This is a genomic window from Mesorhizobium sp. CNPSo 4688, from assembly GCF_057784295.1.
Genome location: NZ_JBWLUY010000018.1, coordinates 55113 through 108788, shown reverse-complemented (window position 1 = coordinate 108788; position 53676 = coordinate 55113). Strand labels below are relative to the sequence as shown.

Below are 53676 nucleotides of genomic sequence, written 5' to 3'. Positions count from 1 at the left end.
CGCTGACGCCCGAAACCATCAGCCGCTTCCGCCGCTCCTATATCGAAGCCTTTGGCGCGCCGCAGCGCGACGACGGGCTTTATGCGGCCGTGAGCGAGGGGCGGCGCTTTGCCGGCATGGAGCACTGGCTGCCGCTGTTCTACGAGCGGCTGGAGACGGTGTTCGACTATCTGCCGGATGCGCCCGTCATCTTCGACCATCTGGCGCATGAGGCGCTGGCCGAACGCCACACGCTGATTCTTGATCACTACGAGGCGCGCCGCAAACAGGCCGATGCCGCCTTGAAGGATGCCGTGCCCTACAAGCCGGTGGCGCCGGACTTGCTCTATCTCTCGCCAGAAAACCTGGTGGCGTCGCTCGGACCGCGCGAAGCCATTGACTTCACCGCTTTCGATGCGCCCGATGTCGGCGCCAAAAAGGTCTTCCATGGCGGTTCGCGCCATGGCCGCAGCTTTGCCGAGGAGCGCGCCGACCCCAACGCCAATGTCTTCGATGTTGTCGTGAAGCATATTGCCAACGAGCGCGCGGCGCGCCGCCGCGTCATTGTCGCCGGCTGGACCGAAGGCTCGCTTGACCGACTCGGCCAGATCCTGGCCGAACATCACCTCGGCAATCTGGTGCCGGTGGCGACGCTGGCCGAGGCGGAAAAACTCGAGCCGGGGCAGGCCGCACTTGCAGTGCTGCCATTGGAATCCGGCTTCGAGACCGTACAGCTGGTCGTCGTCGCCGAGCAGGACATTCTCGGCGATCGGCTGATCCGGCGCTCGAAGCGCAAGAAGCGCGCGTCCGACTTCATAGCCGAGGCCTCGTCGCTGTCGGCCGGCGACATCGTCGTCCACACCGACCACGGCATTGGCCGCTTCATCGGCCTGCGCACCATCGAGGCGGTCGGTGCGCCGCATGACTGTCTGGAAATCCACTATGCCGGCGACGACCGGCTGTTCTTGCCGGTGGAAAACATCGAGCTTCTGTCGCGCTACGGTTCAGATTCTGCCGAAGCGACGCTGGACAAGCTCGGCGGCGGCGCCTGGCAGTCGCGCAAGGCGCGGCTGAAGAAGCGCCTGCTCGACATGGCGGGGCAGCTGATCCGCATCGCCGCCGAACGGCAGATGCGCTCGGCCCCCGCCATGGTGCCCGCGGAAGGCCTCTATGGCGAGTTCTCGGCGCGCTTCCCCTATGAGGAGACCGACGACCAGCAGGGCGCCATCGATTCCGTCATGGACGATCTCGGCGCCGGCAAGCCGATGGACCGGCTGATCTGCGGTGATGTCGGCTTCGGCAAGACGGAAGTGGCGCTGCGCGCCGCCTTCATCGCGGCGATGGAAGGGTTCCAGGTCGCGGTCGTCGTGCCGACGACGCTTCTGTCGCGTCAGCATTTCAAGACGTTTTCGCAGCGCTTCTCCGGCCTGCCGATCCGCGTCGCCCAGGCCTCGCGGCTGGTCGGCGCCAAGGAACTGGCGGAAACCAAGAAAGGCATCGCCGAGGGCCAGGTCGACATCGTCATCGGCACTCATGCGCTGCTTGGGTCCGCAATCTCGTTCAAGAATCTCGGCCTGCTGATCATCGACGAGGAGCAGCATTTTGGCGTCAAGCACAAGGAGCGGCTGAAGGATCTCAAGACCGATGTCCATGTGCTGACGCTGTCGGCAACGCCGATCCCGCGCACCTTGCAGCTCGCCTTGACCGGCGTGCGCGAACTGTCGCTGATCGCCACGCCGCCGGTCGACCGCATGGCGGTGCGTACCTTCATCTCGCCCTTCGATCCGCTGGTCATCCGCGAGACGCTGCTGCGCGAACGCTACCGCGGCGGCCATTCCTTCTATGTCGTGCCGCGCATCAGCGATCTCGCCGAAATCCATGATTTCCTGCGGGAATCCGTGCCTGAGCTGAAAGTCGCGGTGGCCCACGGCCAGATGCCGCCCGGCGAGCTCGACGACATCATGAACGCCTTCTATGACGGCCAATACGATGTGCTTTTGTCGACGACCATTGTCGAATCCGGGCTGGATATCCCGACCGCCAACACGCTGATCATCCATCGCGCCGACATGTTCGGCCTGTCGCAGCTCTATCAGCTGCGCGGCCGTGTCGGCCGCTCCAAAGTGCGCGCCTACGCGCTGTTCACGCTCCCGGCCAACCGCAAGCTCACCGATACGGCCGAGCGCCGGCTGAAGGTGCTGCAGTCGCTGGACACGCTCGGCGCCGGCTTCCAGCTCGCCAGCCACGACCTCGATATCCGCGGCGCCGGCAATCTTCTGGGCGAAGAACAGTCCGGCCACATCAAGGAGGTCGGCTTCGAGCTCTACCAGCAGATGCTGGAGGAGGCTGTGGCCGAGGTAAAGGATTCCGGCGAGGTCCAGGATGGCGGCTGGTCGCCGCAGATCGCCGTCGGCACGGCTGTGATGATCCCGGAAAGCTATGTGCCCGACCTGCAGCTCAGGTTGGCGCTCTATCGCCGCCTTGGCGATCTCGAAAATACCGAGGAGATCGATGCCTTCGGCGCCGAACTGATCGACCGCTTCGGTCCGCTGCCGGAAGAGGTGAAGCATCTCTTGAAGATCGTCTTCATCAAGGCGCTCTGCCGCAAGGCCAATGTCGAAAAGCTGGATGCCGGGCCAAAGGGCGTCGTCATCCATTTCCGCAAGCGCGAATTCTCCAACCCGGTCGGGCTGGTCAAATACATCGGCGAGCAGGGCTCGCTGGCCAAGATCAGGGCCGATCACAGCGTGGTCTTCATCCGCGACTGGCCGACAGCCGAGAAGCGTCTGGCGGGCTCGGCGGTCGTCATGACGCAGCTGGCGCGGTTGGTCGAGAAGGCCGCCTAGCCCAGCTGGTGCATTCGCCAGCACTTGAATTCCGGTCTAGAATAGGAAATCGGCTTCGTGTATGGAGCCGCGATCCCCATATGGGGGTTGGAATGGCGGACAAAGCCCGCTGGAAAGAGCGTTTGGGTGCAGCGATGACGAAATGGTCGCCGAATTCTTGGAGAGCAAAGCCGATCAAGCAGGTTCCTGCCTATCCGGACCTTGCCGCGCTGAAGAACACGGAAGCCCAGCTCGCCACCTTTCCGCCGCTGGTTTTTGCCGGTGAGGCGCGCAAGCTGAAGAAGCAGCTTGCTTCTGTCGCTGCCGGTGACGCATTCCTCCTCCAGGGCGGCGATTGCGCCGAGAGTTTCGCCGAGCATGGCGCGGACAACATCCGCGACTTCTTCCGCGTCTTCCTGCAGATGTCGGTGGTGCTGACCTTCGCCGGTGCGCAGCCGGTGGTCAAGGTCGGCCGCGTCGCCGGCCAGTTCGCCAAGCCGCGCTCGTCCGACAACGAGACCAAGGGCGATGTGACGCTGCCCAGCTATCGCGGCGACATCATCAACGGCATCGAGTTCGATGCCAAGTCGCGCATTCCCGACCCGGCCCGCCAGGAAATGGCCTACCGCCAGTCGGCGGCAACGCTCAACCTGTTGCGCGCTTTCGCGCAGGGCGGCTATGCCAGCCTGGAGAATGTGCACAGCTGGATGCTCGGCTTCGTCTCCGACAGCCCGCAGGGCGAGAAGTATGGCAAGCTCGCCAACCGCATCACCGAGACGATGGACTTCATGCGCGCGGTCGGCATTACGTCCGAAACCAATTTCGCGCTGCGCGAGACCGATTTCTATACCAGTCACGAGGCGCTGCTGCTCGGCTATGAAGAGGCGCTGACCCGCGTCGATTCGACCTCGGGCGACTGGTACGCCACGTCGGGCCACATGATCTGGATCGGCGACCGCACGCGCCAGCCCGACCATGCGCATGTCGAATATTGCCGCGGCATCAAGAACCCGCTCGGCCTCAAATGCGGTCCCTCGCTGACGCCGGACGGCTTGCTGGAACTGATCGACCTGCTCAACCCGGAGAACGAGCCGGGCCGGCTGACGCTGATCGCCCGCTTCGGTTCCGACAAGGTCGCCGACCATCTGCCGAAGCTGGTGCGCGCGGTGCAGAAGGAAGGCCGCAGCGTGGTGTGGTCATCCGATCCGATGCACGGCAACACCATCGAGGCCGCCGGCTACAAGACGCGGCCGTTCGACCGCATCCTCAAGGAAGTGCAGACCTTCTTCGAGGTGCATCGCGCCGAAGGCACGCATCCAGGCGGCATCCATGTCGAAATGACCGGCAAGAATGTCACCGAATGTACCGGCGGGGCGCGTGCCATCACCGCCGAGGAGTTGCAGGACCGCTACCACACCCATTGCGACCCGCGCCTCAACGCCGACCAGGCGATCGAGCTGGCGTTCCTGGTCTCCGACCTGTTGAAGAAGAGCCATCCGGTCCAGCACAAGCAGGTAGCCAACGGTTGAACCTGTTTGCAGGCTGAAGAGAAAAAGCGCGGGCGAAATCCGGCGCTTTTTTGTTGATCAGCGGCCGCGTTCCCAACGCAGGCCGTTGAGCCGGGGATCATTGGCGAAAGCGGTTCTGGAAAACTCGATGCGCCTTTCCGGAAACTCACAGATCGCCTGCACGCCGAACGAGCCGAGCCGGATGCGCCAGGTATGCGGCTCCAGAGGCTTGGCCTTGGCAAAGCCGCGGCATGTCAGCAGCGCCACGTTGGCGCCTTTGGGATCACGCGCCGAGCGGTAGCGGATCGCTTCCAGCCCGGCCTCGCGCGTAACGTCGGCAATGGCCTGGCAGGCGGCATAGTCGATCGGATGCGTCCACTGAGCCTGGTCGCGGTCAAGCGGTGGCCGCGTCAAGTCGACGGCTTTGTGGGTGCGGATCGCCGCGGCGAAGGCGGTGTACTCGGCGGCGTCGTGCGGCCACGGCGTGTCGGGCGAATCGGCAAAGAACAGCAAGCGGTAGAAGGCCATTTCGGCGACGGCGGTCATGATCGTCTCCGCCGCGTAATAGACGCCCAGGGTGCGGCCGGCGCGGCGGAAGCGCGAGCCGTAAGGGTAGATCGAGCCGTAGCGAAAGGGCGTCGCCAGGAGATAGTGGAGATGCCGGCATTCCATGGGGATCTGCGGCTTGGTCTCCTCGATCAGATCCTCGATCAGCGCCTGTTCGTCCAGCGTGTCGACGATTTTCAGCGTCGAGACGCGGTGCTGCGCCTCGACCATGCGCCAGTATTTGCCGTCGAGCCGTACGGCTTCAGACGAGAGCGCGTCGGGAGTCCAGATAGGCAATGACATCGACAAGCCCGGTGATGGTGAGGATCTTTTCAAGCGGGCTGCCGTCGAACGCCGTGTTGGTGTTCTTGAGCCATGCCCGGGCGATCGCCTCGTCACCGCCTACAATGGCGTCGAGCGAACGGAACAGCCGCACGAACAGCACCGCCAGTTCGAACGGCTTGGTGCCGCGCTCGAGCAGGAATTCCTGCCTGCGCATGCGCGAAACCGTGGCTTCCGAGACGCCGATGATCGACGCCAGCGTCCTGGCCGTTATGTCCAGCAGCTCGGCAGCGCGCAGCGTGGCCTTGGTCAGAACCGCGTTTTCGGCCGTCTTTGCGGTGATATCGGGGGCGGCAGCATTGGGTTGTGAAACAGACATGGCCTCTCTCTTTCCATAGAAAATATAGGCCATGAAAATTCATATGGAAAGAGACCGTGCTAAATTTGTCCACGTCCGCGAATAGGCTGTGCGCCGAAGCGTCAGTCTTTCTTGTAGAGCAGCCAGTTCTTGCCAGTGCGGCCGGCCATTGTCGAATGCCTGGTGACGCGGTTGCGCCCGCCGACCTTGGAGCGGTAGAGCGCCCGATCCGCCTTGGTGTAGAGATCTTCCGGGCTTTCGGCCTCGGAAGCCATGCAGATGCCCATTGAAACGGTCACCGTGCCGTAATTGGTGCCGGTCTGGCTGCTGGTGAAGGGCGTCTGTTCGATCAGCACGCGGATGCGTTCGGCGATCTCGTAGGTGGTATCCTCGCTGGCGCCCTCGATGATCAGCGCGAATTCCTCGCCGCCGGTGCGGGCAACGAACATGTCTTCACGGATGCTGGTCTGGAAGATTTCGGCGATGATCTGGATGATCTTGTCACCGACCGGGTGGCCGTAGCGGTCGTTGATGTCCTTGAAATGGTCGATGTCGGCAAGAATCAGCGCGTTGAACAGGATGCCCCTGTTGGAGGTGTAAATCCCGGTGATTTGCTTGTCGAAGGCGCGGCGGTTCCAGATATGGGTCAAGGGATCGGTGTCGGCGAGCCGCTTGTACTCCTCGAGCTTCGACTTGACGCTCTCCAGTTCCGCGGTCTTGTCGCTGAGCGTGGTGGCAACCTGCCTGCCATGGTCGAGGGTCGAATTGGTGGCGACCGCCATGGCGTTGGCGACCTTCTGCAGCAGATCCTGTGAAAGCAGGCTGCGGTTGGCGAGGCCGCTCGACGTCTCGTCGAGGATCTTGCCGTATTTCTCGATATGGCTGCGTTCGCTTCGCAGCAGCAAGGCGATATCCTCGAGTTCCCTGGCCAGCACATCGCGCGCCTGCTCGACAATGCCTGGACCATGGTGCTGGGCAAAGAAGGCGCGGCCGATACGGTCGAGATCGTCCTGCGTCGGCCGGTTGCCGAGCGCCACGACGGCAAGGCTGAGTTCGCGATTGGTGCCGTTCAGCGCTTCGTAGAAGATCTCGTAGTTGCGCGGCAAACCAAGCACGCCGAGCTGGCGCATGGTCGTCACAACAGCTGTTGCAATGTCGCTGTTTCGGTCGGTCTGGGCGGCTGCCGGCTGCATGTTCTGTTCACTCTACCCCTGGGAACCATCGCAGACTTGCGCGTGCGAGATGTCGCCGACCGGGGGAGAACCAGCCGTATTTCGGATCATCTTACCAAGGACGCGTCCCCATCGCGGCCTTCGCTTGGCAACGACCATAAATGCGCTGGCGCTAAAGTTTCCTTAATGTGCCGCTAGGTAACGCGACTATTCTACTTCAGGCTGCAGGGGAGAAGCGCGAACACGCCAATATCGTGTCGCATTTGCTCGTACCTGGCCGCCGCAAAACTGAAATCCTCTCCGGTGGCGGTGAAGCCGTGAACGATGGCCAGTGGAGGGCAGGGATGAGTGATATCAGCAGCGGATCTTGCCTGTGCGGGGCGGTGCGTTTCCAGACGCGAGGGCCGCTGCGCGGCGTGATCTATTGCCACTGCTCGCAGTGCCGCAAGCAGAGCGGGCATTTTTACGCCGCAACCAACGTCGTCGATGACAACATCACCGTAACAGGGTCTGAGAATATCACCTGGTACGAAGCATCTTCGTTTGCCCGGCGCGGCTTTTGCAAGACATGTGGCTCGGTGCTGTTCTGGAAGCCGGGCCAGGATGCCTACGTCTCGGTTCTGGCCGGGTCGTTCGATGGGCCGACCGGGCTCGAGGGCGAATGCCATATCTTCGTCGGCGACAAGGGCGATTACTATACGATCGACGATGGGCTGCCGCAGTTCGAGAGGTCGACGCCGACCATCAAGGTTGCGGACGAATGATTTTGGTATGGCTGCCTTATTCCCTTGATCCAGCCATTGCGATATCCCCTGCCGGTGATTCGAAGGGGATGCGCGGGCAATGCAGCGGCTGATCGATGCTTTCTTCAATTCGGTGCGGGCTTTTCGCAAGCTCGCAGCCAGCGAAAAGGCGTTCCAGCAGGAACTGATGCTGCTCGTGCTCGCCTTGCCGCTCGGCTGGTTCGTCTCGGTGTCGTGGCGGGGCTATGCGCTGCTGATCGGCGCCGTGCTGCTTTTGATCATGGTCGAGGTGCTGAACACCGGCATCGAGGCTGCCTGCGATGCCTTCAGCCGCGAGTTCAACGTCGACATCCAGCTTGCCAAGGATTGCGGCTCGCTGGCGGTGCTGATTTCGGTGATCATCGTCGCCGGCGTCTGGGGCATCGCCATCATCGAGCGCATCACAGGACTACCGATCTAGAACCTGCGTTCCTATCTGTCAGTCACTAAAGGAGACTGACGTTGAGCGAAGCCGCCAATTCCCTCTTGCTTGAACGTGCCGGCCTGCCGGACGATTTGCGCTGGCTGGCGCAGAAATACCCGCGCGAAAACTGGCAGGGTCACGCCAACATCCATGGCCTCGCCAATATGTGGCTTCAGCGGCACGACATGTTCCGCGATTTCGGCGGCATGCTGACCAATGGCATTGGCGACTATCGCGAAGGTCGGCTGACGGCGCCGGATTTCGCGCGCTGGTTCGCGCCGCGGCTCAACCATTTCCTCGGCAATCTCGACGGCCACCACAATGTCGAGGACTATCAATATTTCCCGGCTTTCGCCAAGGCCGAGCCGCGCCTGAAGCGGGGCTTTGACATACTCGATGCCGATCACCACACCATCCATGACGGGCTGGAGCGCAATGCCGAGACCGCGAACGCCTTCATCCGCACGCTCGAGGAGAGCGAGGACAAACAGCGCTTCGCCGCCGATGCCTATGCCGACGAGAACAGCCGGCTGATCGCCATGCTGAAACGGCATCTTGCCGACGAGGAGGATTTGATCATCCCGCTGATCCTCGACCGCGGCGACCGCGCTTTGGTCGAGGACGACGACTGAGCTTCAGCCGGCTTCGCTCTCGCGAGCGTCCTTGGCGCGCTCCTTGCCGGCGACGGTGCGGGCGATGAGCCAGGCAAGGATGGCGACGGCGAGCCCAATGCCGAGGGCGATCAGCAACCTTTCGTGATGGAGCAGTGCCTTGCCGACCATCTGCTCGGCGCCGAGGCCGAAGACATAGCCTATGCCGCAGAACAAGGCCGCCCAGACCAGCGACGAGATGGCGTTGAGGATGACGAAGCGCGGCACCGATATGCTGGCGAAGCCGGCGGCGATGCCGCCGACCAGGCGCAGGCCGTAGATGTAGCGGTTGGACAGCACGAAGATGTTGGGGTGCGACGAGACGAGGCGGTAGGCATGGTTGAAGCCGGGCCGCGCCTTCAGTTTCAGAACCCTGGGATGATCGGCGAAGCTGCGGCCGAGGACAAAGAAAAACGTGTCGCCGACGAAGGCGCCAATGGCGGCCGCGAGGAAAGCCTTCCAAGGGACGAAGACATGCTGGTGGGCGAAGAAGCCGCCAAGGATGGCCGCACTTTCGCCTTCGGCGACACAGCCGAGGAAAACCGCGATAAGCCCATATTGCTCGATGAGGTGATGGACGATCCCGGTCATTGAGACGTTTGCCGGCCCGACAGTTTTTCGTCGATGCGGCTCATCTGTTCGGCCAGGCGCGCTATGTCCTCGCGCACGCCGATGATCTGGCTGTGGCGCAGTTCGTCCAGCTTTTCATGCAGCGCCATGATCTCGATCTCGGCCTTGAGATTGACCTCATAGTCGTGCGCGGCGTCGATGCGGTCGCGCGCGGCCTGGCGGTTCTGCGACATCATGATCACCGGCGCCTGCAGGGCGGCGATCATCGACAGGACGAGATTGAGGAAGATGAACGGGTAGGGGTCGAACGAATCTCGCCCCAGCAGCCACCAATTGGCGCCGATCCAGAGAACCAGGAAGGCGATGAAGGACAGGATGAACGTCCACGAACCGCCGACGCGGGCAATGGCATCGGCGATCCGGTCGCCGGCCCCCTGAAGCCCGGCGAGACTGTCGTTGATGTCCTGCGAGATCGGCTTGCGGTCGACGGTGCTTTGCAAGACCCGCCGCTCAAGCTCGCTGAGGGTCTCAGGCGTTCGCCTCAGCCAGCGGTCGGCCAGTTCGGGCACGGTCTTATGCATGGTCGCCTCCATGGTCAGCGTCTGGCCTAGACCTAGAGGCTACCGGTGCGCACGGGAAGTGGTAGATTGCCGCGTCCATCCATACTGAAGCAGGGCGGCAATGGCAGACTTCCAGAAGATTCGTGCCCGTGCCGCAAAACGCAAAGGCGGCGACGCCGTGCTGACGTCGCTGCTCGGGCCTTCGCCTGATAACGCCGCCGTGGCCAGAATCACCGATGACCGCATCCTGTCGACGATGGCCGAGCGGGTGTTTGCCGCGGGCTTCGTCTGGCGCGTCATCGAGCAGAAATGGCCGGGTTTCGAGGAAGCGTTCCTGCAGTTCGAGCCGAAGCGACTGTTGTTCCAGCCCGACGATTTCTGGCACGATCTGACGGCCGACAAGCGCATCGTGCGCAATCCGCAGAAGATCAAATCGGTGCGCGACAACGCCGCCTTCGTCGAGCGCGTGTCGAAGGAGCATGGCGGCTTCGGCAAGTTCCTGGCCGAGTGGCCCGCCGACGACCAGGTCGGGCTGATGGCGTATCTCGGCAAGCATGGCAGCCGGCTCGGCGGCAACACCGGCCAATATTTCCTGCGCTGGCTGGAATGGGATGCTTTCGTCATCTCGGCCGATATGGCGGCCGCCATGCGCGACGCCGGCCTCGACATCGCCGAAAGCCCGACGTCGAAGAGGGATCTCGACAAGATCCAGGCGCAGATCAACAAATGGGCACAGGAAACTGGCCTGCCGCGCCGGCACATCTCGCGCATCCTGGCGATGTCGATCGGCGAGAACCATTCGCCGGAGGCGCTGCGCGAATATATGGGCGAGTAGGGCTGTCGCCCCTCAGGACACGATCGAACTCGATCGGTCTGGATTGGTCCAAACGAACGCCATTGCCGGGGCAATTTTGCCGCGCTAAACCGCAGGCATGACCAAGAAGACCGCTCCCGATATTCTGCGCATCGCTGTCGCCCAGCTCAACCCGACAGTCGGCGATGTCGCCGGCAATCTTGCCAAGGCGCGCGAGGCGAGGGCGGATGCGGCCCGCCAGGGCGCCGACATCGTGCTCTTCACCGAGCTTTTCCTTGCCGGTTATCCGCCCGAGGATCTGGTGCTGAAGCCGGCCTTCCTCAAGGTTTGCGAAAAGGCTGCGCAAGACTTCGCCAACGACACCGCCGATGGCGGGCCGGGCGTCATTATCGGGACGCCGCTGAAGCGCAAGAGCGGCACCCACAATTCGATCATCTTCGCCGATGGCGGCAAGATCCTGGCCGAGCGCTACAAGCTCGATTTGCCCAACTATGGTGAGTTCGACGAGAAGCGGGTCTTCCAGGCCGGACCCGAGGCTCAGGGACCGGTCAACTTCCGTGGTGTGCGCATCGGAATTCCGATCTGCGAGGACATCTGGGGCGACGTCGGCATCTGTGAAACCCTGGCTGAAAGCGGAGCGGAAATCCTGCTGGTGCCGAACGGCTCGCCCTACTACCGCGCCAAGATGGACGTGCGCCATCAGGTCGTTATCCGCCAGGTCATCGAAACCGGTTTGCCGATGATCTATGCCAATCAGATCGGCGGCCAGGACGAGTTGATCTTCGACGGCGCTTCTTTTGCGATCGGCGCCGACAAGACGCTGGCTTTCCAGATGAGCCAGTTTGAGGAGACTGTCGACGTCACCACCTGGAAGCGCACGGATGCTGGCTGGGTCTGCTCGGAAGGGCCGATGTCGAAAATACCCGAGCGCGAGGAAGCGGACTACCGCGCCTGCATGCTGGGCCTGCGCGATTACGTCAACAAAAACGGCTTCAAGAACGTCGTGCTCGGCCTGTCCGGCGGTATCGATTCGGCGATCTGCGCCGCATTGGCCGTTGATGCGCTCGGCGAGGAGCGGCTACGCGCGGTGATGATGCCCTACCGCTATACCTCGAAGGATTCGCTGAAGGACGCCGAGGACTGCGCCCGCGCGCTCGGCTGCCGCTATGACATCGTGCCGATCTTCGAGCCGGTCGAAGGGTTCCTGCACACGCTGACGCAGCTTTTCGAGGGCACCAAGGAAGGCATTACCGAGGAAAACCTGCAAAGCCGCGCGCGCGGCACCATCCTGATGGCGATTTCCAACAAGTTCGGCTCGATGGTGGTCACCACCGGCAACAAGAGCGAGATGTCGGTCGGCTACGCCACGCTTTATGGCGACATGAACGGCGGCTTCAATCCCATAAAAGACCTCTACAAGATGCAGGTCTATGCGCTGTCGCGCTGGCGCAACAGCCATCTGCCGCCGGGCGCGCTCGGGCCTTCCGGCGAAGTGATTCCGAAGAACATCATCGACAAGGCGCCGTCGGCGGAACTGCGCGAGAACCAGACCGACCAGGATTCGCTGCCGCCCTATCCGGTGCTGGACGACATTCTGGAATGCCTGGTCGAAAACGAGATGGGTGTCGACGACATCGTCGCGCGCGGTCATGACCGGGCGACAGTGACGCGCGTCGAACATTTGCTTTACATAGCTGAGTACAAGCGTCGCCAGGCAGCACCGGGTGTGAAGATCACCCGGAAGAACTTTGGCCGCGATCGCCGTTATCCCATCACCAACCGTTTCAGGGATCGCGGCTAAAATCCTGATTTCATTCGAGAGCCTTGGGGAGGAGCAGGGGCGGCATCACTTCAGCGACCCGATGGCGGTCGATTTGGTCAACTTCAAATCCGGCACCGACGTTACGATCGCGACCGCCGACCAGAAGGCTTATTCGGTGGTGCCGTGACAGTCCTCCATATCTGTTGTTGCAAAATAACATCACTGGTTGGACCAGTTACGCTTTGGGCGTGCGCCCCGTCTTGGCGATCCGTCATGGCGTCTCTATAAGAACCCCTCCGCAATTGTCTTGCGGGAGGTCCGAATGGCAATATTTCACATGGTAATGCGAGGCCGCGAAGCCTAGGTCTCACCCGGCGTCCGGCGAAGGTTTGCCCTTCGCGCCGCTGCCGGGTCGAGTACAGGCTTCTGCCGATGCCGGTCGCCACCCGATATCCAGGGCGCGCCGCCACCTATGCCGAACCTCCGCAGCCCCGGGCGAATTGCCCAGCGCGGTTTTCAATTTTCGACCTTACCGGGACCGGGCGCGTTTGCGCCCGGATGACATCATGGCTCGTTTTCGAATCGATCTGCGCGCTAGCGCCTTTCGCAGCGTTCTTGGCTTCACGCTCAGCCACTGGCGACGCCAGCCGTGGCGGCTGTCGCTGATCATGGGCGGCTTTCTGCTGTCGACGCTGGCCGACGTCTTGACGCCGCTCTATTCCGGCCGGCTGGTCGATGCCGTCGCCAGCAGTGCGGCGGCCGACGATGTCGCGTGGAATGCCGCGATGGCAGCCTTCTTCGCGCTCATCGGCCTGGCGCTGACCGGCGTGGTGCTGCGTAACCTCGCCTTCATGGGCATTGTCGAGCTGACGCTCAAGATGATGGCCGACATCGCCGCCGACGCGTTCCATCGCGTGCAGCGCTTTTCGACCGACTGGCATGCCAACAGCTTCGCCGGATCGACGGTGCGCAAGGTCACGCGCGGCATGTGGGCGCTCGACCTGCTCAACGACACGATCCTGATCGCGCTTTTGCCGTCGGTCGCCATGCTGATCGGCTCGACGCTGCTGCTCGGCTGGTTCTGGCCGCTGATGGGACTGGTCGTCGCGGTCGGCTCGGTGCTGTTCATCATGGTGACGGCGCTGCTGTCGCTCGGCTATGTCGCGCCAGCAGCACGGCTTGCCAATGGCTGGGATACGCGGCTTGGCGGCTCGCTTGCCGATGCGGTGAGCTGCAACACCGTGGTCAAGGGCTTTGGTGCCGAGACGCGCGAGGAAACGCGGCTTGCCAAGGTCGTTGCCAAATGGCGGGCGCGCACGCGCCGCACCTGGGTGCGCGGCACCATCAACGGCACCACGCAAGGCGCCATGTTGCTGGTGCTGCGGACGGCGGTGATCGGTCTGTCCCTGATGCTGTGGACCTGGGGCCAGGCGAGCGCCGGCGATGTCGCCTTCGTGCTGACCTCGTTCTTCGTGCTGCAGGGCTATCTCCGGGATATCGGCACGCATATCCGCAATTTGCAGCGTTCGATCAACGACATGGAGGAGCTGGTCGATTTCCAATCTCAACCGCTTGGCATCGAGGACCGGCCCGGCGCTGCGCCGATCCGGATCACGCAGGGGGCTATCGGCTTCGACAAAGTCACCTTCCATTATGGCAGTCATCGGCTGCCGCTCTACCGCGATTTTTCGGTGGAGATCGCGGCCGGTGAACGCGTCGGGCTGGTCGGTCATTCGGGCTCAGGCAAGACGACCTTCGTCAAGCTGATCCAGCGCCTCTATGACGTCAGCGGCGGCAAGATCCTGATCGACGGCCAGGACATCTCGCAGGTTGCACAGGCGTCGCTGCGCGCGCAGATCGCCATCGTCCAGCAGGAGCCGATCCTGTTCCACCGCTCGCTGGCCGAGAACATCGCCTATGCCCGGCCGAACGCCACGCAGGCCGAGATCGAGCATGCCGCGAAGCTCGCCAGCGCACATGACTTCATCACCAGCCTGCCGAAGGGGTACGGGACGCTGGTCGGTGAACGCGGCGTGAAACTGTCGGGCGGCGAGCGTCAGCGCGTGGCGATCGCGCGTGCCTTCCTGGCGGACGCACGCATCCTGATCCTGGACGAGGCGACATCGAGCCTCGATTCGGAATCGGAAGTGCTGATCCAGCAGGCGATGGAGAGGCTGATGGTCGGCCGCACAACGCTGGTCATCGCGCATCGGCTGTCGACGGTGCGAGCGTTGGACAGGCTGCTGGTGTTCGATCGCGGCAAGATCGTCGAGGAAGGCTCGCATGACGAGCTGATCCGGCTGAAGGGCGGTATCTACCGCCGCCTGTTCGAGCGCCAGGCACTGGAACTGACCAAGGGCCTGGTGGTCTGAGCTGAAAGCAGAGCCCTATCCGAGGGGATAGGGCTCTGCTTGGTTCATCCAGGCATTCTCTCGAATGGTTGGAGCACGGGATCGATCGTGTCCCAGGCATGGCCGCGCACGGTGTAGGTGACCGCTTGCGGATTGAACTGGCCGGGATCGTCAAGGCTGGTGGCGTGGATTGCTGTCACTTCCGGCATGGCGACGAAGGTCAGGTAGAGCGGCGTTCCGCAGGTCGGGCAGAAGGCCTGGATTTTCTCGTTTCCGCTGTCTGCGATCATCCGCCAGGTGCTCGGCTGGCCGCTGATCTCAACGTCAGCGCGCCGGCCGAAGGTTACATAGGAGCCATGACCCGTGCCGCTGCGCTTCTGGCAATCGAGGCATTGGCAGTGATTCTGAAAGATCGGCTCCCCGCTCGCCTGATAGCGGATCGCGCCGCAGGCGCAGCCGCCGGTAAAGTGCCTGGTCATTGTGGTTCTCCTGCTGGAAACTTGCTTCAGGCCGATTTCGGTTTGGCGAACAGGTCGATTCCGCTGCCGGTTTCGAGGTAGGATTTCATGCTGGACAGCACGGCCGGCCAGCCCTGGCTGATGCCCTTGGCCATGCCGCTGCCGGCTTCGAGCTCATCATGGGTGACGGTGAGCCGGACCATGGCGTCATATTCCTCGATGGCGAAGGTCACCCGGCTTTGTTTGGTCGGGTCGTCGGCTTGGGACGCGTTGGCCCAGGTCATGACCAGACGGGTCGGCGGCGAGATTTCGACGACCTTGCCGACGAGTTCGACGGTGCGCTCGTCATTGGCGCGGATGTGTTCCCATTTCGAACCCGGCTTCCAGTCTGAGACGTTCTCGTGGGCCCAATAGCGCTTGGCGATATCGGGCTTGGTGATGGCCTCGAACACCTTTTGCGGCGTCGAGCGGATGTAGGTCACATAGACAAAACTGGTGGTTTCCCGGGTCATTGGTTGTCTCCTTCGAGTTCCTGTTTCAAGTCGTGCAGCAGGCTCAGCCGCTGCCGTTCGAATTTGCGTACCCACCGCTCGTAGACTTCGTGCAGCGGCACGGGGTTGATGAAATGCAGCTTTTCGCGGCCACGCTTGACCGTGCTGATCAGATTGGCCGCCTCCAACAAGTCGATGTGCTGGGTCGCGGATTGCCTCGCCATGTCGAGGTTTTCGCAAAGCTGGCCCAGCGTCTGTCCGTTCTTCTCGCACAGAAGATCGAGCAGCTTCCTGCGTGTCGGGTCACCCAGCGCTTTGAAAACCTTGTCGGCGTCCATCGGTCTCACTCATCTTGCAATCACAATATGCAGGTAAATACCTGCATGTCAACTCGCAACCAATCGTAACCCGGAAGGGGGAGGGATCTGTTGATGTCAGATGGGAGTCGGATCGATGCCGCCGCAGGCGAAACATCGAATGGAATCAATGGGCAAGACCCATGCTGGCGCATGGGAATACGGCACGGCCGCTGTGGAGTTGTGACTAGGTTTTAACGACGAATTTGTCCGGATCGGCGCAGAAATGGGCGATGATCTGGCAAAGATCCGGCTCGTTGATCATGCGCACGGCCTCGGCCGCGTTGACCCATTTGCGGGTGCGCGCACGCTTTTCCTTCCAGCGGTCGGAGACGCGCTCGACCTGCATTGGAAACACCAGCACTTCGCAAGGCACTTCCTCGCCGGACGCCAATGCCTTGGCGTAGAAGTAACGGCCCGCCTCGAAATGAGAGATCTTGCCGCGCAATCCGGCTTCCTCGCCGGCTTCGCGCGCCGCGGCCTCGCAGAGCGGTTCCCTGGCCTCGGGCCAGCCCTTGGGCAGCACCCAGCGGCCGGTGTCGCGGCTGGTGATCAGCATGATTTCGATGCCGTTTTCGGTGGTGCGCCAGGGTAGCGCGGCAACCTGAAGACGGCACGGCGCGGTGCCGAAGAGTCGCCGGACCCTTTCGGCCATATGGCTGTGCGTCGTTGGTCTCGTCAGCATCGGAGAAGCTACCCCAGCCCTCAGAATCGTTTGCCGTCACACGAATCTTACGGCGAAGTGTAAGTCATAAAAGTAAAAAACGTCACACCAACCCGTCAAAATCCGCCAACAGGTTTCGATTCAACAGAATATTGTGTCTTGCGGCGCCAGTCTCCACAGCAAACCGCGCGGGCCTTGCCACTTGGGCGGATAAAGGGGTGCTGCGAATCAGCCGGCGTGATCGTCGGCGATCGGCTTCTGGTAGGTAAAACCCATATCCCAGGGAAAGTAGATCCAGGTGTCCTGGCTGACTTCGGTGACAAAGGTGTCGACCAAAGGCCGGCCTTTCGGCTTGGCATAAACCGTGGCGAAATGCGCCCTGGGCATCATGGCGCGCACGATGCCGGCCGTCTTGCCGGTGTCGGTGAGGTCGTCGATGATCAGCACGCCGACGCCGTCATCGGTGAGCAGCGCCGGTGTGATCTCCTTCAGCACCTGCAACTGCCCTTGGCTGGTGTAGTCGTGATAGGAGGCCACGCAGACCGTCTCGATGACGCGGATGCCAAGTTCGCGCGAGATGATGGCGGCGGGAACAAGCCCGCCGCGGGTGATACAGACGATGGCCTTCCACTGACCCTTGTTGGCGCCGGCAAGCCGCCAGGCGAGCGCACGGGCGTCGCGGTGGAACTGGTCCCAGGAGACCGGAAAGGCTTTTTCGGGAAGGGACATAGCTGGTGCACTCCGCGCGCCGAGGGAATGCGCGCGGAATTAGCCGGAAAGCCTTGGCCTTGGCAAGGGCCGGATCAATTCTCGCTCAGCGCGACAGGAAAGCCGCCACCGGCACGGTGCGCAACACGGTGCGTGTCACGCCGCCGAACAGAAGCTGGCGCAGCCAGGAATGGCTGTAGGCGCCGAGCACCAGAAGGTCGGCGCCGGTTTCTGCGATCCGGGTCTGGATGACGTCATCGATCGAGGCATTGCCCGACTGCTGCACCGAAACACTGACGGTGGCGCCGTGCCGGGAGAGCGCCGCGGCGATCTCCGCGCCGGCGGCCTCCGGATTGTCGTCCAGTGTATCCGGCGGATCGATAACCAGAATATCGGTCTTCTCGGCTTCGATGATGAAGGGCAGGGCGTCGAAGGCGGCGCGTGCGGCTTCCTTGCTGCCGTTCCAGGCCAGCAGCACATGTTTGAATGTGGTGACGAGTGGACCCTCATGCGGCACCACCAGCACCGGCCGGCCGGCATCATAGACCAGCGTGTCGACATCGGCGCTCGGATCGCCGCCGGTCTCGCGCTGCGCGGCGATGATCAAATCGGCGGCGCGTACGCTGGAAATGCCGGTCAGCGCACTGTCGCCCGAAAAGCTCTCGAGGCTGCGCCATTCAAAGGAAAGGCCCGTTTTTTCGATCCGCCCGAGGAAAAGCGCCTGCAGTTTTTCGGCGCGCTCGCGATTCATGTCGGCGGAGACCTGCAGGAACTCGGTGTCGGGAAAGCCGGTGGCGGAAGTGTAGGGTACGGGCAGCGCTTCGGCATGAATGCCGATGAGATGGCTTTCAAACCGGTCGGCAAGCGGGATGGCGCAGTCGAGCACGCGCTCGGCATCCTGTTCATTCTGCAATATGGCGACGATGGTCTTGAAGCGCATCGGAAATCCCTCAAATCTGCCGGCGCCTGATGCGCCCGAAGGAAAACGTCAGAGTATGGCGCTTGGTTCCGGCTCGGCGATGGGCCGCGAACCCAGCTCAGCTGGCGGCGGTGAAGCCGGCCACCATCGCCTCAACGTCCTTGCGCGCCGAATCCAGCGCCTCCTGGCTGCGGGCGCGGACGACCAACTCCGTCCAGAATTTGCCGTCGCCATATTTCGGGTAGGAACCGATGATCGTGTCTGGATGCGCCTTCTGGATGTCGCCCAAGGGACCGCCGATCAGGCCTTCGCCGAACGGGCAATGGACGGTGGCCGACAGCATCTTGGTGCCGGCCTTCAGCGTCGGCACGACATTGTCGAGCATGGCCTGGAAGATCGCCGGCACGCCGGCCATGACATGGACATTGCCGATGCGAAAGCCGGGCGCGACGGAGACCGGGTTGTCGATATGGTCGGCGCCGCGCGGCATGCGTGCCATGCGCTTCCGCGCCTCGGTGTATTCGATGCCGCGCGCGGCATAGCTCTCGCCCAGCATGGCATAGGCCTTGGCGTCGTATTCGCATGGAACACCAAAGGCCTTGGAGATCGAATCGGCGGTGATGTCGTCATGCGTCGGGCCGATCCCGCCGGTGGTGAAGACATAGGTGTAGCGGGCACGCACGGCATTCACCGCCGCGACAATCTCGTCCTCCTCGTCGGGGACGATGCGCACTTCCTTCAGGTCGATGCCGATGGCCGTCATGATGTCGGCGAGGTGGCCGATGTTCCTGTCCTTGGTGCGGCCGGACAGAATCTCGTCGCCGATGACGAGCATGGCGGCAGTGACGATTTCGGGCATGGAAGGCTCCGGTGGAAGGTGCCTCAGGGCAGACGGATCGCCTTGGGCAGACAAGATCGCCTGAGATAGCGCGACATGGGACGGGCGGCAATGCCGTCAGAAGCCGGCAGGCTGCCTTGCCGCGCGTCCGGCGGTGGGTGATGGTGCGCGCCGGTTCGCTCCCGGGTGAAACATGCTGGTATCGATTCTGTTGTGGCTGCTTGGCGGTCTGCTTCTGCTGGCTCTCGTCATCGTCGCCTCCCTGGTGGCGGCGACGCTCTGGATTGCGGCCAAGGCCGAAAGACTGGTGCCGGCCAGCGGACAGTTCGTCGACATCGACGGCAACCGCATCCACTATGTCGAAACGGGCGAGGGGCGGCCGATCGTGTTCGTGCACGGACTTGGGGCGCAGCTCCACCAGTTCCGGCACACGCTGTTTAGCCGCTTTGGCCCGGGCTACCGGCTGATCGCGCTCGACCGGCCGGGATCGGGCTATTCGGTGCGGGCGAGAGGCGCCACCGGCCGATTGCCGGAACAGGCCGAGATCGTCAGGCGCTTCAACGAAACGCTCGGACTGGAAAGGCCGCTCGTGGTCGGCCATTCACTGGGCGGCGCCGTCACGCTGACCCTGGCGGTGGAACATCCCGAGGCGATTTCCGGCATCGCCTTGCTGGCGCCGCTGACGCATCTGGAAGCCGGCGTGCGCGAGAAGGCGGGCCTGCTCTATATCCGCTCGCGGCTTTGGCGCCGGATCATGGCCTATACCGTCGCTGTACCGACAAGCCTCCGATATGCGCGGCAGACCCTGGAGTTCATCTTCGCGCCGCAGGCCGTTCCCGCCAACTACATGGTCCATGGCGGCGGATGGCTCGGGCTGAGGCCGAGCCATTTCCATGCGACCTCCACCGATTTCGTGGCGGTCGAAGAGGATCTTGGCCGCATTGAGCAGCGTTACGGCGAGATCGCCATGCCGGCCGGCATTTTCTTCGGTACTGCCGATCGCGTCATCGACATGCGCATCCACGGAGAGCCAATGAAGGACAGGATCGGCGGGCTCGATTCCGAGACGGTCGATGGCCTCGGCCACATGCCGCAATTCGCCGAGCCGGACCGCGTCATCGCCTTCATCAAGCGCATCGCCGAGCGGGCATTTTTGCCATAGGCATCACCGCGGCCTCACGACAATTTCACTGAACCATTCGGCGGATATCCGGATTTACTCCGTGTCGCACCCAAGGCGGCAGATACGGAGTAATTCAATGTACAGGAAACTTTTCGCAGCATCTGTTCTGACGATCGGTCTCGCCACGTCGGCGATGGCTCAATCATCTGACGGAACCTCCTCCAACCATCGCAGCTGGTGGCCGTTCGGCAACGAGCAGTCCTCGACCGTCGACCAAAGCACCACCGGCAGCATCAATTCCGACGGCTCACGCGGCCAGGACTATATCGGCTCTGCCGGGCCGTGTGCCTCTGACCCGTCAGGACCCTACGGAAATGTGAGGCCCAACGTGAACGATCAGTATTGCGGCAAATAATCGACGCAGACTCTCGACTGACCGGCAGGATGCCTGAAACAGGCATCCACGGCCGGCAGCGATATCAAACAACCAAGGATTAGTCGGAAACTTCGGTCTGTGGCCGATCGCGGCCGTCGGCCAGTTCGTCGTGCCACTTGCCGTCGGCATCCTCATACTGGATGCCGTCTGTCGCGCCGGCGACCTGCTGCTCGGCCGAGGCGATCTCGGCGGCGCGCAGAGCGTCCTGGTGGGTGGGGAATGTCTCCGAGAATGTCGAACCGACCTTGTAGGCCCAGCCCCCGTCATGCTCGACGATCTTGTAAGTCAGCTTCGCCATGAAATCCTCCGGTTCGTCCGTTCGTTCAATGCGGCCCGTTCTTCAATGCAATTTGGCGTCGGGCAGCCGGTCTTCGGGAACCAGCACTTCCGATTCCTTGGCCGCTTCGATCAAGGCCCGGCGCGCATCGGCCGTCGAACGATAACCTTCCAGCACTTTGAGGCAAGTGTCGAGAGCATCACGATGGCGCGGGCCGCGATTGAGCGGCCAGACCGTCATCAGACACTCCGCCGCTTCCTGGGCGCTGCGGATCTGGCGATATTTGCCGACATGGCCGAGTTCGACCACGACGGGCGTTTCAAAAGGTTTGTTATCCATGATGGCCGCAACGCAAAGCAGCCAATTTGGTTGCAAAAGTGGCAGTCAGCCTGCGCCCAAACGTCTCAGTAGCCGCAGTCGTTGCGCAGCCAGCGCGCGTTGGCCCAGCCGGTTCGGCCCTTGAAGTCGATCTGGTACCAGTTGCCGCGGCGGTCGAAGATTTCGGTGTGGTCGCCGTTGAACAACTGGCCGATCATGCGCGACGACGAGTTCGGCCGCGCGCGTACGGCGAGAAACCCGCTTCCCGTATCCAGATCGTAGTGCCTGGACAGGCCATGCACCGTACCTTCGCAATATTGCGCGCCAACCGGAGATGATACAGCGAACGACAGCGCGACGACCAGAGCGGCGGCCACGGGATAGATTGCCCTTGATGCCATGACTTTGCTCCCAACCCGGCCGCCAAGGCGGCCTTACCCCCACGGAAACAGTGCGGTCGGATTAAAGCGAAGCTGCGGCAGCCTGTCCAGCAAATGCGTTTTTGCGCATCCGTCGGTGCAGCCGCTCAGTCCTTCATCCAGTGCTGCATCGTCGTTACCGAGCGGGCGAGCTGCGGCGCCGGATGGATTTTCTCGCCAAAGGTGGCGGCGGCGCGCCAGCCCCAGCGCGGATCGGCGAGGAAGGCGCGAGCCAGCGCCACCATATCGGCGCGGCCGTCGGCGACGATCTCTTCGGCCTGGGCGGGATCGTCGATCAGGCCGACAGCCCGCGTCGGAATGCCGGCGCCCTTGCGCACCGCTTCTGCCAGATGCACCTGATAGCCGGGGCCGATCGGCAGCTTCTGCAGGGGCGAATTGCCGCCGCTCGAGCAGCAGAGATAGGCAACATCAAGCGCTTTCAAGGCCTTGGCCACTTCGATCGCATCCTCCACCTCGAAGCCGCCATCGACCCATTCTTTCACCGACAGGCGCGTGCCCAGCATCAGCCTGGGAACCGCCTTGCGCACCGCCTTGACGATTTCGAGCAGGAAACGCATGCGGTTTTCCAGCGATCCGCCCCATCGGTCTGTGCGCTGGTTGGACAGCGGCGACAGGAACTGGAAGATCAGGTAGCCATGCGCGGCGTGCAGTTCGAGGAAGTCGAAGCCGGCGCGCTCGGCCCGCCTTGCGGCTTGAGCGAAGCGCTCGACGAGCTGCAGGATCTCATCCTCCTCCAGCGCATGCGGCACGTTCCAGCCGGTGTCGTAGGGAACAGCCGAGGCCGAGACGGTCTGCCAGGGATCCTCGCCCGGCTGCAGCGGACCGCCGCCTTCCCAGGGCTTTCTGTTGGACGCCTTGCGCCCGGCATGGGCAAGCTGGATGCCGAATTTCGTCTCCGGGGCGGCGACGCGCCTGGCGGCATACAGCGTGCGCCGGGCGGCGGCCTCGTTGTCGTCTGAGTAAAGACCGTGGCAGCCATGGGTGATGCGGCCGCGCCGTTCGACATCGGTCATTTCGACGGTGATCATGCCGGCGCCCGACATGGCCAGGTTCATCCAGTGATAGAGATGCCAGTCGCTGGCCGAGCCGTCATCGGCGGAATATTGGCACATCGGCGCCACCGCGATGCGGTTCGGGAAGGTCAGGCCATCGAGGGTGATCGGCTGGAAAAGCGCTGCGGTCATCAAGAAACTCCGGGGAGGGGGCTTGAGCTATGTAGGTGATGGCAGTTGCCGGCACCAGACACGAGGCGGTGAAAGCCTCGCCGTTTCGGTTGCGCGCAAAACGGTTCGCGGCTCTATCTATTTGTTTGACGCAATTCCCAAGGGAAAGCGCTTCGCGCTTTCCCGGGAAAACCGCTCACACTTTTCCTGGAATTGCTTTAGGCCATGGCGCCGACAGCATGGAGTTCATCATGGAAGATCGCATCCGTATCCGCTCGGAGGAAGTCCTGTCCGACGACTGGGCAGTCCTAAAGAAGACCGTCCTCGACTATCGCCGGCGCGATGGGCAGTGGGAGACGCAGATCCGGCAGACCTACGATCGCGGCGACGGCGCTGTGATCCTGCCTTACGATCCCGAGCGCCAGACGGTGCTGCTGGTTCGGCAGTTCCGCTATCCCGCCTATGTCACCGGCCACCGCGAACCGCTGATCGAGGCCTGCGCCGGTCTGCTCGACGAAAACGATCCGGAAACCGCCATCCTCAAGGAGGCCGAGGAAGAGCTCGGCTATCACTTAGAGAACATCGAGCGGCTGTTTGCGCCCTATATGAGCCCGGGCAGCGTGACCGAACGGCTGTGGTTCTTCGTGGCGCGCTACTCGCCCGCCGACCGCATCTCGGCCGGCGGCGGCGCCCCGGAGGAGGGCGAGGACATCGAGGTGCTCGAAATGCCGCTCGACGAGGCGCTCGCCGGCATCGCCGACGGCCGCATCATCGACGCCAAGACGATCATCCTGATCCAGCACCTGAAACTGTACCCGCTGAAGGCTTAGCTCCGCGAAGCTCGGCGGGCCTCACTCGGTGGGCTGCGGACAGGGTGGCACGTCCACTTCGCGGATGAAATTGCGCAATTCCTCCATATCCCCGGACAGAGGCCGATCGTCGGAATAGTGCGCTATGTTCTCCCGGACCATGCGGTAGATGGTGTCGGTGCCGCGCGCGCGTGCACCGCGCTCGGCCAGAAAATCATGGGCTTGCGCGGCGGCCATGAGTTCGATTGCCAAAATGTATTCCGCGTTGTCGATAACGGCGAGCAGCTTGTTGGCTGCCACCGTTGGATGCGCCAAAAAATCCTCTTGCAGGCCGGATGTGACGCCGCCGTCGGTCGCCGCCGGAGCGGCCAGGCGGCGATTGACGTTGCTCAGCGACGTGGCGGTGTATTGGGCAATCATAAAGCCGGAGTTGCTGCCGTCCTCATCGGCAAGGAAGGGCGGCAAATTGTTGACCAGGGGATTGACGAGACGGTCGATCCGACGTTCGCTCATTCCAGCCACCTGCGCCAAGGCGATCGTCAGGCCGTCGGCTGCCTGTCCGAGCGCCGGCGCCACCGCATGCGCCTCCGAGACAACCTGGGGATCGTTCAACGACCCGAACACAGCCGGATTGTCGGTAACGGCAGCCAATTCGCGGTCGACCAGCTCGGCGGACCGGTCCAACACCTCGCGGGCGGCGCCATGAACATGCGGCACGGCGCGAAGACTGAGTGCGTCCTGCGTGCGACCGCCGTGAGCAAGCGCGATGAGCGCGCTGCCGTGAAGCCAGCCGCGCAGCGCTTTGCCCACATCCTGAATGCCGGGCGAGGGCCGCATCGCCAGGATGGCTTCGCCAAAGGCCGGCATTTGTGCGCCTGCGGCTTCAAGCGTCAAAGCGGCCGCGGCGTCAGCCCATCCCAGCAAGCGCTCCGCGCGCTGCACGGCGATGCTGGTCAGGCCGGTCGCGCACGCCGTGCCATTGACCAGGCTCAAGCCTTCCTTCGCGCCAAGCTCCAGGGGCTCCAGACCCATTTCCGCAAGCGCTTCCAGTCCGCTCATCGAGCGACCCGCCACGGTTGCACTGCCTTCACCGATCAAGACCAGTGCCACATGGGCGTTGTGCGTCAGATACCCGGCCGATCCCCTGGACGGCACGTCGGGAATGCAGTCGCGCTCGATAAAGGTGAGCAAGTTACGGACGATCTGAGGGCTTACACCGGAATGGCCATGCGCGAAATTTGCCACTTGGGCGGCAATGATGGCGCGCACGCCGCGTCTCGGCACCAGGTCACCGACGCCGCATGCGTGACTGCGAATGATATTGCGCGACAATTTCTTTTGCAGCGCAGGCGCCACCACCTTGCTTGCCAATGCGCCGACCCCGGTATTGACGCCATAGGCGCGGATACCTTTTTCGACGATGGAAGCGACGATCTGGTTCGCAAAGGTGATCCTCTCCCACGCTGCCGGACTGAGCGCCAGGGATTCGCCTACGCTCACTTGCGCGATGTCGCGCCAGCTGGCGTTGCCATCTATCGTTATTGTCATTGGTCGTTCCGAAAATAGCGCTGTGGATGGGCAAGCGCTGTTGGGTCGCTCGAAAGGCTGGTGAGACCTTGCTCTTGGCTCCGTAGCGCAGAACCGCGATGTATAGTGACGATGGAATCGGCGATTGATGCGACTGGAGCGACGTCGTGGGTCATAAAACGCTGATCCAGCACCCGAAGCTCAATCCGCTTTCGGATTGAACCACGGCTCCATTTCGGCGCTTGCATTATCGGGCTTGACCCGCGAATCCCTGTCACCTAGTCGTCCGGAAGTTGCAAGGACACCCGGAATGGCGCGTGGCGCAAAGGCATGGCTGAAGCGAAGCAGCGCGCGGGCATCTCGATACAAAGCTATGCTTGTCGCCGCCGGCTATCTCGACATTTGAGGCGGCTGCTTCGGGTGGCCTGCCCGTTTCAGATGTGGGGCGCGAGCCGATGTATAGCGGCTTCTTTGTACAGCTTGGCCAACTCGTCCTCGACCTGCCTGGCTGCAGAGTCGGTGCTTTCGAAGTGTTGCATCAACTGATGCCGGAGTAGTGCGAGTTGCGCCGGGCGATAGATGGGCCCACTTCTCGCGATTTCGGGGTTCAGGGTCGCGATCATGGTCAATTTGCCTTGATGGGATCGATCTTCGTCAGCCGCTGCCTGGCCTCGACCACGCGCCGTCGCGCCGAGCGAATTCGGCAACACAAGGCGAGGTTCACGGCGACCCCGCACTCTTCATCGAGCAAGTTTTCAGCGCGTTCGAGATCCAACTTTGCCCGGCCGACACGCTGTCGTGCTCTGGCCAGCTCCAAGTTCATCAGGTCCATTGTTCCGCGTCCTTTTGGGTTGCGATCCCTTCGGAACACCAACCCCTGCCGAACGCTTTGGTTCCTGCGACGTATTGGCCGATAGCCGCCAAGGCTGCCAACAACCTCCCCCACACTATCCGCAGTGGAGTGCGATTATTGTGCGAACTGGTTCAGGGCTGTTGGGTCGATTGTCGTCAGGCCGGACTTCACGACTCGCCGCCGTGCAGAGCGTATCCTGCTGGACAAAGCGAGGTTCTCAGCCACCATTTTCTCGCTGAGTGCAAGCGCAAGCTCGGTTTGTTTGATGCGCTGCTGCTGGGCATCGGCGAGTTGCTTGGTCAGAAGATCGGCTGCCATTCTGGATCCAGGGTCCGCGGGATTCATGAGCTCCTAACACATAGCGGGCGAAATCGTTCCCTATTGTCGGGCGAAACCGGCGCCGCATCAAGGGGGGTGGCTGAGGTTGAACCGACGAGATATCCCAAGATCGACGTCGTGGGCGCGCACCTGTCGGCACGCCAAAAGAGTGCGACGAACGCAGGCGGCGTTTGGGCCGAGCGCCAGGGAATCCAGAGGCGACGACGAGCGGGAGCAACCCGATCACTCTGATCAAGTTGCCAAGTTGGCGACTTGAAGCCCGCGGCCTCACGGTGGCGGGCTGTTTAGAATGGTCAGGCTGGCTACAGCTTTGACAGGTACGGTTACGGCCTCATCAAGCGGAGGTATCAATGGTCTCGGCGATTGGAAATCAACATCGGCAGGTACCGGAAACTCAACCGAAGCCCGCAAAGACAGAGGCGGGCGAAGTGTTTGCGCCTGGCAAAAGCGCAGACAGCGTAGGACATCGCGCCAAGGCTATGGTGGCAGAAAGTGGCGACACAGATCCTGGTGCGCAGGGGCGCGCCGCGTCGACAATCGCCAGAATGGATATTACCGTTTTGACTCCTCCGAGCGAAGAGCCGCCTTTGGAGTAGCTCGGGCGGCCGTGCCGGCTGCCTCACGGTGGCGGGCTTCAGTCTTTGTGCAACACGATGTAGCGACTGCTCACCGCATTCGCGCCCAGCCCCGCGTGACGACAACCGTCCTGTATCCCGCGGGAAGGGAAGCTGTAGCGGATGGGTCGACCGGACTGCATCGCCCGACGATCTCCCCGTTGGGGGCGCCTGCGAGCCTGTCGGCCAACGCAGCCTGGCATTCGTCAAGGGATACGAACATCTTGGCCGGTGACGGATCGAGCGGTTTGCAGACAGCCTGGCTTGGGCTGCACGACAGCAGAACCATCATTGCTGCAGTTGCCGGATCCATTTGCGAGTTTCTCCCCTTTTGTGGACGAAATCTCAACGCGGAAGCGGGGACTTTGTTTCGCAACTGCTAAAATATCAGAGCGTGTGTGGGAACAAGAAGCGGCTATGTCGGTTCTTTGGGCATGCGAGGCAAAATCAAAGATCCGCCGCCGAAACCCAGCCCAAAGAAGACGCCTGTCCGTCCAGACCAGGACGCATCGCCGGAGCCTCAACACGTCAATCCGCCACCGCGAGATGTGCGCGAGGCGCCGGCACCAAATCCAAACGGCGATAAAAAGTCTTGACGGCCAGCCCGCCGACCAAGAAGCCGTTTCTGAGGCAGCCACCAGCGAAGACGTAGGCAGCGTGTTCGAAGTCATCTTGGAGGCGATGAAGAACCGCGCCGGCGGATGGGCCTAGAATCTTCACGGCGGCGCCGAAGGGCAGCGGTAAGGTGCGCTTACGTGCAGCACGATTTGCGGATTAAGCAGGACCCATGACCAGCGTCTGGGTCGCATACTGTTTGGTCGGTATCGTGGTGGCACTGGTGGTGTTATGGTCAATGAGGCTACAGCGGCTCCTCCAATCTCTGAGTGACGCGCATATGTGAGCCTGTGCCATTTCGAATGAGATTTGTCGGCATCAATCTTGCAGCTCAGGTTTGCCGGCTGACCCCGGTCCTGATCGCGTACTCTGATCAGGTTTGTGAGGCTCGCCGGGCTTGAGGTCGTGGGGGTCTTCGCCCGGCGAGTTTGCCACTTGCCGTCCTGCCAGGATGCGTGATGCCGTTTTGTACGTTTCCGTACCATCTTTTTTATTGAAAGGCCGGTTTCGGCAGACTTATAAAACGCGACGTTGCCACTGCTTTCGTATGGAGGCTGCGATGGATAGCGTGGAGCCGAACGGCAAGGTCTCGCCGTGCATTGAAGTGGTCGAAGCCTGCGGCGAATGGTTCGTCCGCGTGGTCGAGGATGACCAAGAACTAACCCGATCCTTCGAACTGGAATCGTTCGCTCTAGCCTTCGCGGAAGGCCAGCGGATGCGCCTGGGGCTTGCCGACTTCAAGAGGTTGTAATCGCTACCCAGAGAAGTATCAAAAGTCGACGTGTCGACGTTCTATTAGCATATTGGCAATCGCGCAATTAAGCCTATCGGGCTATCCTCGCAACTACCAGCACTGTCGTTCAGCAGGCCGGCAGGAACGAGCCCGGCGATAGCTTCAAGGCTGTTCGGGCTCACCGTGAGGAAGGCTGGTAGGGGGACCATCACCAGCGCAAGCAGATATTACCATCGCCACAGCCGCGCTCGGCGTTTCTTCGCCAGCGGTCAGCCTGATTGGCACCCTGATGACGCTGGACTTTGCCCACGCCCCTCTGCTTCCATTCAGGCGTTGGGTCCATACATGTGCGAGATCGCTAAAGGATCGGCGAAAAAATTAGCAGTAGCTAAGATTGCTCCTTTGCGCTTAAGCGCGCTGTAATCCGCCTCGAACGATAAAGCCGGAACCAGTCACATGGCTGGCAAGCCGACTATTGGAGAAAACGATGAAAAAGCTCCCCTTGCTGCTGGCGACTTCTGTCGGTGTGCTGGGCATTTTCACGGCAGCCAGTGCCTTCGCAAGCCAGGTCTCCGATCACGCTGGTTCAGCAGCGACCATTACCAGCGGCGACCAGAACGATGATGATGATGCGGTCGAGGCCGACGCCAGCAATGGCCACCAGAATGACGATAGCGCCACCGCCGGCCCGCAAAAGGGGTAGTGACGACCAGGGTGAGGATTCCGATGATGCCAGCGGTGATATCGGTGAGCACCAGACCGGTGAGCACCAGACTGGCGATCATCAGAGTGGTGAGCACCAGAGCGGTGAGCATGCCGGTGGCGAGGGCGGCGGCAGCGGTGGCGAGGGTGGTGGCGAAGGTGGTGGCGACGGCGGCGGTGACGACTGACGCAGGCGGCTTAGCCGGATACCCGAAGGACCAGTTGCCCCAGATGTAAGCTTCGGCTAAATTATCTTGCGACGAGAATTCAAACCCTTACCCTCGTCAATCTCTGACGCCCGCTGGCCCCTGGCGGGCTTTTTTCTGGTGAGGACCCTATACCGGTTTTCCGTGGTGAGTGTTCCGATCGCGTTACCACTGATCACTTTATACCCGCCAACATCTGTAACGCCGGCGCCACGTCTATGACGCTGCACGCAGGCTTGTGCGAGACCGTCGCCTGGCTCTGGGGCGGGCCGGTTCCGCTGCCACGCTGCCAACACCGACAACGCCCTCACGTTCCCTTGCACTCGTCACTTTGTGCAAGCGCTCATATGGCAACAACTCTTTGACGCGTGCACTGAGCGCAGCGATTTCTCCCCGCATGTCCTCGCATTCCTGCCTCTGGATATCGGACTGCATCTGTTCGGATGCGTATTGGACAGAGATCTGCGAGAGGTCCGCAGTCAATCTCGAAAGGCTCAGCTTGTCAGCTTCGCTCTCTTTCATGAGGTCAGAATACCTTTCATCTGCAACCTGCTTTTCGGCCATGGTATCGCTCCATTGAGCCGTCAGCCTGGCGATCTCACCGGATGCTTCGCTTGCCTTGCTCAGCGCCACATCCAGTCGCGATTGAAGGCTTTGAATTTCAGAACGCAAGCCGCGTATCTCCGCAAGAGTGCGTGCGCGTTCGGCTTCCCTGTCGTCTTCCGCGATGCGTGTGGCTTCCGTCATTTCCGACAATTTCGCCTGCATGATCTCAAGCGACTTCTGCAGCCGCGTTTCCTCTTTCTCGCTCTTGCCAAGCGCAGCCAGCAGTTCGGAATGCCGCGCCGCATCGTTGGCATGGATGGTCGATAGCTCATCGAGCCTGCGCCGCGCCTCAGCTTCGCGCTTTTGTGCCTTGTCGAGGTCGATCGAAAGCCTCACATGCTTTTCCCGCAAAGTGTCGTTTTCCCGTGAGCGCCTATCGGCCTCGGCCGTTCTCACCGAAAGAGCTTTGGCAACCTCGCTGAATTCCGCTTCCCGCTTTGCGCTGGCATTGGCTGCCTCCACCAGTTCCAGCCTTACTGCGGCCAGCGCACTGCGGAGAGCGTCCCTGTCCTGAACCAGACTCACCTCACGCTGCTGCATGGCACCGAACGCGCTCTCGTGCTCGCGCTGCTTCCGCGTCACATCGTGCAGTTGTTCGGACAGGGCCTTCTGTTCCGCAGTCAGGTTAGCGTTTGCTATTTCCAGTTCGTTGGCGCGAAAGAAGTCTGCTTGAAGGATGTGGAAGAATTCGCGTGTGTAGTGGTGTGAGGTTGCAACCTCCAGAAGCTTCGCTTTGACTTCCTCCAAATGCTCCTCCGCATCGTTGAACAGCCTCTCAAAAGAGCCCAAAGCATCGAGCCGGCTCTGCGTATGCGAAGTCAGCTGTCGCGGAGCTTCAATGGAAACGCCCTCAAGTTGAGGGGCATCGGTCTCTATCGCGAGGTCGTCTTTCGGGACACTATCGTCCTGCGATGGGGCCATATCATCGAGGCTCAGGGAGTTGTTCAAGGCCTCGGCTAGCTCTATCTGGAGTTCCTCGGCAGCCTTTTCCACTTTGTCATAACGTTTGATAAAGTTCGGCAAATTCATCTCAAGCACTCCCTACGCAACATAACCTTTTCGACGCCACTTTAAGCCACCTTTGAGGCGAGAGGTTCATGCATTTGAAGGTCAAGATGCTAGAGTGATTACAGCGCTATCCGTGGATATCTACGAGCTTCGGATATATCCGTCACCTGACCTCAAGACACGCTGACCGAAACAGGCACCGGCGGGGCCTTCTGCGGTCAGGACAGATCGCGGGACTTCCGCCAACGCGCAGCGCGTGCTTGTGTATCCAAAATTGGAAACGCAACCGCAGGTTTCGCGCATTCCATCGGATACATGCGTTAAGCATCTATTCGTTCATGAGCGATCGCGGCATTCTCTTCCTGGACGAATGGATGGCAGAACACCTTCTGCACGTCACCAACGATGATCCAGCCACGGCCGTCGACCTGGCTGACCAGGTGATTGAAGCGGCGAAAGAGCACGGTATAAGCGCCGACGAGATCAGCGAGGAAGTTGGCAGCGTATTCAAAGTCATTCTCGATATGATACAGCGTCGCGGAAGCGATTGGGCAGAGTAGAACCTTCCTGCCGCGAGAGATGCGATTGTGCCCTACACCGCTCCTCCTTCGTGATAAAATATTATCCCCCGCGGATCGGCTGGCTCGGCGCCACGTCTCTTGCCGGGGGCGGGTGGCACGAGATCAGAGAGCTTGGTCATTTTCGGGAAGGGTTGCCGATAAGCGGAGTTTTTCGCTTCGGCAGGACGTAGCTTTCCACCAGGCGGACATGCTCGGCGTCGACCGTCACCAACGGCCGGAGGCTGATGGTTACCTTATCGCCGTCGATGCGAGTGACATGGCCGGTCAGCTCCATATGCTGGCCGATCACGGCCTTTGAAGTGGAATCGACAACCGAATGCGGGAAGGCATAGGAGGGGATCGTCACACTGATGCGATCGTGTGTCACCCGACCGCGCACAACCGCCGTGACGGCGACTTCATCGCCTACCTTGATATTGCCCCGAGCCATGCCGATGATTCTGGTGCGGCCGGCGCCTTAGTCAAGGGGATGCTAATATGCCCTTGCGGGTGGGGGCTTAGGGACTTCAGTCTTAGTTGAGCGGTCGCTAATATTCATGTAGCTTGGGCAGTGCGGGAAACCCGAATACCAAATGTCCCATGGGTAGCATCGGGCCTGTTCGCCGCATCATCAGAAGGCTGTCCTAAGTGCTCTCAACTGTATTGCGGGAAAAGCTGGTTTGCGAATGCGGTCGAATCGGGTATTTGAAACTACGAGAAGACGCTCAGCCCCTCAGCGGCACCTGGGAATCCTACAGCTTGGAGGGTTTCGAAGGGAGCAGCCTGACGATCACTAGTTCGGGAAATATTCCGGGCGACAAGTTGGCCTATCTCCATCCTTTGTGTCCTCAATGCAGTCAGTGGGGCAAGGTGAAGTATGCCAGCCGTGCCTGAGCCCGCAAGACATGCTCGAATGGATCGTGCGCAAGTAGGCGCTACCCAGCCATAGATGAGTGGCCGGCAGGGTTGGGTTGCCTTGTGGGGCTAATGTCATGCCGGCCACTGCGGGTGAGTTTGGTCCCCCGCGCGGATGACCCTATGAGTATATTAGCAATCGCGCAATTAAGCCGTATGGACTACCTCGCCGTAGGAGGCTGCGCCGGCCCTGTCGGGTTCCATTGAACCTAGCTTTCTGCCCGGTGATTTTCTCGATCGATTTCATAAGCGGCCCGTGGACCTCACGAAGCGCTCGGTAGTGCTCAACTGTGGTACGCCAGGAGCGGCCGGACGATGCTGTTGTGCATCCTCTGCTGCCACGAGAAAGCGGTCGATTTCAGCCTGCGATAGTTGCTTCGAAGGTTTGAACGCTGTGGTGAACGCACCGTCTCGCGTGCGAAGTGTTTCGAAAAGAGACGCTAGTGCGGCATGCGGCTTGCTTCGTACGAACCGGCAGGAGGTAACTATGATACTTTCACGAGATCGGGACGAAGACGATATGATCGTCCAATGCCCTAACTGCAAGCGAATGATGATCCGCAAAGGGCGCATGATCAAAAGCGCCAAGTCTCTGACATGTGAGGCTTGTGGTAATGAGATTCGCCTGACTTATTCGTACAAAATGGCAATCTTTGAAAACCGCAGGCCACCATCATAGTTTGTCCGGCCGAATTGCCAAATGCTCGACGGTTGGCTGGAACAGGAAAGTGGCCGACGCCAGGGGTTGGGAAACCTCGGGTGGGGCACGCGCCGGTCAAAAACAGGCAGGGAGCAACCCCACCCAGCGCCCCGTAGTGACGGCAGGCCGCGCCCCCAAACCCATGACCCAGCGCAGCCTACCGTCCCATAAGGTACGCGGAGACAAAGCAAGTAGTTGCAGAGAAAATGGCCGGCGTCGTGTGAGTTGGGGACTCTGGTGGGTTGGCGCCGGCCAGGGCGGTTTGGGGTTGCACCGCTTGGAAGTATAAGCGCGGCAGTGGCGGCGAATATGGTGCGATCGCGCAGGTCAGTCGCTGGCCGGCAGCATCAGCACCGGACCGTCGCCAAATCAAATCGACACGATAGGCCAAGCTCAGGTTCTTGCAGAAAGGCTTCTACAGCTTGAGATTGACATGGGTCGACCGGATTTCGCAGCGATCGATCTCGGAGGATCTGCCAAATTGGCTCTGCCGGCTACCCCTACAGCCACCCTAGCCTAATGTCATTAGGGTAGCCAGAAATTCGACTAGGGAGAAATTGCTGATTGATTTCAATGTGGTGCGGACGACGGGAATCGAACCCGTACGATCAGAGATCGAGGGATTTTAAGTCCCTTGCGTCTACCAATTCCGCCACGTCCGCAGGCCAGCCCTTTTCAGACGCCAGCGGAAACCCGTCAAGCCATCTTTTGCCGAGTGTCGCCGCTCGAACTCATGAAAGGTGGTTCGTGATTTTAAAACAATTGGTTGTGGCGAAAATCTCAGTCGCCGGCGACGCTCAGAACTTGTAGCTCAGGTTCACACCGACCGTGTTCAGCTTCACGTCCTGATTGCGATCGTTGAAGGGTTCCGCGACGTCATAGTGCTCGGAGCCAAAATCATAGTAGCGATACTGCGCGCCGACGATGAACTTGTCGGTCAGCGCGTAGTCGACGCCGGCACCCACGGTCCAGCCGACGTTCGTGCGCGTGCTGGCGAACGACGTCCCCGCGACTTGCGACGTTTCGATGCCGGCAAAGGCGACGCCGCCGACGCCATAGACCAGCACGCGGTCCATGGCGAAGCCCGCCTTGGCGTTGACCGACCCGAACCACTTGATGTCGGTGCCAAATATGCTTCCCAGCCCCGATTCCGCTGTGCCGTCGACGGCGGAATAGTTGAGGTCTGCCTCGGCGCCGAGCACCGCCTGGTCGAACTGCCAGAGGCCGGCGACATGGCCGCCGACAAAACCGCCGTCAATGTCGGTCGAGATCGAAAACGGCGCGTCTTCCGTCACTGATATGTCGGATTGGCCCCAGCCATAGCCGGCCTGCAGGCCGGCGTAGTAGCCGGTCCAGTCGAAGCCCGGTTCGGTCATCGGCACTGCCATCGGGTCGGCGGCAAAAGCCGGCGCGGCCAGAACAATCAGCGCACTTGCGAACGTCAGGCGACGCATTGAGTTCTCCGAAATGGCGGTTCAGAAGACGTCTTGCCGGAAGGTAACCCTATTCGCCGCAAAACGGAACCCATTGTTCAACAATCGAAATACGCCTGTTGCTGGGCGCTATTCTCTATTTGGCGTCGATGAAGTCCAGCGCCGCCTGGCTGTATTCGTCCGGCGCCTGCAGCATGGCGAAATGACTGGCATTGGGCAGGATGATAAGCTTGGCGCCCGGAATGACGGAGGCCATATATTCGGTGTGTTCGCGCTTGATCGCCTCGTCGTGGTCGCCGGCAACGATCGCGGTCGGCGTGGTGATCTTGCCGAGCTGTTCCTTGGTCCAGGCCGGCTCCGACTCCCACATGTGGCTGATCTGCGCCACGAAGGCATCGTACTGGTCCGGCGTCTTCGACATCTTCTTGTAGTCGCGACCCGAGCGGTCGATGTAGGCGGCAAAGGTCTTGTTGGTCATCACGCCGGGGTCGACGCCATCGGTGGTGACATTGGCGGCCTGCGCAAAGAGCCTGGTCAGCCGCTCCGGATGACGCAGCGCGATGTCGATACCGATAATGCCGCCGTCGCTCCAGCCGACAAGAGCGGTCTTGTCGATCTTGAGGTAGTCGAGCAGAGCCAGATAGTCGGACGCCATGAGGTCGTAGCCGTAAGGTTGCTCGGTGCGGGTGGAGCGACCATGGCCGCGGCTGTCGGCGACGATCACCTTGTGGGTCTTGGACATCGTCGCCACCTGGCTCGCCCAGATATCGGCGTGGCCAAGGCCGCCATGGATCAACAGGATCGGATCCCCGGAGCCGAAAACGGCGTAGTACATCTGGATGCCGTTGACCGGGGCATAGCCGGTCTGATCCGGTTTGGGCATTGCCGCCGGCTCCGGCAGCGTCAGCCAGCGCTCCTCGGCGGATGCAAAGCCGGCCGAGATCAGGAACAGGGTGACGAAGACGAACGCTTTCAGGAACCGGGCCATGCCTTCACCTCAGGAGGTTTCGTCCTCGGGTCGTTTCGGCCTCGGACGATTGCGAAGGCCGATTTAACTGTCTTCCCGTGTGCGGAGTCAACGAACGGGGTTTCGGGCTGGCGGCGTGAATTGAAATTTCAATCCGTGCCGCCCGCCGCAACGCGTCCGGTTCCGCCTGTGACGGCAATCGCAACAAAAAACCCGCCTCGCGGCGGGACATTGGCGCAAATCAGCACCATCTAAAAAACAATAGCATAAGTGCCGGCACAAATAAACATCGCCGAGCGGATTTCGCCCGCAATCGCTGGTCAAAGCCATGCCGGCTTGGCACAGTCGGGCAAACAGGAGTCTCCCATGGCAAAGACCGCGCACGCGACGAAACCCAGGCCTTGGACCGAGATGGCAACCCATCTGGTCGATGTCGCGACCGGGCGCAAGCCGGCCGATCTCGTCATTCGCAACGGCCGCTGGGTAAATGTGCATTCGGGCGAGATCATCGCCGGCACCGACATCGCCATTGCCGGTGGTCGCTTTGCCTATTGCGGGCCGAATGCCAGCCATGCCATCGGCCAGGGCACCAAGGTGGTCGACGCCGGCGGCCGCTATCTCGTGCCCGGCCTTTGCGATGCGCATATGCATGTCGAGAGCGGCATGGTGACGGTGACCGAATTCTGCCGCGCCGTCATCCCGCATGGCACCACTTCGATGTTCATCGACCCGCATGAGATCGCCAATGTGCTGGGGCTTCCCGGCGTGCGGCTGATGCATGACGAAGCTGTCGCCATGCCCATCAACGTGCACGTCCAGATGCCGTCCTGCGTGCCGTCCGCACCCGGGCTGGAGCATGCCGGCGCCGAGCTGACGGTTGCCGACGTCACCGAGGCGATGACCTGGGAGAACATCATCGGGCTGGGCGAAGTGATGAATTTCCCCGGTGTCGCCGCCAACGATCCGGTGATGTCGGGCGAGATCGCCGCCACGGTGAGGGCCGGCAAGACCGTTGGCGGCCACTATGCCTCGCGCGATCTCGGCCTGCCGTTCCACGGCTATGTCGCCGGCGGTCCGGAGGACGACCATGAGGGCACGCGCGCCGAGGATGCGATTGCGCGCGTGCGCCAGGGCATGAAGGCGATGCTCAGGCTCGGCTCGGCCTGGTATGATGTCGCCTCGCAGATCAAGGCGGTGACGGAGAGCGGGCTCGATCCGCGCAACTTCATCCTGTGCACCGACGACAGCCATTCCGGCACGCTGGTGCATGAGGGCCATATGGACCGGGTGGTGCGCCATGCGATCCAGCAGGGGCTGAAGCCGGTGACGGCGATCCAGATGGCGACGCTCAACACCGCCCAGCATTTCAAGCTGGAGCGCGAGATCGGCTCGATAGCACCGGGACGGCTGGCCGACCTGCTGATCGTCTCCGATCTCGCCGCCATGACCATCGACGAGGTCTATGGCCGCGGCGTCAGGCTGGCCAAGGCCGGCAAACTCGAGATCGACATTCCGGCCTATGACTATCCGAAGACGGCCAAGAACACGGTCAAGCTCGGCAAGAAGCTGAGGGCAGGCGACTTCGACATTGTGGCCCCCAAGGGCGCCAACGAGGTGCGGGTCAGGGTCATCGGCGTCATCGAGAACCAGGCGCCGACGCGGGCGCTGGAGGCCGATTTGCCGGTCGAGGACGGGCTGGTCGCCATGGATCGCCGCAACGACATCTGCCAGATCGCGCTGGTCGAGCGCCACAAGGGCACGGGCGGCGTCACCAACGCCTTCGTCTCCGGCTTCGGCTATATGGGCGACTGCGCCATGGCCTCCAGCGTGGCGCATGACGCCCACCACATCATCTGCGTCGGCACCAACAAGGAAGACATGGCGCTGGCCGTCAACCGGCTGGGCGAGGTCGGCGGCGGCGTGGTGTTGTTTTCAAAGGGCAAGGAACTGGCGCTGGTTGAAATGCCGATCGCCGGGCTGATGTCGGACGAGCGCGCCGAGATTGTCGCCGCCAAAGCCGAGGAGCTGACCGAGGCGATGCGCAAGATGGGTTGTTCCCTGAACAACGCCTACATGCAGCACTCGCTGCTGGCGCTGGTCGTCATCCCGGAGCTCAGGATTTCTGATGTCGGCCTGATCGACGTGACGACGTTCCAGAAGGTCAACCTTTTTATATAAACTGTTCGGGGATATCCGAGCCCGCCGTAGCTCTGTGTGGAGTTTTGTAAGCGGAATTAGAAGAGATAATCTTCAAAGAAGGATACAGCAATCCCTAACACAATAGATCCAAAAAATGCAATATAAGCGTACATATCGTTTCTATTTTCTATTTTTCGCCATCGTTGCGTATCCTTATCAAGGAGATTGAAATAAACTAGAATACCAATACCAGCTAAGCCAAATATCCACATCGAGTACGGCACGAGATAATATCCTTCACCCACCAGTGGCGATGGTCAGCACCTTGAACGGAGTGGTGATGACGACTTCGGCCATGGAGCCGACCGCCTTGCCGATCCCTTGGCCGATGTCGTCAAACTCGCCCGGATCGTTCGATCGCAGGGCGGCTGGTGTGCGCAGTCGGTCACCGAGCAATTGCACCAGGATCGGATTGTCCGCGAACTTGGCGTGGTTCAAACGGTCACCGCCCTTGGTCTTGGTCAGATCCGCCACGACCACGCCATAGCTGGCGAGGTCGGCCGCATTGCCGTAGTCGCCGACACGCGGCTTGTCGCCGGAGAGGAAGGACGACAGCTTCAGCGCACGGTCGTCTCCCGAGAGCAGGATGGCGAACGGCTTGTCGGGCTTGCCGTAGCGGATCATCTGTTTCTTGAAGACGTCGACATCGATATCGGGCGAGGCCAGGACGACATAGCCGAGCTTGCCGCCGAGATCGCGGTCGCCGGTGATGGCGAGCTGGCGCAGCGCCTCCATCGTCACCCAGGTGCCCATCGAGTGGGCGATGATATCGATGCTTTTCACCCGGGTCTTTGCGAGCATCCTGAGCGTCGCCTCAAGGTCGTCGCGGGCGGCGTTGGCGCTGTCCTTGTCGTAGATGTAGCCCGTGGTCTTTCCGCTCGAAGCCCAGGAAAACAGCACCGGCGTGCCCGGATATTGGGTGTCGTGGGCGATTTGCGTCAGCCGGTAGACGCCGTCGTCGAAACCGTTGTTGAAGCCGTGCACGAAGACCAGTGCGCGGTCGCCGTTTGCAGCGATGTTGGCGCCGACCGCCTTGGCGAATTGCGGGGCGTCGCCGTAGTGGACGACGTCGGTGGCGGTGAACTGCTTGGCCGGGTTGGACTCGGCCGAACCCTTGGCGCGCTCGATGGCGCCGAGCTGGTGCACCTTCGGCACGGTGACGTCGACGCGGGCGTAGCTGGTGGTCAGCGAACGGTCGCCGTCGAACACCTGGCGCGGATCCTTGGTCGCCGGCTGGCGGGTGGTGGCGACGAAGATTTCATGCGTGGCCGCGATGTCGGAGGCGGGCACCGACACCGTCGTCTTGTTCAGGAGGTCATGCGTGTTCTGGCCGGCGCAGCCGGCGACAGCGAGCGCGAACGCAAGGACGAGGACGGTCTTCCAACGCACGTTCACGCGGGCTCCCGCTGGCGCATGGCGCCGATTTCTATGTCGATAGAGGCAGAGACCGGCCCGGTCCAGTCGAAAATGAGCGGGCCGCGCGGCATTTGCGAAGTCGCGCGGCAACGGTAGCCGCAGGGCAACAGCCTATTGTCCGAGCGCGCTGATGCGGTCGGTCACCGTCTGATCGCTGGCAAAGCCGTCATCCTCGCGCAGCCGCTGACCGATCATCTTCACCAGTTCGGGATTGTCGGCGAATTTGGTGTGGTTGAAGCTGTCGGTTCCCTTCACCTTGGAGAGATCGACCACGGTGACGCCATAGGCAGCGAGGTCGGCGGCATCCTTGTAGTCGCCGACGCGCGGCCGCGAGCCGGCGATCAGGCCGGAGAGCCTGAGCGCACGGTCATCGTCGGAGAGCAGCAGGATGAACGGCTTGTCCGGCTTGCCGTAGCGGCGCATCTGGCTCTTGAACACGTCGACATCGATATCGGGCGAGGCCAGCACCACGTCGCCGAGCTTGCCGCCAAGATCGCGGTCGCCGGTGATGGCGAGCTGGCGCAGCGTTTCCATGGTGACCCAGGTGCCCAGCGAATGGGCGACGATGTCGATGCGCCGCGCGCCGGACTGCTGCAGCATGCGCAACGTCACTTCGAGCTGGTCCCGGGCGGCACTCGCACTTTCCTTGTCATAGACATAGTCGGTGGTCTTGGCGCCCGATGCCCAGGAAAACAGCACCGGCGTGCCGGGATAGCCGGAATCATGCACGATCTGCGTCACGCGGTAGACGGCGTCGTCGAAGCCGGTGTTGTAACCATGCACGAAGACCATGACGCGGCCGCCGCGCGCGGCGATATCGGCGTTGAGCGCGGCGGAAAATTTCGGCTGCGCGTCATAGCCGACAACCTCGGAAGCCATGAAGTATTTCGCCGGGTCATTCGACTTGCCGCGCGAGCGGCGCTCGATCTGGCCGGTCTGGTGGATGCCGGGAACGGTGACGTTGACGCGCGCATAGTTCAGCGTCGCCGAGCGTTCGCCGTCGAAGACCTTGTTGGGATCGTCGGATTTCTTACGTGTCGTGGCGATGAAGATCGAGTGATTGCCCGAGATTTCGGTCACCGGCGTGGACATGACGGCGCTGCCGAGCAGTTCCTCGGTTTTGCGGCCGCCGCAGCCCGCCACAAGCAAGGCAAGCGCAAGAATGCAAATCGTCTTCAAACGCACGTCAAAATTCCACTTAAGCCCAAAAGGGCCATCCACCCTCCGCGACACCTCCCGGACAGGCCAAGTGCGGCGGAAGTAAGTCGTGTCCAGCCTAAATGCGTTCAGCGCCGAGCCACGGTCATCGCACTGTTGCGCGAAAGCCAAAATGGCGGCAGGAACGCCGGTATGTTGGAGAAGGGCAGCACCTCGGGCTTCAGCCTTATGCCGAGCACCTCCACCATGAAGGCACGGCGCGCCTCGATGCGTCGCCAGGCCTCGGGATAGCGACCCGCGAACTCCTCGCGCAAGGCATGGTCTGCGAGCGCGATGCCGTCCTCGATGTTGGTGGTGAAATAGCTGGTTCCGGTCGCCGGGATGATGTCGACCTGCAGCGCCATGCCCGATTGCAGCTTTATGTCCGAACCGGAAAACACCGGCGAATGCATCCATTCGTCGATGTGGACGAGATGGCCGGGATTGAGCGAGACGCCGAAGAATGGATCACCGATGCGGTCATGCACGGCTTTCCACAGGGCACCGCCGGTAACGCCAATGCCGATGGTCTCGTACCAGTCGACGACGGCGGCGAAATAGGGCGCGACCAGCTTGTCGACATAGTCGTTTATCCCGCGCGGCAGCTCCTGCGCACTCTCGACCAGGAAGCCGGCACGGGCATTGAGCGAGCCCTGGATGCCATAGGCCATGGTGATGGGGTCGCCGCGCTTGATGATGTCAAGGCGCGGGCTTGGCAGGCCGTAGGGCGCACGCTTGCCGGCGGACAGCATCGGGTGGCAGCACAAGGGCAGGCCGTTCATGCCCATCAGCCGGGCTGCCTGCAATTCGGTCATGCCGGGCTCAATTCCTTGCAGCACATTACGCAGGCCTTGCGAGGAGAAGGTCGCGGCGAATTCGAAGGCTGCCAGTTGGTCGGCCTCGTTGATGGCGCGCAGACCATCCGTCGGGTTCATCAGAAGGTTGGCGGCATTGACCACCGCGCCCTTGTCGCCAGCCAGTGTGCGCAGCGTATCGGCGATGAAGGACGGCAGGTCGAGCGTCGCCTCGCCAAACCCGCCATCGCCGGGGCCGAACGGTTTCCAGCCGATGGCGCCGATCTTCTGGCCGATCTTCAGGCCGCAGGCGGCAAGCGTGTCGGAGAGGGAGGCGGAGCGGTCGCGTGGCTGCGCCGGCAGCGAGAAGGTCTGGTAGAGGACGCGCTCATAGGGTCCGTCGCAGATCTCGGCGTAGCCCCAGCCCTCATTGCCGACGAGAAGTTTTGGCGGGTTGCCTGGAACGATAACCAGCAAAGTCTCCTCGAAACGCGGGTCGTAACCGCTGAGATAAGCGACATTGGCGGCATGCTCGCGGTCGCCATAGACGGCGAAGGCGTCGAGCCCGGCTTCGGCGCCGCGCGCCAGCAGAGCCTCGATGCGCGCTTCATAGGTCCGGCGCGCAAGCAGTGGCATGGTGGTCGGCTCGCCGAATGCAGGAAGCGCGACGGTCTTCAGGGCGACAGCCGAAACAGGCATGAAGATGGCTCCAATGAATTTCTTTCGGTACGTCAAAGCGGCCGCGCCGCATCGGTGGCCGCAAACGGCGAATTGTGCAATAGGCTTGGCATTCCAACCATGTGATCCTGGGTGATGGCGCCATGAACAGTTTCTCCTCCCGCGTCGCCATTGCTGCCGCAGCGATCCGCGAAATCTTTCCCGAAACGCCGCTGCAGGAAAACGACTATCTGTCGAAGAAGACCGGGGCGCGGGTGCTGTTGAAGCGCGAGGATCTTTCGCCGGTGCGCTCCTACAAGATCCGCGGCGCCTTCAATTTCTTCCGCAAGGCGCTTGCCGCCGGCAACGAGGCCGAGCTTTTCGTCTGTGCTTCGGCCGGCAACCATGCGCAAGGCTTTGCCTTCGTGTGCCGCCATTTCGGCAAAAAGGGCGTGGTCTTCATGCCGGTGACGACACCGCAGCAGAAGATCGACAAGACGCGGCTGTTCGGTGGTGACTTTGTCGAAATCCGGCTGGTCGGCGATTTCTTCGACGACTGCTACCGCGCCGCCTTCGAATTCACCGAAAGTTCCGGCGCGCATATGGTGCCGCCTTTCGACCACAAGGACATTATCGAGGGGCAAGCCACCGTTGCCTATGAGATCGCCGACCAGATGCCCGGCGCGCGCATGCCCGACATCATCATGCTGCCGGTCGGCGGCGGCGGCCTGGCGGCCGGGGTGACGCACTATTTCGCCGACCAGCAGCGCGAAGCCCGCTACGTCTTTTGCGAGCCGGCCGGGGCGCCGAGCCTGCATGAGAGCCTGGCCAGCGGCAAGCGTATCAAGCTCGCCAATGTCGACAATTTCGTCGACGGCGCGGCGGTGGCGGAGATCGGCCGCGAGCCGTTGCGTTACCTGAAGGAGTTCGCCGCTGACGCCGTGCGGCTGATCCCGGAAAACCGGCTCTGCGCCACCATGATCGAAATGCTCAACATCGAAGGCGTGGTGCTGGAGCCGGCCGGCGCGCTGGCGATCGATGCGCTGAAGGATTTTTCGCGGAAGGAGATCCGCGGCAAGACCATCGTTGCGGTGGTGTCGGGCGGCAATTTCGATTTCGAGCGGCTGCCCGACGTCAAGGAGCGGGCGCTGCGCTTCGAGGGCTTGAAGAAATACTTCATCATCCGTTTCCCGCAGCGGCCCGGCGCACTGCGCGACTTCTTGGAAATGCTCGGTCCCGACGACGACATTGCCCGCTTCGAATATCTGAAGAAATCGGCGCGCAATTTCGGTTCGGTGCTGATCGGCATCGAAACCAAGGACCGGCGCAATTTCGACCTGCTGAAGGCGAATTTCGAGGCCGAGGGCGTCCACTATCAGGACATCACCGACAACGAGACCCTGGCGGGGTTCATCATATGAGCGCCTCGGTCTTTGTTGCGCTGTTTTCCGGCATCAATGTCGGCGGCAACCGGATCGTCAAGATGGCGGAGTTGCGGGCATTCTTCGAGGAACTCGGCTTCACCGACGTCGCCAGCTATGTGCAGAGCGGCAATGTCGTGTTCCGCGCCAAGAAGGGCGATGCGGCCACGCTGACGAAACAGCTTGAGGCAGCGTTCGAGAAGAAATGGGGCTTTCATTCGCGCATCATGGTGCGCGATCTCTCCTGGTTCGAACGGCTGGTAAGTGAAAATCCCTATCCGGAAGTGGCCGGCGACCCGACCAAGCTTCACGCCTATACGCTGGAGCGCCAGCCGACAGCGGACGAAATTGCCAGGCTTGCCGAAAAGTGCACCGGCCCCGAAAGTTTCGAGGTCAAGGGCGACGTGCTCTACCTCAAGGCGCCGGACGGGCTCGGCAAATCGGTGTTCGCCAATCTGATCCCGCGCGTGCTCAAAGTGCCGGGCACCGCGCGCAACTGGCGTTCGGTGCTGGCTCTGCTGGAGATGGCCGGCAAGGCCGGCGCAAAATAGAGTTATGCCGCCGGCGCGTGCTTCCAGTCGAAGATCAGCTCTTCCCGGAAAGCAAAACGCTTGATGTGATCGGCAACCACACTTTGCAGGCGCTCCAGCGATCCGTCTTCATCCGTCGACACCGTGATATGCAGCGCTGCCGCATCGGCATCGAGAACCGTGCGGCCGAGCGACAGATCGATGGTGCCATGGTTCGGGTCGAACTCGACGGGAAATTTGTGCGCCCAATGCTTGCACAGCTGCTGCAGATAGCGGCTGGCATAGGCGGTGGTGACATCGACACGGCTGGTCGGCATGAATGAATTCTCCTGGACGGAGCGCTGGCTTTGACTGGCTCGCGCGTCAGGCAGGTAAATAGGTGCGGTCGCCCGAAATGGCAAAGGCGGCCGGCTTGGTCGCGCGGCCGCCTCGCTCAAGATGGCGTGATCGCTACCATGTGCCGGTGTTGGGCATCGACGCCCACGGCTCGGCCTTGGGCTTGGCCGGTCCCTTCTGCAGCAGTTCGAACGAGATGCCATCCGGCGACTTGACGAAGGCCATGTTGCCGTCGCGCGGCGGCCGGTTGATGATGACGCCATTGTCCATCAGATGCTGGCAGGTGGCGTAGATGTCGTCGACCTCGTAGGCGAGGTGGCCGAAATTGCGGCCGCCCTTGTAGTCCTCCGGATCCCAATTGTAGGTCAGTTCGATCAGCGGTGCCTTTTCGGCGATGCCGCTCTCTACGTCCTCGGAGGCGGCGAGGAAGATCAGGGTGAAGCGGCCCTGCTCGTTTTCGTAGCGGCGCACTTCCTTCAGGCCGAGCTTGTTGACATAGAAATCGAGCGAGACATCGACGTCGGCGACACGGACCATTGTGTGGAGGTAGCGCATAGGATTTCCTCGGGGATGTTTGGGTTGCGAGGCAACATAGGGTCCACCCCGCCGAAGGGCAACGAGCATCGGACCGAAAAAGCGGTAGCCGGTTTTGGAAAAGTCAGATTGCTCTGACAAAAGCGTCGGACGCAAGTGGTTGCCAATTCCGGCAAAATCCTGCGCAAATTGCCGACCGGTTGACGGCCTGGACAGATCGTCATTGCGGCCGGCAGCAACGCCGGCAAACAACAAATCAGCTATTCTTGTATCCAACCGTGAAAAAAGGCACGGCAGGTCTTGCACACCCGGGAAGCGGCGGTGTTAATCTGATGTCAAGAATCACTTGCGGTTTTCTTGAAAAAAAGGGGGCGTTCTTATGGGGGATAGGGCCTCTTCCACGAGGCGGGATGAGAACCTTGACGACGCCTTGAAGCGCGACAGTGGCGGCGATACCGCCGATCTGGTCGAAATCGCCGGCGCCATCAAATGGTTCGACGTGGCCAAGGGCTACGGCTTCATCCTTCCCGATGACGGTTCTTCGGGCGACATCCTCCTCCATGTGACCTGTCTGCGAAAGGACGGTTTCCAGACGGCGTTGGAGGGCGCGCGTGTCGTGTGCCTCGTCAAGCATGGCGACCGTGGCTTGCAGGCGTTCCGGGTGCTGTCCATGGACACCACCACTGCGATCCATCCGGCCGAGATGCAGGAACAGCGCACCCACGTGTCGGTGACGCCGGAAAGCGGGCTCGAAAGGGCGCTGGTGAAGTGGTTCAACCGCACCAAGGGCTTCGGCTTCCTGACCAGGGGCGAGGGCACCGAGGATATCTTCGTCCATATGGAGACGCTGCGCCGCTACGGCATCACCGAACTCAGACCCGGGCAGGTTGTTCTGGTGCGCTTCGGACGCGGTGACAAAGGCCTTATGGCTGCCGAGATTCACCCTGATATGGGGACCTTGCCGGTCGCGCATTAGAGCAATTCCAGGAAAAGTGTGAGCGGTTTTCCGTCCGGAATTGCGTCAAAACAAAAGTTGGAGCGGTTCGCCGTTTCGGTGAAACGGTGAAACGCTCTAGGACGCGAGCCATCCCGACGAATTCGGGACGGCTCTCTTTCTTTGTTTTCTTGGTTTCACCACGATCTTATCCGAATATCTGAGACCACTTTTTGGGATCATGGTTTCCGGTCGAGGATTTCAGATGGCGCACAGGAACTGGCTGACTGCGGGCGCGCTCTGCGTCATCGTTGCCGTGGCCGCCGGCGCCTATTTCTATTCGGGGCAGCCGACCGCATCCCAGCAGGCTCCCGCCGGCGACAGCCAGGCGATGATCCTTCCCGTCGATCCAACACCGCTGGTGGTGGCGACGAAAGGCGGAGACAAATCCTTCACCATCGAGGTCGCGAACACCGAAGCGGAGCGCGAGGCCGGCCTGATGCATCGCCAGGACATGGCGGACGATCATGGCATGCTGTTCGTCTTCGAGATGCAGAAGCAGGTCGGCTTCTGGATGCGCAACACGCCGATGCCGCTCGACCTGATCTTTGTCGGCCAGGACGGCAAGATCCGGGCGGTCAAGCATGGCGAGCCGTTCTCCGATGCCGTCATCTCGCCAGGCGTTCCGGTGCGCTTCGTGCTCGAGCTCAAGGCCGGCATCGCCGCCAAAAACGGCATCGAATATGGCGATCTGCTGCGCCATCCGGCCGTTGGTACGGTGTCCGGGCCCGGCATGCCGCCCCCGGACAAGGGCGATTCGCCCACGCCCGGCGCCGGCTGAGCGGCGTCGATGCAGTTCTTTTCGCATGACGGGTTCGATCTCGCCTTCCTCGACCGCCAGCCGGCGTCGGGCGAGGGCGATCCGGTGCTGATGATCCACGGCTTCGCCTCCAGCCACTATGTCAACTGGGTGTCGCCGGGCTGGTTCAAGACGCTGAACGACGCCGGCTACCGCGCCATCGCCTTCGACAATCGCGGCCATGGCTCGTCGTCGAAGAGCTATGACGAGGCCGACTATACGCCGGCCAAAATGGCCTCGGATGCGGCAGCGCTGCTCGACCATCTCGGCATCGGTCGCGCGCATGTCATGGGCTATTCGATGGGCGCGCGCATCTCGGCGTTCCTGGCGCTGTCCGATCCGGACAAGGTGGCGACGCTGGTCTTCGGCGGCCTCGGCATCGGCATGGTCGATGGCGTCGGCGACTGGGACCCGATCGCCGAAGCGCTGCTGGCCGATGATCCGGCCGCCACCAGCCATCCGCGCGGCCGCTCGTTTCGCGCCTTCGCCGATCAGACACGTAGCGACCGCCGGGCGCTGGCGGCCTGCATCGCAAAGTCGCGTGAATTGCTCAGCGAAGACGACATGACGCGCATCGCCCAACCGACGCTGATTGCCATCGGGACGAAAGACGATATCGGCGGTTCGCCCGACGAGCTTGCCGCGCTGATGCCGAACGCCAGGGCGTTTCACATCGAGGGCCGCGACCATATGCTGGCCGTCGGCGACAAGACCTTCAAGCAGCGCGTGCTGGAGTTTTACGCCGAAAATCCGCTCTGAGGCGGATGGCCGCTATGGTTGATCTTCTCGTTACCTACATGGAGATGCGCCGGGCCGATCTGGCGCCTGCGCGCGTCAAGCCGACAGCAGGCGCCGCTGTGGCACTGGAAAGGCTGGACGGCGCCGGTTACATCAGCCTCTACCGCGCCGTCGGCGAGCCTGTGCAGTGGGACCAGCGGCTGCGCATGGCGGCTGGAGACCTCGAGCGCCTGTTGGCTCTATCCTCGACACACATCCACGTGCTGCGCGTCGAGGGCGTGGCCGCTGGTCTCTGCGAATTCAACGGCGTGGGTCAGCCCGACGTCGAGCTGGTCCATTTCGGACTGGTTCCTGCTTTCCAGGGTCGCAGGCTCGGGCCGTTCCTGCTCGACCGGGCGCTTCGCGCCGTCTGGTCGCATGCGCCGCGAAGGGTCTGGCTGCATACGGACACCTATGACCATCCGTCGGCGCAATCGGTCTATGGGCGGGCAGGTTTCAAGCCGTATGAGCAGCGCATGGAAACTTTTCCAGACTAGCCGGGCCTCCCTCCGGAGTTTCTGGTCAGTCAAACCGCGAGAGCTTCGATCGAGCGCGCGATGTTTTGCCTCGCCTGCGGTTCGAACCGGCGCCGGAATTCATCGGTGTGGAAGATGTGGTCGCGGGCGAGAAAACTCTTCAGGACGGCGGCGCGGCCGGCGCGCCACATCGGCTCCTCGACCCAGGCATATTCCTGTCGGACCGCGTGCTCATAGGCGTCGAACGCAGCCGGCGCGGCGCCCAGGATCGACAGATCCATGTCGAGGAAAAGGCTGGCGTCCCGCAGCGCCGCCGCATCGTCTAACGACGGCAGCTGGTGCGTTGCTGTGGCAAGGATCATCGCAGCGATGCGGCTCAAGCGTTCCGCATCGGTGCGTCCAGCCAGGTCTTTCTCGGCAAGGGCCGCACTTCGCGCCTCATTGTCCTTGGCCTTGCTGTCATAGATGGCGTCGTGGAACCAGATTGCGGCTTCGACGGCTTCGGGGTCGTGCAGCAATGCGCGATAGTCCTCGGCCAGCGCCAGCATCGCCTCGATATGTCTAAGGTTGTGGTAGTGGCGGTCTTCGCCCCGATAGAGCTCCGAGAGTTGCCCCTTCAGCGGTTCGTCGATCAAGTGCTGGTCTTTCAAGCCTGTCATCCGTCCAGTTAACCGATCTCAGCCCCTCGGAGTCAAAATCAATCATTTCGAACCTTGCGCGGGCAGGGGCTCTGGGGAATTCTGCCATTCCATCTCAACTGAGGAGGGTGACATGACGAATACCGTGCCGGGAACGATCGACATGAAGCTCGAGGCCGTCATCATTGCCGTTGCGGATACTGAACGGTCCAAACAGTTCTATGGCGGCCTGGGTTGGCGGCTCGATGCCGACTTCGTCGTCGGCGATGCGTTCCGGGTCGTGCAGTTCACACCACCGGGCTCGCCATGCTCGATCCATTTCGGCAAGGGCCTGACGACAGCCGCGCCAGGCTCGGCCAAGGGGCTTTATCTGGTGGTGTCCGATATCGTTGCTGCGCATGCCGAACTCGTGGCGCGCGGCGTCGAGGCGAGCGAAGTGTTTCACCGTGCGGGGCCTGGGCAGCCGCCGGTCAGCGGCAGGCATCCGGAAGGGCGCAGCTATTCCTCCTTTGTCACATTCAGCGATCCGGACGGCAACGGCTTCATCCTGCAGGAAATCACTCAGCGTCTGCCCGGGCGCGTGGACGCCGGCGACACGATATTCACCTCGTCGGGCGAGCTTGCCGCGGCACTGCGACGCGCGGCGGCGGCACATGGCGAGCATGAGAAGCGGACCGGCGGACAGTATGATGTGAACTGGCCCGACTGGTATGCGGAATATATGGTGGCGGAACAGGCCGGAAAGCCGCTGCCGACCTGAATGGCCCGGTATCGCGCGGGTCCGCTGGCCCGTTTTCCGGCGAGCCGGGGATCAAGGGTTCGTTTTCCATGGCGGCTTGAATCCGCGTGAACCAAATCCATTTGATGAGTGACTAAGGAAAATTGAGTTCAATCGTGCTAAGATCTGGCCTATATGTGCGGCCGGACAACAAGCCGGCAGGCCGGAGACGTCGATGAACAGCATTACGATTGCCCGCCCCACAATGGTGCAGCCGGTCGATCCGATCTGGCGCTCGATACGCGACGAGGCGATGGAGGCGGTGAACCGCGACCCGCTTCTGGCGGCGTTCCTCTATTCAACCATCCTCAACCAAGAGAGCCTGGAAGAGGCGGTCATCCACCGGCTGGCCGAGCGGCTTGCGCACCAGGACATCGGTTCCGACCTCATCCGCCAGACCTTCAAGTCGATGCTAGCCGACGACAAGGAATGGTCGTCGATCGTGCGTGTCGACATCCAGGCCTATTACGACCGCGATCCGGCCTGCGACCGCTTCATCATGCCGGTGCTCTATTTCAAGGGGTTCCACGCCATCCAGACGCACAGGCTGGCGCATTGGCTGTGGAATCAGGGCCGCAAGGATTTTGCGCTCTATCTGCAGAGCCGCTCCTCCTCGGTGTTCCAGACCGACATCAACCCGGCGGCCCGCATCGGCAAGGGCATCTTCATCGACCACGCCACCGGCCTCGTCGTCGGCGAGACGGCGGTGATCGAGGACGATGTGTCGATCCTGCACGGTGTGACGTTGGGCGGCACCGGCAAGGCCGGCGGCGACCGTCACCCCAAGATCCGTTACGGCGTGCTGATCGGCGCCGGCGCCAAGATCCTCGGCAACATCGAGGTCGGCCATTGCTCGAAGATCGCGGCAGGCTCTGTGGTGCTGTCGCCGGTGCCGCACAACAAGACGGTTGCCGGTGTGCCGGCCCGCGTCGTCGGCGAGACCGGCTGCGACCAGCCTTCGCGCCAGATGGACCAGCTTTTGCCGTCGCAGTCGATGGACCAGGTCGTCAGCTTCGACATCTGATTTGCACGATCCGGTGTGCCGGGCTGAAGTCCGGCTACCGACGCTGTTGCCCCTTAACTTCGCGTTCTATCCAGCCGGCTTGCCTTTACATCGCCATTGTCGACGTGCCAGAAGCGCGTTCCAACGAGCAAGCCCGACGATCGGAGAAGACTTTTGAAGCCGGACGAAATCAGAAAGCTGGACGCCTATTTCAAGCGCGTCTTCCAGAATCCCAAACTCGAAGTGAAGGCGCGGCCGCGCAAGGAAGATTCGGCCGAGGTCTATGTCGGCGACGAGTTCCTCGGCATCGTCTTCAAGGACGAGGACGATGGCGATTACAATTTCTCGATGGCGATCCTCGACATCGATCTGGCCTGAGCCAGGACTTTGCGGCTGACCGGACCTGCCATGGTGCAGGCCGGCGGCTTTTCATATTCAGAAAATATGCAACGACTTCAGCCAGCTATCTCGCTGTCTTGAGGACACGCGTGGCCTCGGCGACGATTGCCGCGTCAAGCGTCGGCCAGTTGTCCAGAAGTTCCCGGGGAAAGCGGTAGGTCAGGCTGAGGCTGTCGCCGACCTGGATGTCGCGCTCGCAAGGCGCCAGCGATTCCTCGGCACTTGGTCCGCTCAGGCAGCGGGCGACGAACGGATCCTTGCCGGCGCGGCCGGCAACCGCAAGCACCTCGTTGAGATAACCTGATTTTTCGCTGAAGCCGTAAATCATCGTGCCACCGGGGCCGGGCGTTCCGGGCTGGCGGATCAGCGCGCTGTAGATCGGTGCGAAACGGCCGCTCATGTCGCGCGACATCATCTGCGGTTCGAACGACAGGAAGATGATGTTTTTGGCCGTTCCCGTGTGGTTGAAGTCGTCGCGGGCGGCTTCGCTGTAACCCTCCATCTGGGGATAGCGCAGATAGAGGTCGAGGCGCGAAGCGAGGCCGTCGCGGCGCGCCTGCAGGAAGCGGATGGCGTTGGCCGGCACGGCAATGACATTGTTGCCGATCACCACCCGATGGACCGTGGTGTCGTCGGTATAGCCGGCCATGGCGATCGAGCGGCCGAACCATTTGCCGCCAAGGCTGATCGCCAGCGACAACAGAGCCAGTGCCGCAAAGGCATAAAACACTCGCTTCATCAGCACGGAATCGACGACGTTGAATTCTTCGGCGGTCGCTGCCTGCTTCATTGCAATCCCCATAATGGCCGCTCCTGTCCTTGGACGGCACACACGCCGCGGCATGGCTCTTGCAACGCGGCTGTCGGGTGCAACTGTGCGATTTCATGGTAAACGGAAGGTAAAGATGAGCCCGCTGCTGCTCGTTCTGTTCGCTTTTGCCGTCGGGCTCACCGCCTGCGGGCTTGCCGGATCCGTGATGGAACTGACGGCCGGCCGCCGGCTTGCTTTCGCCGAGCCCTATGTATCGCCGGCGCACATCCTGCGCTCGCTGGCCGCGACGGCCTGCGCCGGGCCGTTCATGCTGGCCAACGATGCGCTGGATGCGCGGCGCGAGGGCCGTATTTCGACGCTAATGCTGATGTCCTGCGGCTGCACCGTGATGGCCTGGGCGCTGGCGCTGGGCATCGTGCTGATCGCCATTGCCTCCTGGGGCGTCGGCTCGCCTGGAGCGGCTCAGCTTTTGGTGGAATCGCTGGCCCGGTATTTGTCTTGAACGGAAAACCACTGCGCGGTTTTCCTTGGATTGTTTTAGGGTTCGTTCCGCCTGAGACGAATCGGAGACTAAAATGCCGACCTATGCGATCGACGGAAAGGCGCCTCGTTTCGAGGATGCCGACAGCAACTGGATTGCGCCCGACGCGACGTTGATCGGCGACATCAAGGTCGGCCGCAACGCCGGCTTCTGGTTCGGCGTGGTCATCCGTGGCGACAATGAGCCAATCGTCATCGGCGCCGACAGCAATGTCCAGGAGCACACGGTGATGCACACCGACCCCGGCTTTCCCCTGACGATCGGGCAGGGCTGCACCATCGGCCACCGCGCTCTGCTGCATGGCTGCACGATCGGCGACAACAGCCTGATCGGCATGGGCGCCATCGTCCTCAATGGCGCCAGGATCGGCAAGAACTCACTGGTCGGCGCCAGCGCGCTGGTCACCGAAGGCAAGGAATTCCCCGATAATTCGCTGATCGTCGGCTCGCCCGCGCGGGTGATCAGGACGCTGGACGAAGCCGCGATCGTCAGGCTGCGCGCCTCGGCCGCGCACTATGTCGCCAACGGCAAGCGGTTCAAGGCCGGGCTGAAAGAGACGTAAAGCTCAGCCGGCCAAGCCTTGTCGCCGGCGGTAAATTGCGCCCAACTTACCGTCTGTCGGAGCCGCGCCCGGCCATCGCATCGCGCAGCAATGAAGCGCCGGCCTCAAAGCCGGCATTGTCGGCTTCCTCGAGGGGCGTCGTATAGTCATCAATCCGCGTTTCGAGCGCCGGGTCGGCGCCTGCCGCCAAAAGAAGGCGGATCGCATCGACACTGCGGATGGCCACCGCATAGTGAAGCGGCGTCCAGTCGTTCACGCCCCGCATGTCGGGGTCGGCGCCACCGTCGATCAGCACCCTGACGACTTCCAGCCTATCGGTTCGGTCGGTGGACAGCGCGGCAATGATTGCCGGAAACCCGCCATGATCCTGGTAATTCGGATTTGAACCGGCATCCAGCAACGTCGAGATAAAGCCGAGGGGGCTCCAATAGATCGCATACTCCAGCGGATGGCCGAGGCCGAGCTCGAACGGCATGCGCTCGTCGAACCAGCGGGGCGAGCCGCCCAATGCTACGCCGAGCCCCTCGAAATCGCCGGCCTTGAAGGCATCGTCAATCGCCTTGAACAGGCGATGGCGCTCGCACCGATCTTCCGGGATTTCCAACATCGCCGTGATCCAGACCAACGGCATATAGTGCTTCGATCTTCTGTGCGTGAAAAGGTGCGTCGCGATCTTCAGGTGCGCCTGGCTTCTGCCTTGCGGTGGAAATGGTGGAGCCGGCCCGGGGACGGGGCCGGCTCCTAAAACCCGGTCGTTGGGGACGGGGAGGGTGGGGACTCGACCGGGCTTTCTCGTCGCGTCCTGAGCGGACGTGATTCTTGTTTAGCGTCCTAACGGACGCTGGCAACCGCGTCGGCGCGGCCGTCATTGATCGTCACCCAGACGCCGGAATTCGTGTCGGACTGGCGCTTCAGATAGGTGTAGTCGGTGTCGGTCCAGGACAGCACCTTGGACTCCAGATTATCGAGGATGAACTCGCCGAGGCTGGTGCGCACAGTCAGCACCGCATGACCGTCGCCGTTCGGCTGGCGCGCTACGGTCATCAACAGATTGCCGGCCGGAACGCCGAGCGCCATCAATTCGCGGCGCTTCTCAAGCGCATAGTCCTCGCAATCGCCGAAGCCGCTGTCGGGGTAGGACCAGACCTCTTCCTTGCCCCACATTTCCATGTCGGTGCGCGGCACGATCCGGGTGTTGACCGAATTGTTGATGCTGACGATCGACGCCCACAGCTTGCGGGTCAGTTCGACCGGCGCCTGCTTGGGTGTGCGCTGCGCGCATTCCTGTGGCAGCTTCTGGCAGAATTCGTAATGACCGACCGGCTGTGTCGTGCGGCCGCCAGTGTGCATGTAGGCCGGTTCCGCTGCTTCCGCCGTTCCCCAAGCGGAAAGCTGCATCGCCATTGCCAAGAGCAACAGCTTGCCCCACGTCTTCGCCATTTGGTCAGTCTCCCCGTTTGAGGAGACAATGACACGGGTCGATTTATTTCAC

The 53676-nt window shown here is 61.9% G+C and carries 61 protein-coding genes and 1 tRNA gene (1 of these 62 cut by a window edge); 28 read left to right on the top strand and 34 right to left on the bottom strand.

Annotation, left to right across the window (positions count from 1 at the left end; all coding sequences use genetic code 11):
* Both mfd and AC04SH_RS28215 read left to right on the top strand, forming a co-directional pair.
* On the top strand, positions 1-2825 hold the 3' portion of the coding sequence (mfd, locus tag AC04SH_RS28220) for a transcription-repair coupling factor (protein ID WP_488577436.1). It extends 673 nt beyond the left edge of the window; only the last 2825 of its 3498 coding nucleotides appear in the window; the start codon falls outside the window, past its left edge; it ends in the stop codon at positions 2823-2825.
* A gap of 134 nt (positions 2826-2959) precedes the next feature.
* Positions 2960-4333, top strand: coding sequence for a class II 3-deoxy-7-phosphoheptulonate synthase (locus AC04SH_RS28215; RefSeq protein WP_488577441.1), 1374 nt, complete (start codon positions 2960-2962; stop codon positions 4331-4333).
* Positions 4334-4390: 57 nt separating this feature from the next.
* Here the strand turns inward: AC04SH_RS28215 and AC04SH_RS28210 are convergent, their stop codons facing one another.
* From AC04SH_RS28210 to AC04SH_RS28200, 3 genes are all read right to left on the bottom strand, one after another.
* Positions 4391-5161 (bottom strand): RES family NAD+ phosphorylase, encoded by a 771-nt coding sequence (locus AC04SH_RS28210; protein ID WP_477341647.1) that lies wholly within the window; start codon positions 5159-5161, stop codon positions 4391-4393.
* Positions 5121-5519, bottom strand: coding sequence for an antitoxin Xre/MbcA/ParS toxin-binding domain-containing protein (locus AC04SH_RS28205; RefSeq protein ID WP_488577435.1), 399 nt, complete (start codon positions 5517-5519; stop codon positions 5121-5123). The genes AC04SH_RS28210 and AC04SH_RS28205 overlap by 41 nt, the downstream gene beginning before the upstream one ends.
* Before the next feature lie 101 nt (positions 5520-5620).
* On the bottom strand, positions 5621-6691 hold the full coding sequence (locus AC04SH_RS28200) for a GGDEF domain-containing protein (protein WP_488577434.1): 1071 nt from the start codon (positions 6689-6691) through the stop codon (positions 5621-5623).
* 323 nt (positions 6692-7014) lie between these two features.
* On the opposite strand from AC04SH_RS28200, the gene AC04SH_RS28195 reads away from it, so the two are divergent.
* From AC04SH_RS28195 to AC04SH_RS28185, 3 genes are all read left to right on the top strand, one after another.
* Positions 7015-7434, top strand: coding sequence for a GFA family protein (locus AC04SH_RS28195; RefSeq protein WP_488577433.1), 420 nt, complete (start codon positions 7015-7017; stop codon positions 7432-7434).
* A 79-nt stretch (positions 7435-7513) separates the two neighbouring features.
* Positions 7514-7873 carry a diacylglycerol kinase gene (locus AC04SH_RS28190; protein ID WP_112392261.1) on the top strand — a complete coding sequence of 120 codons (360 nt, stop codon included), beginning with the start codon at positions 7514-7516 and terminating at the stop codon, positions 7871-7873.
* A 41-nt stretch (positions 7874-7914) separates the two neighbouring features.
* Positions 7915-8508: a hemerythrin domain-containing protein gene (locus tag AC04SH_RS28185; protein ID WP_488577432.1), complete on the top strand. Its 594-nt coding sequence runs from the start codon at positions 7915-7917 to the stop codon at positions 8506-8508.
* Positions 8509-8511: 3 nt separating this feature from the next.
* Here the strand turns inward: AC04SH_RS28185 and AC04SH_RS28180 are convergent, their stop codons facing one another.
* Together AC04SH_RS28180 and AC04SH_RS28175 are read right to left on the bottom strand one after the other, a co-directional pair.
* Positions 8512-9117 (bottom strand): DedA family protein, encoded by a 606-nt coding sequence (locus tag AC04SH_RS28180; RefSeq protein WP_352585870.1) that lies wholly within the window; start codon positions 9115-9117, stop codon positions 8512-8514.
* Positions 9114-9677: a DUF1003 domain-containing protein gene (locus AC04SH_RS28175; protein ID WP_477341638.1), complete on the bottom strand. Its 564-nt coding sequence runs from the start codon at positions 9675-9677 to the stop codon at positions 9114-9116. Before AC04SH_RS28175 ends, AC04SH_RS28180 begins: the two co-directional genes overlap by 4 nt.
* 100 nt (positions 9678-9777) lie before the next feature.
* Between AC04SH_RS28175 and AC04SH_RS28170 the strand changes: the two genes are divergently transcribed.
* From AC04SH_RS28170 to AC04SH_RS28155, 4 genes are all read left to right on the top strand, one after another.
* Positions 9778-10491, top strand: a complete 714-nt coding sequence (locus tag AC04SH_RS28170) for a DNA-3-methyladenine glycosylase I (protein WP_488577431.1) — start codon at positions 9778-9780, stop codon at positions 10489-10491.
* A 97-nt stretch (positions 10492-10588) separates the two neighbouring features.
* Positions 10589-12271, top strand: a complete 1683-nt coding sequence (locus AC04SH_RS28165) for an NAD+ synthase (protein WP_488577430.1) — start codon at positions 10589-10591, stop codon at positions 12269-12271.
* The gene (locus tag AC04SH_RS28160; protein WP_488577429.1) at positions 12219-12419 is read left to right on the top strand and encodes a hypothetical protein; all 201 of its coding nucleotides are present in this window, start codon (positions 12219-12221) and stop codon (positions 12417-12419) included. Before AC04SH_RS28165 ends, AC04SH_RS28160 begins: the two co-directional genes overlap by 53 nt.
* Before the next feature lie 379 nt (positions 12420-12798).
* Entirely contained in the window at positions 12799-14604 is a 1806-nt protein-coding gene (locus AC04SH_RS28155; RefSeq protein ID WP_488577428.1) for an ABC transporter ATP-binding protein, read from the top strand.
* Between the two features lie 44 nt (positions 14605-14648).
* Here AC04SH_RS28155 and AC04SH_RS28150 read toward each other — a convergent pair whose 3' ends face one another.
* The 7 genes from AC04SH_RS28150 to AC04SH_RS28120 form a co-directional block, all read right to left on the bottom strand.
* Entirely contained in the window at positions 14649-15062 is a 414-nt protein-coding gene (locus AC04SH_RS28150; RefSeq protein WP_488577427.1) for a GFA family protein, read from the bottom strand.
* Between the two features lie 26 nt (positions 15063-15088).
* Positions 15089-15553, bottom strand: coding sequence for an SRPBCC family protein (locus tag AC04SH_RS28145; RefSeq protein WP_488577426.1), 465 nt, complete (start codon positions 15551-15553; stop codon positions 15089-15091).
* Positions 15550-15870, bottom strand: a complete 321-nt coding sequence (locus AC04SH_RS28140; protein ID WP_112567254.1) for an ArsR/SmtB family transcription factor — start codon at positions 15868-15870, stop codon at positions 15550-15552. The genes AC04SH_RS28145 and AC04SH_RS28140 overlap by 4 nt, the downstream gene beginning before the upstream one ends.
* 205 nt (positions 15871-16075) lie before the next feature.
* The gene (locus tag AC04SH_RS28135) at positions 16076-16573 is read right to left on the bottom strand and encodes an NUDIX hydrolase (RefSeq protein ID WP_477351501.1); all 498 of its coding nucleotides are present in this window, start codon (positions 16571-16573) and stop codon (positions 16076-16078) included.
* A 207-nt stretch (positions 16574-16780) separates the two neighbouring features.
* Positions 16781-17281: a xanthine phosphoribosyltransferase gene (gene gpt, locus AC04SH_RS28130; protein WP_477341624.1), complete on the bottom strand. Its 501-nt coding sequence runs from the start codon at positions 17279-17281 to the stop codon at positions 16781-16783.
* 85 nt (positions 17282-17366) lie between these two features.
* The gene (locus tag AC04SH_RS28125) at positions 17367-18200 is read right to left on the bottom strand and encodes a universal stress protein (RefSeq protein ID WP_192251083.1); all 834 of its coding nucleotides are present in this window, start codon (positions 18198-18200) and stop codon (positions 17367-17369) included.
* A gap of 97 nt (positions 18201-18297) precedes the next feature.
* The gene (locus tag AC04SH_RS28120; RefSeq protein WP_477341618.1) at positions 18298-19038 is read right to left on the bottom strand and encodes a competence/damage-inducible protein A; all 741 of its coding nucleotides are present in this window, start codon (positions 19036-19038) and stop codon (positions 18298-18300) included.
* Between the two features lie 172 nt (positions 19039-19210).
* Between AC04SH_RS28120 and AC04SH_RS28115 the strand changes: the two genes are divergently transcribed.
* Both AC04SH_RS28115 and AC04SH_RS28110 read left to right on the top strand, forming a co-directional pair.
* Entirely contained in the window at positions 19211-20179 is a 969-nt protein-coding gene (locus AC04SH_RS28115) for an alpha/beta fold hydrolase (protein ID WP_488577425.1), read from the top strand.
* A 97-nt stretch (positions 20180-20276) separates the two neighbouring features.
* Positions 20277-20555, top strand: coding sequence for a hypothetical protein (locus AC04SH_RS28110; RefSeq protein WP_488577424.1), 279 nt, complete (start codon positions 20277-20279; stop codon positions 20553-20555).
* Between the two features lie 79 nt (positions 20556-20634).
* Here the strand turns inward: AC04SH_RS28110 and AC04SH_RS28105 are convergent, their stop codons facing one another.
* The 4 genes from AC04SH_RS28105 to AC04SH_RS28090 all read right to left on the bottom strand — a co-directional run bounded on the left by AC04SH_RS28105 (position 20635) and on the right by AC04SH_RS28090 (position 22795).
* Complete coding sequence (locus AC04SH_RS28105; RefSeq protein WP_112567278.1) at positions 20635-20874, bottom strand: DUF2188 domain-containing protein; 240 nt, start codon at positions 20872-20874, stop codon at positions 20635-20637.
* 42 nt (positions 20875-20916) lie between these two features.
* On the bottom strand, positions 20917-21195 hold the full coding sequence (locus AC04SH_RS28100) for a DUF982 domain-containing protein (RefSeq protein WP_352560999.1): 279 nt from the start codon (positions 21193-21195) through the stop codon (positions 20917-20919).
* 62 nt (positions 21196-21257) lie between these two features.
* Positions 21258-21572 carry an SH3 domain-containing protein gene (locus tag AC04SH_RS28095; protein ID WP_488577423.1) on the bottom strand — a complete coding sequence of 105 codons (315 nt, stop codon included), beginning with the start codon at positions 21570-21572 and terminating at the stop codon, positions 21258-21260.
* Between the two features lie 125 nt (positions 21573-21697).
* The gene (locus AC04SH_RS28090; RefSeq protein WP_488577422.1) at positions 21698-22795 is read right to left on the bottom strand and encodes an NADH:flavin oxidoreductase/NADH oxidase; all 1098 of its coding nucleotides are present in this window, start codon (positions 22793-22795) and stop codon (positions 21698-21700) included.
* Between the two features lie 230 nt (positions 22796-23025).
* On the opposite strand from AC04SH_RS28090, the gene AC04SH_RS28085 reads away from it, so the two are divergent.
* Entirely contained in the window at positions 23026-23604 is a 579-nt protein-coding gene (locus AC04SH_RS28085; RefSeq protein WP_488577421.1) for an NUDIX domain-containing protein, read from the top strand.
* Positions 23605-23625: 21 nt separating this feature from the next.
* Here the strand turns inward: AC04SH_RS28085 and AC04SH_RS28080 are convergent, their stop codons facing one another.
* The 4 genes from AC04SH_RS28080 to AC04SH_RS28065 all read right to left on the bottom strand — a co-directional run bounded on the left by AC04SH_RS28080 (position 23626) and on the right by AC04SH_RS28065 (position 26281).
* Positions 23626-25131, bottom strand: coding sequence for an HAL/PAL/TAL family ammonia-lyase (locus AC04SH_RS28080; RefSeq protein ID WP_488577420.1), 1506 nt, complete (start codon positions 25129-25131; stop codon positions 23626-23628).
* A gap of 413 nt (positions 25132-25544) precedes the next feature.
* On the bottom strand, positions 25545-25733 hold the full coding sequence (locus AC04SH_RS28075) for a hypothetical protein (RefSeq protein WP_488577419.1): 189 nt from the start codon (positions 25731-25733) through the stop codon (positions 25545-25547).
* A 2-nt stretch (positions 25734-25735) separates the two neighbouring features.
* On the bottom strand, positions 25736-25942 hold the full coding sequence (locus AC04SH_RS28070) for a hypothetical protein (protein WP_488577418.1): 207 nt from the start codon (positions 25940-25942) through the stop codon (positions 25736-25738).
* Positions 25943-26077: 135 nt separating this feature from the next.
* Positions 26078-26281, bottom strand: a complete 204-nt coding sequence (locus tag AC04SH_RS28065; protein ID WP_477238340.1) for a hypothetical protein — start codon at positions 26279-26281, stop codon at positions 26078-26080.
* Between the two features lie 1809 nt (positions 26282-28090).
* Here AC04SH_RS28065 and AC04SH_RS28060 point away from each other — a divergent pair.
* The 3 genes from AC04SH_RS28060 to AC04SH_RS28050 all read left to right on the top strand — a co-directional run bounded on the left by AC04SH_RS28060 (position 28091) and on the right by AC04SH_RS28050 (position 29154).
* Positions 28091-28282: a hypothetical protein gene (locus AC04SH_RS28060; RefSeq protein ID WP_477238338.1), complete on the top strand. Its 192-nt coding sequence runs from the start codon at positions 28091-28093 to the stop codon at positions 28280-28282.
* Between the two features lie 469 nt (positions 28283-28751).
* Positions 28752-28967, top strand: a complete 216-nt coding sequence (locus tag AC04SH_RS28055) for a hypothetical protein (protein ID WP_488577417.1) — start codon at positions 28752-28754, stop codon at positions 28965-28967.
* Positions 28918-29154: a hypothetical protein gene (locus AC04SH_RS28050; protein ID WP_488577416.1), complete on the top strand. Its 237-nt coding sequence runs from the start codon at positions 28918-28920 to the stop codon at positions 29152-29154. Before AC04SH_RS28055 ends, AC04SH_RS28050 begins: the two co-directional genes overlap by 50 nt.
* Positions 29155-29388: 234 nt before the next feature.
* Here AC04SH_RS28050 and AC04SH_RS28045 read toward each other — a convergent pair whose 3' ends face one another.
* The gene (locus tag AC04SH_RS28045) at positions 29389-30807 is read right to left on the bottom strand and encodes a coiled-coil domain-containing protein (protein WP_488577415.1); all 1419 of its coding nucleotides are present in this window, start codon (positions 30805-30807) and stop codon (positions 29389-29391) included.
* 317 nt (positions 30808-31124) lie between these two features.
* Here AC04SH_RS28045 and AC04SH_RS28040 point away from each other — a divergent pair, with 317 nt between their 5' ends.
* Positions 31125-31346 carry a hypothetical protein gene (locus AC04SH_RS28040; RefSeq protein ID WP_477238332.1) on the top strand — a complete coding sequence of 74 codons (222 nt, stop codon included), beginning with the start codon at positions 31125-31127 and terminating at the stop codon, positions 31344-31346.
* A 136-nt stretch (positions 31347-31482) separates the two neighbouring features.
* Here the strand turns inward: AC04SH_RS28040 and AC04SH_RS28035 are convergent, their stop codons facing one another.
* From AC04SH_RS28035 to AC04SH_RS28020, 4 genes are all read right to left on the bottom strand, one after another.
* On the bottom strand, positions 31483-31797 hold the full coding sequence (locus tag AC04SH_RS28035; RefSeq protein ID WP_477238330.1) for a hypothetical protein: 315 nt from the start codon (positions 31795-31797) through the stop codon (positions 31483-31485).
* 1740 nt (positions 31798-33537) lie between these two features.
* Positions 33538-33623 (bottom strand) — tRNA-Leu (locus AC04SH_RS28030).
* 135 nt (positions 33624-33758) lie between these two features.
* Entirely contained in the window at positions 33759-34415 is a 657-nt protein-coding gene (locus tag AC04SH_RS28025) for an outer membrane protein (protein ID WP_488577414.1), read from the bottom strand.
* 115 nt (positions 34416-34530) lie between these two features.
* Positions 34531-35382, bottom strand: a complete 852-nt coding sequence (locus tag AC04SH_RS28020) for an alpha/beta fold hydrolase (RefSeq protein WP_488577413.1) — start codon at positions 35380-35382, stop codon at positions 34531-34533.
* 345 nt (positions 35383-35727) lie between these two features.
* On the opposite strand from AC04SH_RS28020, the gene ade reads away from it, so the two are divergent.
* Complete coding sequence (ade, locus tag AC04SH_RS28015; protein WP_488577412.1) at positions 35728-37539, top strand: adenine deaminase; 1812 nt, start codon at positions 35728-35730, stop codon at positions 37537-37539.
* A 258-nt stretch (positions 37540-37797) separates the two neighbouring features.
* On the opposite strand, the gene AC04SH_RS28010 is transcribed toward ade, so the two are convergent.
* From AC04SH_RS28010 to AC04SH_RS28000, 3 genes are all read right to left on the bottom strand, one after another.
* Entirely contained in the window at positions 37798-38955 is a 1158-nt protein-coding gene (locus tag AC04SH_RS28010) for an alpha/beta hydrolase (protein ID WP_488577411.1), read from the bottom strand.
* Positions 38956-39087: 132 nt separating this feature from the next.
* Positions 39088-40161: an alpha/beta hydrolase gene (locus AC04SH_RS28005; protein ID WP_488577410.1), complete on the bottom strand. Its 1074-nt coding sequence runs from the start codon at positions 40159-40161 to the stop codon at positions 39088-39090.
* A 101-nt stretch (positions 40162-40262) separates the two neighbouring features.
* Positions 40263-41666 carry an aminopeptidase P family N-terminal domain-containing protein gene (locus AC04SH_RS28000; protein ID WP_488577409.1) on the bottom strand — a complete coding sequence of 468 codons (1404 nt, stop codon included), beginning with the start codon at positions 41664-41666 and terminating at the stop codon, positions 40263-40265.
* Between the two features lie 122 nt (positions 41667-41788).
* Here AC04SH_RS28000 and ilvA point away from each other — a divergent pair, with 122 nt between their 5' ends.
* On the top strand, positions 41789-43045 hold the full coding sequence (gene ilvA / locus AC04SH_RS27995; protein WP_477352998.1) for a threonine ammonia-lyase IlvA: 1257 nt from the start codon (positions 41789-41791) through the stop codon (positions 43043-43045).
* Positions 43042-43596 (top strand): DUF1697 domain-containing protein, encoded by a 555-nt coding sequence (locus AC04SH_RS27990; protein ID WP_488577408.1) that lies wholly within the window; start codon positions 43042-43044, stop codon positions 43594-43596. Before ilvA ends, AC04SH_RS27990 begins: the two co-directional genes overlap by 4 nt.
* A gap of 2 nt (positions 43597-43598) precedes the next feature.
* Here the strand turns inward: AC04SH_RS27990 and AC04SH_RS27985 are convergent, their stop codons facing one another.
* A complete protein-coding gene (locus tag AC04SH_RS27985) occupies positions 43599-43892 on the bottom strand; it encodes a DUF2218 domain-containing protein (RefSeq protein ID WP_488577407.1) in 294 nt (97 codons plus the stop codon).
* A gap of 133 nt (positions 43893-44025) precedes the next feature.
* Positions 44026-44466 (bottom strand): VOC family protein, encoded by a 441-nt coding sequence (locus AC04SH_RS27980; protein WP_112563411.1) that lies wholly within the window; start codon positions 44464-44466, stop codon positions 44026-44028.
* 358 nt (positions 44467-44824) lie between these two features.
* Between AC04SH_RS27980 and AC04SH_RS27975 the strand changes: the two genes are divergently transcribed.
* The 4 genes from AC04SH_RS27975 (at position 44825) to AC04SH_RS27960 (ending at position 47512) form a co-directional block, all read left to right on the top strand.
* The gene (locus AC04SH_RS27975; RefSeq protein WP_477238312.1) at positions 44825-45421 is read left to right on the top strand and encodes a cold-shock protein; all 597 of its coding nucleotides are present in this window, start codon (positions 44825-44827) and stop codon (positions 45419-45421) included.
* A gap of 223 nt (positions 45422-45644) precedes the next feature.
* Positions 45645-46220 carry a DUF192 domain-containing protein gene (locus AC04SH_RS27970; protein ID WP_488577406.1) on the top strand — a complete coding sequence of 192 codons (576 nt, stop codon included), beginning with the start codon at positions 45645-45647 and terminating at the stop codon, positions 46218-46220.
* A 9-nt stretch (positions 46221-46229) separates the two neighbouring features.
* Positions 46230-46997 (top strand): alpha/beta fold hydrolase, encoded by a 768-nt coding sequence (locus AC04SH_RS27965; protein WP_488577405.1) that lies wholly within the window; start codon positions 46230-46232, stop codon positions 46995-46997.
* A gap of 14 nt (positions 46998-47011) precedes the next feature.
* The gene (locus AC04SH_RS27960; protein WP_488577404.1) at positions 47012-47512 is read left to right on the top strand and encodes a GNAT family N-acetyltransferase; all 501 of its coding nucleotides are present in this window, start codon (positions 47012-47014) and stop codon (positions 47510-47512) included.
* Between the two features lie 29 nt (positions 47513-47541).
* Here AC04SH_RS27960 and AC04SH_RS27955 read toward each other — a convergent pair whose 3' ends face one another.
* Positions 47542-48150, bottom strand: a complete 609-nt coding sequence (locus AC04SH_RS27955) for an HD domain-containing protein (RefSeq protein ID WP_488577403.1) — start codon at positions 48148-48150, stop codon at positions 47542-47544.
* 112 nt (positions 48151-48262) lie between these two features.
* Here AC04SH_RS27955 and AC04SH_RS27950 point away from each other — a divergent pair, with 112 nt between their 5' ends.
* The 3 genes from AC04SH_RS27950 (at position 48263) to AC04SH_RS27940 (ending at position 50288) form a co-directional block, all read left to right on the top strand.
* Positions 48263-48889, top strand: a complete 627-nt coding sequence (locus AC04SH_RS27950; RefSeq protein WP_488577402.1) for a VOC family protein — start codon at positions 48263-48265, stop codon at positions 48887-48889.
* A gap of 193 nt (positions 48890-49082) precedes the next feature.
* Positions 49083-49931 carry a serine O-acetyltransferase gene (cysE, locus tag AC04SH_RS27945; RefSeq protein ID WP_112563436.1) on the top strand — a complete coding sequence of 283 codons (849 nt, stop codon included), beginning with the start codon at positions 49083-49085 and terminating at the stop codon, positions 49929-49931.
* A gap of 153 nt (positions 49932-50084) precedes the next feature.
* On the top strand, positions 50085-50288 hold the full coding sequence (locus AC04SH_RS27940; protein ID WP_006200852.1) for a DUF3126 family protein: 204 nt from the start codon (positions 50085-50087) through the stop codon (positions 50286-50288).
* An 85-nt stretch (positions 50289-50373) separates the two neighbouring features.
* Here AC04SH_RS27940 and AC04SH_RS27935 read toward each other — a convergent pair whose 3' ends face one another.
* On the bottom strand, positions 50374-51099 hold the full coding sequence (locus tag AC04SH_RS27935; protein WP_488577401.1) for a hypothetical protein: 726 nt from the start codon (positions 51097-51099) through the stop codon (positions 50374-50376).
* Between the two features lie 115 nt (positions 51100-51214).
* Here AC04SH_RS27935 and AC04SH_RS27930 point away from each other — a divergent pair, with 115 nt between their 5' ends.
* Positions 51215-51583 (top strand): DUF6949 family protein, encoded by a 369-nt coding sequence (locus AC04SH_RS27930; protein ID WP_488577400.1) that lies wholly within the window; start codon positions 51215-51217, stop codon positions 51581-51583.
* A gap of 73 nt (positions 51584-51656) precedes the next feature.
* Positions 51657-52184, top strand: a complete 528-nt coding sequence (locus AC04SH_RS27925; protein ID WP_488577399.1) for a gamma carbonic anhydrase family protein — start codon at positions 51657-51659, stop codon at positions 52182-52184.
* Between the two features lie 46 nt (positions 52185-52230).
* Here AC04SH_RS27925 and AC04SH_RS27920 read toward each other — a convergent pair whose 3' ends face one another.
* Together AC04SH_RS27920 and AC04SH_RS27915 are read right to left on the bottom strand one after the other, a co-directional pair.
* Positions 52231-52791, bottom strand: coding sequence for an ankyrin repeat domain-containing protein (locus AC04SH_RS27920; protein WP_488577440.1), 561 nt, complete (start codon positions 52789-52791; stop codon positions 52231-52233).
* 224 nt (positions 52792-53015) lie between these two features.
* Positions 53016-53624: a transglutaminase-like cysteine peptidase gene (locus AC04SH_RS27915; protein ID WP_488577398.1), complete on the bottom strand. Its 609-nt coding sequence runs from the start codon at positions 53622-53624 to the stop codon at positions 53016-53018.
* Positions 53625-53676: the final 52 nt, after the last annotated feature.

What these genes read in the sequence shown, in the direction of transcription:
- AC04SH_RS28215 (WP_488577441.1), top strand. Translation starts at nt 2,960, where the DNA reads ATGACGAAATGGTCGCCGAATTCTTGGAGAGCAAAGCCGATCAAGCAG.
- AC04SH_RS28210 (WP_477341647.1), bottom strand. Translation starts at nt 5,161, where the DNA reads ATGTCATTGCCTATCTGGACTCCCGACGCGCTCTCGTCTGAAGCCGTA.
- AC04SH_RS28205 (WP_488577435.1), bottom strand. Translation starts at nt 5,519, where the DNA reads ATGTCTGTTTCACAACCCAATGCTGCCGCCCCCGATATCACCGCAAAG.
- AC04SH_RS28200 (WP_488577434.1), bottom strand. Translation starts at nt 6,691, where the DNA reads ATGCAGCCGGCAGCCGCCCAGACCGACCGAAACAGCGACATTGCAACA.
- AC04SH_RS28195 (WP_488577433.1), top strand. Translation starts at nt 7,015, where the DNA reads ATGAGTGATATCAGCAGCGGATCTTGCCTGTGCGGGGCGGTGCGTTTC.
- AC04SH_RS28190 (WP_112392261.1), top strand. Translation starts at nt 7,514, where the DNA reads ATGCAGCGGCTGATCGATGCTTTCTTCAATTCGGTGCGGGCTTTTCGC.
- AC04SH_RS28180 (WP_352585870.1), bottom strand. Translation starts at nt 9,117, where the DNA reads ATGACCGGGATCGTCCATCACCTCATCGAGCAATATGGGCTTATCGCG.
- AC04SH_RS28175 (WP_477341638.1), bottom strand. Translation starts at nt 9,677, where the DNA reads ATGCATAAGACCGTGCCCGAACTGGCCGACCGCTGGCTGAGGCGAACG.
- AC04SH_RS28170 (WP_488577431.1), top strand. Translation starts at nt 9,778, where the DNA reads ATGGCAGACTTCCAGAAGATTCGTGCCCGTGCCGCAAAACGCAAAGGC.
- AC04SH_RS28165 (WP_488577430.1), top strand. Translation starts at nt 10,589, where the DNA reads ATGACCAAGAAGACCGCTCCCGATATTCTGCGCATCGCTGTCGCCCAG.
- AC04SH_RS28155 (WP_488577428.1), top strand. Translation starts at nt 12,799, where the DNA reads ATGGCTCGTTTTCGAATCGATCTGCGCGCTAGCGCCTTTCGCAGCGTT.
- AC04SH_RS28150 (WP_488577427.1), bottom strand. Translation starts at nt 15,062, where the DNA reads ATGACCAGGCACTTTACCGGCGGCTGCGCCTGCGGCGCGATCCGCTAT.
- AC04SH_RS28145 (WP_488577426.1), bottom strand. Translation starts at nt 15,553, where the DNA reads ATGACCCGGGAAACCACCAGTTTTGTCTATGTGACCTACATCCGCTCG.
- AC04SH_RS28140 (WP_112567254.1), bottom strand. Translation starts at nt 15,870, where the DNA reads ATGGACGCCGACAAGGTTTTCAAAGCGCTGGGTGACCCGACACGCAGG.
- AC04SH_RS28135 (WP_477351501.1), bottom strand. Translation starts at nt 16,573, where the DNA reads ATGCTGACGAGACCAACGACGCACAGCCATATGGCCGAAAGGGTCCGG.
- gpt (WP_477341624.1), bottom strand. Translation starts at nt 17,281, where the DNA reads ATGTCCCTTCCCGAAAAAGCCTTTCCGGTCTCCTGGGACCAGTTCCAC.
- AC04SH_RS28125 (WP_192251083.1), bottom strand. Translation starts at nt 18,200, where the DNA reads ATGCGCTTCAAGACCATCGTCGCCATATTGCAGAATGAACAGGATGCC.
- AC04SH_RS28120 (WP_477341618.1), bottom strand. Translation starts at nt 19,038, where the DNA reads ATGCCCGAAATCGTCACTGCCGCCATGCTCGTCATCGGCGACGAGATT.
- AC04SH_RS28115 (WP_488577425.1), top strand. Translation starts at nt 19,211, where the DNA reads ATGCTGGTATCGATTCTGTTGTGGCTGCTTGGCGGTCTGCTTCTGCTG.
- AC04SH_RS28110 (WP_488577424.1), top strand. Translation starts at nt 20,277, where the DNA reads ATGTACAGGAAACTTTTCGCAGCATCTGTTCTGACGATCGGTCTCGCC.
- AC04SH_RS28105 (WP_112567278.1), bottom strand. Translation starts at nt 20,874, where the DNA reads ATGGCGAAGCTGACTTACAAGATCGTCGAGCATGACGGGGGCTGGGCC.
- AC04SH_RS28095 (WP_488577423.1), bottom strand. Translation starts at nt 21,572, where the DNA reads ATGGCATCAAGGGCAATCTATCCCGTGGCCGCCGCTCTGGTCGTCGCG.
- AC04SH_RS28090 (WP_488577422.1), bottom strand. Translation starts at nt 22,795, where the DNA reads ATGACCGCAGCGCTTTTCCAGCCGATCACCCTCGATGGCCTGACCTTC.
- AC04SH_RS28085 (WP_488577421.1), top strand. Translation starts at nt 23,026, where the DNA reads ATGGAAGATCGCATCCGTATCCGCTCGGAGGAAGTCCTGTCCGACGAC.
- AC04SH_RS28080 (WP_488577420.1), bottom strand. Translation starts at nt 25,131, where the DNA reads ATGACAATAACGATAGATGGCAACGCCAGCTGGCGCGACATCGCGCAA.
- AC04SH_RS28075 (WP_488577419.1), bottom strand. Translation starts at nt 25,733, where the DNA reads ATGATCGCGACCCTGAACCCCGAAATCGCGAGAAGTGGGCCCATCTAT.
- AC04SH_RS28070 (WP_488577418.1), bottom strand. Translation starts at nt 25,942, where the DNA reads ATGGACCTGATGAACTTGGAGCTGGCCAGAGCACGACAGCGTGTCGGC.
- AC04SH_RS28065 (WP_477238340.1), bottom strand. Translation starts at nt 26,281, where the DNA reads ATGGCAGCCGATCTTCTGACCAAGCAACTCGCCGATGCCCAGCAGCAG.
- AC04SH_RS28060 (WP_477238338.1), top strand. Translation starts at nt 28,091, where the DNA reads ATGGATAGCGTGGAGCCGAACGGCAAGGTCTCGCCGTGCATTGAAGTG.
- AC04SH_RS28055 (WP_488577417.1), top strand. Translation starts at nt 28,752, where the DNA reads ATGAAAAAGCTCCCCTTGCTGCTGGCGACTTCTGTCGGTGTGCTGGGC.
- AC04SH_RS28050 (WP_488577416.1), top strand. Translation starts at nt 28,918, where the DNA reads ATGGCCACCAGAATGACGATAGCGCCACCGCCGGCCCGCAAAAGGGGT.
- AC04SH_RS28045 (WP_488577415.1), bottom strand. Translation starts at nt 30,807, where the DNA reads ATGAATTTGCCGAACTTTATCAAACGTTATGACAAAGTGGAAAAGGCT.
- AC04SH_RS28040 (WP_477238332.1), top strand. Translation starts at nt 31,125, where the DNA reads ATGAGCGATCGCGGCATTCTCTTCCTGGACGAATGGATGGCAGAACAC.
- AC04SH_RS28035 (WP_477238330.1), bottom strand. Translation starts at nt 31,797, where the DNA reads ATGGCTCGGGGCAATATCAAGGTAGGCGATGAAGTCGCCGTCACGGCG.
- AC04SH_RS28025 (WP_488577414.1), bottom strand. Translation starts at nt 34,415, where the DNA reads ATGCGTCGCCTGACGTTCGCAAGTGCGCTGATTGTTCTGGCCGCGCCG.
- AC04SH_RS28020 (WP_488577413.1), bottom strand. Translation starts at nt 35,382, where the DNA reads ATGGCCCGGTTCCTGAAAGCGTTCGTCTTCGTCACCCTGTTCCTGATC.
- ade (WP_488577412.1), top strand. Translation starts at nt 35,728, where the DNA reads ATGGCAAAGACCGCGCACGCGACGAAACCCAGGCCTTGGACCGAGATG.
- AC04SH_RS28000 (WP_488577409.1), bottom strand. Translation starts at nt 41,666, where the DNA reads ATGCCTGTTTCGGCTGTCGCCCTGAAGACCGTCGCGCTTCCTGCATTC.
- ilvA (WP_477352998.1), top strand. Translation starts at nt 41,789, where the DNA reads ATGAACAGTTTCTCCTCCCGCGTCGCCATTGCTGCCGCAGCGATCCGC.
- AC04SH_RS27990 (WP_488577408.1), top strand. Translation starts at nt 43,042, where the DNA reads ATGAGCGCCTCGGTCTTTGTTGCGCTGTTTTCCGGCATCAATGTCGGC.
- AC04SH_RS27985 (WP_488577407.1), bottom strand. Translation starts at nt 43,892, where the DNA reads ATGCCGACCAGCCGTGTCGATGTCACCACCGCCTATGCCAGCCGCTAT.
- AC04SH_RS27980 (WP_112563411.1), bottom strand. Translation starts at nt 44,466, where the DNA reads ATGCGCTACCTCCACACAATGGTCCGTGTCGCCGACGTCGATGTCTCG.
- AC04SH_RS27975 (WP_477238312.1), top strand. Translation starts at nt 44,825, where the DNA reads ATGGGGGATAGGGCCTCTTCCACGAGGCGGGATGAGAACCTTGACGAC.
- AC04SH_RS27970 (WP_488577406.1), top strand. Translation starts at nt 45,645, where the DNA reads ATGGCGCACAGGAACTGGCTGACTGCGGGCGCGCTCTGCGTCATCGTT.
- AC04SH_RS27965 (WP_488577405.1), top strand. Translation starts at nt 46,230, where the DNA reads ATGCAGTTCTTTTCGCATGACGGGTTCGATCTCGCCTTCCTCGACCGC.
- AC04SH_RS27960 (WP_488577404.1), top strand. Translation starts at nt 47,012, where the DNA reads ATGGTTGATCTTCTCGTTACCTACATGGAGATGCGCCGGGCCGATCTG.
- AC04SH_RS27955 (WP_488577403.1), bottom strand. Translation starts at nt 48,150, where the DNA reads ATGACAGGCTTGAAAGACCAGCACTTGATCGACGAACCGCTGAAGGGG.
- AC04SH_RS27950 (WP_488577402.1), top strand. Translation starts at nt 48,263, where the DNA reads ATGACGAATACCGTGCCGGGAACGATCGACATGAAGCTCGAGGCCGTC.
- cysE (WP_112563436.1), top strand. Translation starts at nt 49,083, where the DNA reads ATGAACAGCATTACGATTGCCCGCCCCACAATGGTGCAGCCGGTCGAT.
- AC04SH_RS27935 (WP_488577401.1), bottom strand. Translation starts at nt 51,099, where the DNA reads ATGAAGCAGGCAGCGACCGCCGAAGAATTCAACGTCGTCGATTCCGTG.
- AC04SH_RS27930 (WP_488577400.1), top strand. Translation starts at nt 51,215, where the DNA reads ATGAGCCCGCTGCTGCTCGTTCTGTTCGCTTTTGCCGTCGGGCTCACC.
- AC04SH_RS27925 (WP_488577399.1), top strand. Translation starts at nt 51,657, where the DNA reads ATGCCGACCTATGCGATCGACGGAAAGGCGCCTCGTTTCGAGGATGCC.
- AC04SH_RS27920 (WP_488577440.1), bottom strand. Translation starts at nt 52,791, where the DNA reads ATGTTGGAAATCCCGGAAGATCGGTGCGAGCGCCATCGCCTGTTCAAG.
- AC04SH_RS27915 (WP_488577398.1), bottom strand. Translation starts at nt 53,624, where the DNA reads ATGGCGAAGACGTGGGGCAAGCTGTTGCTCTTGGCAATGGCGATGCAG.